Genomic DNA, 56,196 nt, shown 5'->3' with positions numbered 1-56,196 from the left:
TCGCTTTTTTTTCATGCTTGAAGAATCGCCGCGTCTTTACCGGACGGTTATCTGCACTTTGAGCCAGAATTATTTGAACACCATAGAGTTGTTATCGCAAATTATCAACAAATCAGCACCCGTCAGGATCTGTCGTATAATTCTTGAATTCAGGCGGAGACAGGAAAGACGCCTTGTTCTGTTGCCTCATCTCACCTACTATGACATTGGCATTTTTACCGCTCTGCATATAATAACCGTGACCAAAATATTCAAGGCGCTGTTCACAGCGCAGATTTTATCAAAAGTCGGACGACTGATTGTGATTGAGCAAGAAGATATGCTTATTGATATCGCCAAAGGCAAATTTGAGCTGGATTATCTATAATATTAGATAGGTGCATGGTAGGTGCATGGGCACGCAGGATTCAGGCAAGTACGACGGGACGGAGTTGGACGCCTTTTCCGCCGCCTATCAACATCATGATGTGTACTACAGTGATGAGAGCATATTGCCCCTACAAGCCCAACCATAGGAGGTGCACTATGAAAGTCCTAAGCGGTCGAATTCCATCTGCAGTACCACAGAACCAACTCTAAAAAATATTGATGGACGTTCGTTTGTGGGTGGGCGACAAAACAGCAGAGGCAAGAGAAACAACGTACAGAACTGACCAGCCGACATTATCGCTAAAAAGCACTGCGCGATAATGTCGGCGACGAGATGAAAAATAGAGAAACTATCAGAAATTCCAGAAGGAATCGATTGTTTTATCGTCGATATCCCAGACGACGTTGTGCGGGGCAATCGGTTCTTCCTTGAAGAATTCCGGCAGCCGGTCATCATGGCTGGTAAAGCCGGCGGCCATATTAAAGGCCCGCTCCGTTTTGAGAATACTCATGCCGAGATTGGTCACATCATCGGCGGTAAGGGCTATGCCGAACCGGGCGTTGATCATGTCGATCAGAGACGGCAGACAGGTGGCGTCATCAAGCGCGGCAAAGGCGACAAACAGACACATGCCGGTGGAATCGATGGCGGCGGTAGCGATCTGCAGATTGCGCGACAGCTCCACCTGGCCTTCATGACTGAGCGGATCAAGCTTTCCACCGACCCCGAGGATATTGGTGGCGATGGTATAACCCATGGTGTGGTCGGCACCCTGGGTCGAGGTGGCGTAGGTGATGCCGATGCCTTTGATGGCCCGCGGATCATAGGCCGGAATGGCCTGATTTTTCACCACCGGTACCCGGGTGACGCCAAAGGCCCTGCCGACATTGCCTGCGCCGCCGCCGATAATTCGTCCCAGAGGCGTGCCTTTACCGATATCCTCACGCAGGATACGAAGGATCCCCTCACCATCACCGAATTCCAGCAGTCCTGCCTCCATGGCGACACCAAAGGCCACCGAGGTTTCGATGGTATCAAGGCCGAGATCGTCCATGATGCTATCGGCTTCAGCGATAAGATCGAGGTTTTGTACACAGCAATCGGCGCCCATGGCCCAGATCGATTCGTACTCAAAACCGGAGGTTTTGTAGTTTTTATTCGGGTCGTTATAGATCTGCGAGCAGTTGATGACGCATCCCGAATGACAGTTATGTTTCGGTTTGCCTTCCCGGGCGACGATGGTATCGTGCATGGTTTCCCCGGAAATTTCCTCGTGACCGGCGAACTGGCCGCTGGTGAAGTTGCGCGTGGGCAGTGCCCCCGCCTCGTTGATGATATTAACGAGAACGTTGGTGCCGTATTGTCCCAGGGCCTGGCTGATGGGATTATCGACCAGCGCCTTGGCAAAGGCCCGGTTGGCGGCCTTGAATTCCTCCGGCTTGGCGATATCGACTTTCTTGTCTGTCGGCGCAACGGAGATAAATTTGATCTTTTTCGACCCCATCACCGCCCCGAGACCACCGCGTCCGCTGGAGCGGATCCTTGAACCGGGGTCTTTTATGGAGATGTTGGCCGCGGCCATCTTCATCTCGCCCGCCGGTCCGATGGAGATCACGCCGGTTTTATCACCATGACGTGCATTGATTGTTTCAATAACGTCGTAGTTGCCTTTGCCGATCAGTTCAGTTTCTTCATTGATGGTGACGCCATCGGCAGTCACGTGCAGACTGTACCATTTGTCCTCTGCCGGCATGCCTTCAAGGATCAGCGCCTTGACGCCGAGCTTGGCCAGCATCTGAGCCGAAGAACCGCCGGCATTGGCCTCTTTGATGGTGCCGGTCAGCGGACTCTTGGCGCCGCAGGAAAGCCGGCCCGAGTTGGCGGCCTGGGTCCCGGAGAGCAGTCCCGGAGCAATGACCAGTTTGTTGTTTTTGCCGAGTGGATGACAGGTCGGTTCCACCTCGGCGGCAATCACGTTGGAGGTCAGTCCCCGGCCGCCAAGACCCGCCCACTCACCGGGAACATCCTCGATCCTGGTGGTTAAATCAGACATGTTCACTCGAAATATTTTGTCAGCCATTCTTTTCCTCCTCGGTAATAACGAATAAGAGGGGCACGGACGAGTCCGTGCCCCACAACAACTATTTATGATAGAGACTTTCTGTAGAAACAATCAATTATAATGCCGCCCGGTAAATAGCTTTGACATCCTCATCTTTCGGTGTACGGGGATTGGTCATACCACAGGCATCCTTTTGCGCGTTACCGGTCATGGTGTCGATATCTTCGGCTTTAACGTCTTTGCCATACCGTTTGCCGAGCTCTATCAACCCTCCCGGAATGCCGATATCGGTGGAAAGTTTTTTGATCGCCACCAGCGCCCGCTCGGCAGCGTCACGCTTGGACAGACCGTCGACATTTTCTCCAAGCAGCTGGGCGATTTTGACAAAGCGGTCCATCTTGGCAATCAGGTTGAAATTGCACACATGGGGCAGCAGAATGGCATTACATTCCCCGTGGGGCAGATCATAGAAGCCGCCGAGCTGATGCGCCATGGCATGTACATGCCCAAGACTGGCATTGTTGAAGGCCATGCCGGCGAGATACTGCGCGTAACACATACCTTCACGGGCGACGATATCGCTGCCGTTGGCAACCGCCGGACGAAGATGGACGGCGATCAGTTCAATGGCTTTTTCCGCGGCCGAGTCGGTCATCGGGGTGGCAATGGTCGACACATAGGCCTCGACGGCGTGGGTCAGGGCATCCATTCCGGTTGCCGCGGTCAGTGCTGGCGGCATACCCATCATCAAAAGCGGATCGTCAAGCGCGATACCCGGAGTGACCCGCCAGTCGACGATGGCCATTTTGACCTTTCTGCTGGTATCAGTGATAATACAGAACCTGGTCATTTCCGAGGCGGTTCCCGCAGTTGTATTGACCGCGACATAGGGAGGCATCGGTTTGGATGACTTATCGACCCCTTCAAAATCTTGAATTCTGCCGCCGTTGGCAATGACCAGGCCGACGCCCTTGCCGCAGTCATGCGAACTGCCGCCGCCGAGGGTGATCAGACTGTCACAACCATTCTTTTTATAGGCTGCAACGCCGGCTTCCACGTTCTTGTCGGTGGGGTTAGGAATGGTCTCGTCAAAGACGACATATTTCATCTCGGCTTTATCAAGCAGATCGGTAATCTGTTTGGTAATTCCGGCACCGGTTATACCTTTGTCGGTGACAATCAGCGGCTTGCTGCCGCCAAGAGCCTTGATCTTTGATGGAATCTCTTTTGCCGCGCCGATGCCTATCAGGGTAACACTGGGGATAAAATAGCCGTATACTTCTTCTCGAATTGCCATAATAATACCTTCCTTTTAACTGAGGTTATTGTGATTGTTGTACTGCTCCCTTTGGATCCATGTCTCAAGTAGTGCGCAATAGAGTTAAAGCAAAAGGCATGCCATCACATCAATTACAATTAAAACAGACGGTTATACATTCCGCCCGAGGATCAAGTATGCCAACATGACCCTCGAGCGGTGCGGCAGGAGCTCTGTGACTACGGTTTTTTCGGAAAATTCACCGCAAAAGCAACAGAAACCAACACTATAGATCCAAGTGGGTCAGAAGGCAACAGGCGAGGAGGCAAATAGGTCAAAATGACCCACCGCCATAATGACTGCTCAATGCCCGGCATATTTTTCCAGTTTTCGGTACAGCGTTTTTCTGCTTATGCCGAGGGTTTCTGCGGTCTTTTGTCTATTATCATCAAAAAAGTGCAGCATTTTCAGAATATGATTTTTTTCGACGGACTCCAGCGTCAAAGCGCCCTGGTTCTCTTCGGATATCGAGACCAGTTCCCGCGGCAGACATCGTTCGGTGATGATGTTATTTTCCGCCAGGATGATTGAACGTTCCAGAACATTGCGCAGTTCGCGGACATTTCCCGGCCAGTTGTAACGGAGAATACAGTCCATGGCCCTATCGACAATCCGATAGGTTGTGTTATCGGGGCTCAAGCGCATCAAAAAATAATCGACCAGCAGCGGCAGATCCTCTTTTCGCTCACTGAGGGAGGGAATTTCGATATTAAAGGCGTTGATCCTGTGGTAAAAGGCCTCGTTGAAACGCCCCTGTTCCACCTCTTCGGCCAGGTTACGGTTGGTGGCAAAAAGAAAGCGGATATTCACCTTGCGCTCCTCCTTTTCGCCAACCCTGCGGTAGGTCTGGGTCTCAAGGATGCGCAGCAGCGAGGCCTGGACGCCCAGAGGAAGTTCGCCGATTTCATCGAGGAACAGGGTGCTGTCATGGGCATAGGCCATCAACCCCTCGCGCGATTCGTCGGCCCCGGTGAATGAACCTTTCATGTGGCCAAAAAGCTCACTGCGAGCCAGATCTTTCTGCAGAGAGGCGCAGTTCTTGATAATCATCGTATGGCCGGAACAGGCCGAGCGCTGGTGAATCAGCCTGGCGACAACGTCTTTGCCGACCCCCGACTCCCCGGTGAGCAAAACCGGAATCTTTGCCGGCGCCACCTTGTTGATTAAGAACTTGATATCCTGGACACTCTGCGAATTGCCGATGAATTGCACCGGTTGCTGCTCAAGGCTGGTGTTATGCCGCAGGATGGTGTTCTCGCGGGAGAGCAGCACCCGCTGATGGGCCTTTTCCACGACCAGATCCAGTTGCTCAAGGTTGAAAGGTTTGCGAATAAAATCACAGGCACCCAGCTTCATGGCCTTCACCGCACTGTCTATATCGCCATGGCCGGTGATCATCACCACTTCGATATGCGGGACACTGTCTTTAATCTCGATCAGCAGATCGAGATCATGGACATCCGGCAGGCGCAGGTCCATGACAATAACGTCAAACCAGTTGGTACGTAACATCTCCCGCGCCTGGCCGGCATCGGCGGCGGTGAAGACTTCCCGGTGGTTTGTCGACAGTTCCTTCTGCAACAGTCTTCTGATGGACTCTTCGTCATCAATGGCCAGAATGGCGTATTTTTCTCGTTCCATTATAGAGTTATTCCCGGCAGAGATACCTTGAAGGAGGTCCCTTGCCCCTCCCTGCTGGTCACGGTGATCTCTCCGCAATGATTTTTAACGATTGAATAGCAGGTGGAGAGACCGATACCAATCCCCTTGCCTACCGGTTTCGTGGTAAAAAACGGTTCAAAAAGCTTATCAAGCAGCTCGTCGGGAATACCGCAGCCGGAGTCTTCGACAAGCAATTCAACGCCCCCATGCGGGGCGACATTGGTAATAATGCGAATAATGTCGCCATCGGTGGTTGCATCAAAGGCATTGGTGAACAAGTTGATTATCACCTGTTTCAATTGAGATTCATCACCCATGATAACCGGCAGGTCCGGTTGCAGCTCGGTTTGGACGGCAATATTATGCTGCTCTTTAAAATGATGCTTGAGAAGGAACAGGGTGTCTTTGACACACTGATTCATGTCCACCGGGCCAAGGCTTGCCGCAACCGGACGACTGAAGGTGAGTAAGGTGTGGACAATATCGCGGCAGCGCAGACATTCCTTGATGATGGTCTCGGTATACTCGGTGAAATCCTCAAGAATTTCCGGTTCCACTTTGCCCTCTATCCGGCCGATCCGTCGCTGCAGACCCTCGGCAAAACCGCTTATCGCTGCCAGGGGATTGTTGATTTCATGGGCTACCCCCGCAGCCAGGATACCCACCGTGGCCATCTTTTCCGCCTGATAGAACTGGGCCTGAAACTCTTTTTCCAAGGTGACATCCCTTTTAAACAGGAGCACATTTCTTTCACCGGCGGGATCTGTTTTCAGTGGCGAGGCGATGATTTCAAAATGCCGGAATTTGTCGTCGACCTTATAGATACACAGATCCTTGACGATCTCCTCCAGGTCGAGAGAACGCTGGGCCGGGCAGTCCGTACACCTGCTGCTCTGTCCGCGAAATATCTCATAACAGTACCGACCGATGGGATCGATGGTCGGGAACCAATCGGCGAACACATGGTTGACCCGCTGGATTTTCAAATCCTCGGAGAGAACCAGCATCAGATCGGTGATCCCGTCGAGCACCGCCTGGATTTCTTTACGTTTTTTCTCCAGCTCCAGATTGGAGGTTTTCAGCTGTTCCACTTTCTGCTGCAGTTCCTGATAGAAACCGAGCTTGCTGTGCTCGATGCCGATCAGGTCTTCCAGCGTGGTTGTTTTTTTTACCATACTTCCTCACAAATCTTCAGCAGTTCCTGCCAGGAGGCGGGCCTTGGGTTGGTCAGATTACAGGCATCGTTGACGGCCATTTTACAGATCGGTTTAAGCAGATATTTCTCCTCCTCACCTATCTCCTCGCGCAGTCTTTGCGTTACCTTAAACGAGGCGAAAAATTCATCGAGCTTATCAATGCCGGCAAGGGCGGTTTCACGCGGTGTGCCGACCTTCCTGTTGAGAATCACCCGACCGATATCGGCCAGCTTGCTTTCGGCACCGTCCAGATTGAAGCGCATCACCGCGGTCAGCAGTATCGGATGGACCACGCCATGGCGCATATCAAAGTATCCCCCGAGAGAATGGGCCAGGGCATGCTCTGCGCCAAGGCTGGCATTGCTGAAGGCCATCGAGGCGGAGACCGCGGCGATACTCAGTTTTTCCAGACACTCGAGAGAGCGTGACGCCACGGCGCAAGGCAGATATCTGACGATAAGATCAATGGCCTTCAAAGACTGCATCTCGGTGAAGGGCGAAGCGATAGTCGAGACATAGGCCTCGATCGCATGGGCAAGCGCATCGACGGCGGACTGGATAATAAGCGTTTCGCTTTTCGTCCGCAGGATAAGCGGGTCAATAATGGAAATATTCGGCACCAGGGTACGGGTTATTATCGACATCTTCACCGCCCGCTGCACATCGGTGATGATACAGAACTGCGAGATATCCGAGCCGCTGCCGGCGGTGGTGGTAATGAGCATCATCGGCGGCAGCGGACGCTTGACCCGGTTTGCCCCTTCATAATCCCTTATCTTGCCGCCATTACTGGCAATGATGGCAATACCCTTGGCGGTGTCCATCGGACTGCCGCCACCAATGGCAATGATCACATCGGCACCGTTTGCCAGATAAATTTCCGCGCCCTGTTCCACCTCAATATCCCGGGGATTCGAGGTAACACCCGAATAATAGACCCATTCCACCCCCTCTTTTTTCAGAATATCCATCAGCTGCTGCACCCAGCCAGCTGCCTCGATACCGGCATCACTGACCAGAAAAACTTTTTTTGCCCCAAGTCGCAAAGCACACTGACCGGCGTAATTCAAGCTCCCCCGACCAAAAATAATTTCTGGGATGGCAAACTTGGTTATATCCATATTTCTTCTCCACGGGTTGATTCCCTCTCTTGCGCTGTCGACGAAGACGCGGAGTCTCCTCGAAACGATATACTTCAACCATAGTCAGTGGCTGAATTTCCTGCAAATCACTTTGCAATTTTTGCGCCTGATTGCCAACCCAGCAGGGGGGGCGGTTTTCGTCGCGGCATGGCTGAGGGGTACGGGTCAAATTGTCCCGTTGCTCTCGCAAGAGTCAATCGCGAGAGTCTTACCGATGAGGTGATCCTGACGGGCAATTGGGTGCGTGGCCGCACCCTTGATTATGCAGTCGAGGCTATCTATAAGTAGTGCATAGTTTGTCCCAGACAAAAAAGGACTGAGGCATTCTCCACAAGCCGTTTGCATAACTAACAATACTCCACCAGAAGGAAAGCAGATATGAAAAACACCCTGCACAGCCCCTTGCAGCTCGGCCCCATCCAGTTGCCCAACCGAGCCATCATGGCCCCCCTTACCCGGGGGAGGGCCGGCGAGTCAAGAATCCCCAACGACCTGATGAAAACCTACTACACCCAGAGGGCCAGCGCCGGCCTCATTATAACCGAGGCCACCGCCGTTTCCGAGGACGGCTATGGCTGGGTGGGCGCGCCGGCGATATATAACGACGACCAGAAACAAGGGTGGCGGAAAATAACCACAGCCGTGCATGACGCCGGTGGACGGATCTTCCTGCAGCTCTGGCACATGGGACGGGTCTCCCATCCCGACTTCCTCAACGGGCAGACACCGGTCGCTCCCTCGGCGATCGCCGCCAAAGGCATGGCCGTTACTCCGGGAGGCAAAAAACCCTATGTCGTGCCCAAGCCGCTCACCGAAAAAGACATGACGCTCCTGCTCGGCAAATACGCCGAAGCGACCGAAAGATGTCTTGAGGCGGGTTTTGACGGCGTCGAAATACATTCAGCCAACGGCTATCTGCTCGATCAGTTCCTGCGGGACGGGTCCAATCAGCGCGACGACGGGTACGGCGGCAGTATAGAGAACCGCCTGCGCTTTCCCCTGCAGGTTGTCGATGCAGTGATCAAGGTTGCCGGAAAAGAACGGGCAGGTCTGCGAATTTCTCCGGTTAACCCATTCAATGACATGCAGGACAGCAATGCCAGAGAACTCTTTACCCGCTACGCAGCAGAACTGGCGAAACGGGACATTGTCTACCTCCATGTGCTTGAAGCGCTTCCCGGCCATGTTCTTTATGCCGAGGGCGAAGAACCAGTTCTGCCGCATATCCGCGAGGTGTTTCCCGGCATACTCATTGCCAATGGGGGCTACACGCTGGAAAAAGCCAACGATCTGCTGGGCGGCGGCGGCGCGGACGCCATCGCCTTCGGCACAGCCTTTCTAGCCAATCCTGATTTGGTTGACCGATTCCAGAGAGGGGCGAAACTCAACGTTCCCGACATGGCGACATTTTATACAGCAGGACCGGAAGGGTACACCGACTACCCCTTCATGGGCCAATAATCGGCATAGGTGGGAGCTTCGGTCTCAGCCGGGCTGGAGCTCCAGCAGAACCCTGCGCAAAATTCATCCGCCCCCCCGCCAAAAAAATATCACCGCCGGAAATTGTATTTACTTCTTCAGCCATTTGTAAGGCTTTTGTAAGATTTGCCGGGAATAGTTTTGAAGAACTAACCCCGGTAAACGGAAAATAAGCCGGGACTCTTTTCAGTACCCCTTGAGGGGTGTAAGTGCCTTGGGTACAGGTGGTTTTCTTGCAAAAAAACAATCTGTAAGGCACTAAAAGAGTAACCGGTGGCGCACCTTCTTTGGTACATGCGCACCAACAGAGGCAAGGACAAATGCCAGTAAGACGGCGATCGGCGCCGACAGCAAGCCGTGATAGGCCGCACCGAGCAGAAGAAGTTTGCAGGCAGTAGTTACGCCGCTTAGTTCGCGGTAAAGCTGACGATGTCGCAACCATTCGGTGAAAAGCAAGGCCATACCGCTGACGAAAACGAGGACCAGGTAAAAGGAGGGAGGATGAGCGATCCCATCGATCAGATACGTTGCCAGAAACACCGCTGCGCCGACCTGATGAACCGCCCTGATAAGCACGGAAAGGTTCAGAACCCAATAGGGCCGCATGCCGATTCGGCCCATTTTATTTCCCGCACACCCTGTTGGTTCCTGCCTTTCCACCATTACTTTACATGTACGTTACAAGTGATCTCGATATGACAACCGAACCTACGCTTTCCCGGCAAAACATATCATCTAAATACAAGTTATCCATCGTGGTGGCCATCATTTTTCCTTGTCTCAGCCGTCTGCTCCTTCAGGGATCAGGGGCTGAACATGAAATGTTTCGCTACCTTGCCCCCTGCCTTTTGGGCGGCACGACCGGGTATTGGGCAGGCCACCTCCTGGATCAATGGCAAAGAGCACTTCGTCTCAGCCGGATAACCAATAACAGACTGAAAAAAAAGATACAAGAGCAGAAGGTGCTTCGAGGAATTATCCCGATCTGCTCGCACTGCCGACGGATAAGAAACCCTGATGGGGACTGGAGTGTAATAGAAGAATACATCCAGCATCGCTCAGAAGCAAGATTCAGTCACGGCCTCTGTCCGAACTGTGCACAGCAGTACTATCCAACGCTTTACGAATTGGAGAAAAATTAATACTCACAAACGCCATCAACGGCAGGTCATAACGTGGACGACCTGCCGTTGAGGAAAAAATTACATCAACCCTGCTTCTTTGAAATACCTGATAGCTCCGTCATGCAGCGGTGCGGAAAGACCATCCTTGACCATCTCTTCTTTCTTCAGGTTGGCAAAGGCGGGGTGCAGCTTCCTGAAATCTTCAAAATTCTCAAAAACAGCCTTGACCACATGGTAAATAGTATCTGCCGGTACTTTTGCTGAAGAAACAAAGGTTGCTCCGACACCAAAAGTCTTGGTATCCTCATCGGTTCCGCGATACATGCCGCCGGGAATGATTGCAGTTCGGTAGTAAGGGTTATCGGCAATGAGTTCATCGATCTCTTTGCCGGCAACATTGACGACAACCGCATCACAGGCCGTTGTTGCTTCCTGAATGGAGCCGTTTGGATGACCAACTACATAGACGATGGCATCAACCTTATTGTCGCACAGCGCAGCGGACTGTTCGGCAGCCTTCAACTCCGAAGCGAGTTTTAAGTCACTGATGGTCCAGCCATATTTTTCCAGGACAACCTCGATGGTCCCCCGCTGGCCCGATCCAGGATTGCCGATATTGACCCGCTTGCCTTTGAGATCTGTAAAATTTTTAATTCCTGAGTCGGTTCTGGCCACGACGGTAAAGGGTTCAGGATGCACCGCGAAAACTGCCCTGAGGTCTTTGTTTGGTCCGACTTCCTTAAATTGGCTGGTTCCGTTATATGCGTGATATTGCCAGTCAGACTGGGCAACACCCATATCAAGTTCTCCCCCGGCGATGGCATTGAGGTTATAGACCGAGCCGCCGGTACTCTCAACTGAACAACGAATGCCATGGTCTTTTTTACTCTTATTCACCAGGCGGCAAATGGCACCACCCGTCGGATAATATACGCCGGTTACCCCTCCGGTTCCGATGGTCACAAAGGTCTGTTCCGCCGCCTGGGCGAATTGCGGGACAGCGGTCAGGGCAAAGACAAAACAAGACATCATGGTTACTGCCAGTCTGCTCGTAATCTTCATACGGTTTCTCCTTTTCATGTTAAGTTGAAGTGGATGTCCCCAATGGACATACTCCGTAAACGTGTACCGGCAACGAATTCTTCGTAAAGAATTCCGGTTTATTTTCCGTTTGCCTGGGTTATGATTCTCTCATTTCCGCAGACAAAGAGGACGCGTACCACCTGGCATACTATTGCAAAAAGCTGCCTGTACAAAGGAAAAAAAGGAAAAATAGACTTTTTCCTATCACTCCCGTAGAATAAAACTCCTTTCATCGAGCCAAAACACCTTTTATGACAAATATACCAGATTTGACGAAGCGCTCAATTTTTTCCTACCAAATTCTGTTTTATTGGATTTGTTGGTTATATTTTATACTGAGCAGCAATTTTTGTAACCGTTTGCCGAAAAACAGAAAAAACATTCTTCTGCAGGTTACAGGTATTTCCCTGTGCCGCTCCTTTTTCTTGATACAATCGCGATGCGCGTGACCCGATGACCTGGAATTTTATCCTCTATCTGCTCTACGGCCTGGCCTTTTTCACCCTGGGGGTAGCAATCCTCGCCAGAGATATCCGACTCAGTGAGCTTGGCATTGCCAGAATTATCTGGTTGCTCGCCGTTTTTGGCATTGTCCATGGGTTTCACGAGTGGCTGGAACTCCTCGAACAGCTCAATCCTCATATCAAAACACTCTTTTTCTCCGCCCTTCGTCGATTGGTCGTCAGCATCTCTTTTCTTTTTCTGCTCTACTTCGGCCTTTTTCTCAATATCATTACCCTCTACGGCGATCATGCTCTGAAAACTACACCCCCGATGGTAAAATCACTTATCGGCCTGTCTGCCCTCCTTCTGGTTGTTGTCGCCACATATCTCGATCTCGACAGCGGTACGGACATCAACATCCGTCGACTTCTCGCTTTTCCCGGCGGCTTGCTCTCCGGTATCGGCCTGATCATGTATTCAAGGACCGTGCGGCCACTTTCTAAAAACGTGGCCACCAATTTCATCCTGGCCGGCAGTTTCATGATCATTTATGCCGGTGTGACCGGGTTGGTGCCTTCCGATGCGGTCATTTTTTTCGGTGACGTTAAGATTATACTGTTCCGCGGCCTCAGTGCTTTTTTGATCATGTTATTTACCATCAGGGCTCTTTCGGTTTTCAGTCTCGAGCAGCGAGAATTGATCGATGAAAAACTGCAGCGTTTTTCACAGTCGGAAAAACTCGCCTCCATGGGAATTCTCGCCGCAGGCATCGCCCATGAAATCAACAATCCCCTGACCAATGTCTCGCTTAATCTGGACATGCTCAAGGATCTGGTCGGAGACGATGAGAAGATCACTCGGAAAATTAAGGCTATTGAGCGCAGTACCGACCGAGCTTCGCGGATCGCCAAGGAGCTGCTGCATTTTTCCCGGGAAAAGGAGACAGCGCTGCAACCCACCGACCTCAATCAGGTACTGACCAGTACGACCACTCTCCTGAAAAACCAGGAACTCAGCTCAATTATCCAGCTACAGCTGCATAATGTTCCGAAAATCATGGGCATTTCATGGAAACTTGAAGAAGCCTTTCTTAACCTCCTGTTGAACAGCATCGATGCCTGCACGAAGGAAGACAGAATCACCATTGAAACCTTGCGCCGCAATGGCTACGTTATTGTGACAATAACAGATACCGGCCACGGCATTGCCGGAGAAAATGTTGCCAAAGTATTCGATCCGTTTTTCACTACGAAAGAGATCGGTAAGGGCACGGGCCTCGGTTTGGCGCTGTGCCATAATATAATCAAACAGCATGGAGGAGAGATATCTCTAACCAGCAACATACAACAGGGTACACGAGTGACTGTATCGTTTCCGGCGGTGCCGAATGACAACTGACACTATCATGGTCATCGACGATGACGAGGATCTGCGCGAGAGCATTATCGAGATTCTGCTGGATAACGGTTTTCCGGTAATCGGCTGCGAGTCGGCGGAGGTTGCTCTGCAGAAATTTGAATCGGAAATTCCGCGCCTTATCATCGTCGACAACATGATGCCCGGCATGGGAGGCATGGCTTTCATCCCGCTGATAAAAAGTAAATACCCGGGCATGAAGATCATCATGATCACCGCCTTCTCAACCGTCGACAACGCCGTAGCGGCGATGAAAAGCGGTGCCGACGATTACCTGGCCAAACCGTTCAGGCGCGATGAGCTGCTCGTTGCGGTGAAACGCAAACTCGAAAAATTACGATTTGAACAGCTGCCGCCCGAATCGGTCATGGATGACACCCTGACCTGCCTTTCCAATCCAATCAGGCGAAATATCCTCACTGCCCTGGCGGGAAAGAAAACGATGCGTTTCATGGATATCACCCGTCATCTGGACATCAGTGATCATACCAAGGTCAATTTTCATCTGAAAAACCTCAAAACAAACAAGCTTATTTGCCAGAATCGGCGAAAAGCCTACAGTCTGACCCCGCAAGGTGAGAAAATGATTGATTGTCTGCAATTGTTCTCCACAAGGTTTCCCTCGTAAATACAAACAGTAAGCCAGAAACCTGTGAAGGATGCTTCACAGATAACACCCTTCTGCGAAAAACCTTTATCTGGAATCAATTCCATCTTTTTCATACACTCCCAATCGTACAAGTCGTCATTGAGTTGCCACTACCAAAACACCCAAACCAAAGGAGATGTCTATGAAAACAATTGGAATCCTTACCATGGCCAGTATTTTCGCTCTCGGAACCACCGCATATGCTGCCGATAAGACGCTGATCAGCACCAAGACCGGTTCGCCGATCGTTCTGGATGGTCTGGCCGATAAGGCCTGGGACACCGCCAAAGCAATCACCGTGACGGTGGACGAACTGCCCTATGAACCGAGCAACGGTTATCCCGGGATGCAGAAGACCGATGTCAGCATTAAATCCCTCTATGATGACAAAAATGTCTATTACCTGATTACCTACAAGGATCCGACGAAAAGTCTCGCCCGGTTCCCATGGGTCAAACAGGCCGACGGCAGCTGGAAGAAACTGGCCAAGAAGGATGATACCGGCCATGACAATACCTATTACGAAGATAAGCTGGCCATGTTCTGGAACATCAATACCAAGGGTTTTGAGGCCGAAGGCTGTATGATCGCCTGTCACCTCAATGAGCCGGGAGACACCTCACCCGGCCGAAAATATACCGAGACTGCCGGGGAAACCATCGACATGTGGCATGCCAAGTACGTCCGTACCCTGCCGATGGGTATGTTTGATGACCAGTATGTCGACAACAACACCGATCCCAAGGTAAATGCCGGCTGGGGCCGTAAAGGCGATACCGGTAAAGGCGGATACAAGAATAATGACAATGGTGATAAATCCGCCCCGGCATTCATGAACCTGAATGCCAATGAAGAGGACATGTACTACGTCATTCCGAGCAAAAAAGTGCCTTTTGTCGACACCTTCAAGGAAGGCGATGTCCTGCCTGGTATCGACATTGCACCGATGATGGGTGGTCGTGCCGACATACTCTCGCGCAACAATTATGCGGATGGCACCTGGACTCTGGAGGTGATGCGGGCATTGAAAACCGAAGGTGAAAATGTCGACACCCAGGACGTTCAGTTCACCGATATGGCCAAGAGCTATCCGTTCGGAATAGCTGTTTTCGATAATTCACAGATCAACCACCTCTTTCACACCGAGACGCTCGAGATGAAGTTTCAATAAGGAGACGGTGTCGTAGATCAGAGAATGTTTGACCCAGCAGCACAACAGCCAGGAGCCTTTGTTATCAAAAGCTCCCGGCTGTTTGTCGTTTCGGGGCTGGTATTTTGCATCGAGGTTACGCCAGTCGCCGCCCATCTTGTGCACTTTACCCCTGCCGCCATTTGTCGTCTCTCCTCTTTATCTTCTCTTCACCAGCTGCAACGGTGGCACTTTTCTTTTACCTTCACTCGATGTCCCTGCTGAAAAGAGCCGGTCTCCTCGGCGCGGCATGATATTTATTTGTTATTTCGCCACAACCGTTTTACTATGTCGAGGTATAATTTGATCCGCCCTGAATCTGCTTTGCAAAAAAACTGAGACATGAAAGACTATTACAAAATACTGGGAGTAAGCAAAACAGCCGGCGAGGAAGATCTTCGCAAAAGCTACCGCAAACTGGCTATGCAATATCATCCCGACCGAAATCCGGATGACCCGGCGGCGGAAGAACGATTCAAGGAAATTGCCGAAGCATATGGTGTCCTCAGTGATCCGGTAAAAAAGCGTGAATATGACGCCTGCAGGGCGAGCGGGAAGACATTTGCCGGCGGCCAGGCCGGTGGCGGCGAGGGCTTCACCTATAGTCAGGAAGATATTCTCCGCGATCTTTTTAAAGATCCGCGTTTTCAACAGATGTTCAACGGCATTTTGCGGGAATTTCAACGCTCCGGCTTCCGGTACAGCTCGCAGTTTGTCAAAAAAAGTTTTTTCGGCGGCAAGGGCGGTATTCTGGTCGGTGGTATTTTCTTTCTCGGTTCCCTGGCCGGGCCTTTGCTGACCGGGGCCGCCCGAAAAGGTCTTGCCGGAAAATCCTCGGTGCTGAAGTCAGTCGGCAGCGCGGTAGGCTCACTGCTCGGCATGGGCAAAGGGAAAGAGGGACGGCAGGCCCAGGAAGGTATGCCGGATCAACCTCACTTCGTCGATCTCGATGTAACCTATCATACCCCTCTTACCGCCGATGAACTCCGACGCGGTAAAACCATCCAGGTCCTTGTCTATGGAGAAAACGGGGAACAAACCTTGAAGATCAGCATTCCGCCCGGCAGCAAAGATGGCCAGAAACTGCGCATCCGCGGCAAAGGCCGGCCCGGCCCGCAGGGCAGAGGCGACCTCTATCTGCATCTGGTCCAGAAGGAAGCCTGATCAACTTTGCTCCCTGGTGTTCTGCAGGACGACCATGGCCACAAGGACAACGAGAACTCCGGGAATGACTCGGGCCGGAGGCAGCCCGTGTCCCAAAACCAGATCAATGACCAGCACCAGCCCGGGATACAGATAGGAATAGGCCATGACCCGGGTGGAACCAAGGTAAGGTACCGCATACTGGGTGAGGAAAAAAGTTACAATTGTCGTAAATACGGCAAGATACGCGATACCACCCCAGACAAAGAGCGGTACAGTCGACCAGGCCACGGTGGGCAGTTCACTCCCGGCAAAAAGGAGCAGCCAGAGGCTTCCGGTCACCAGCACCCAGAAGGTCATGATCGCCATCGATTCCCCCCGGTACAGAAGTTTGACCAGGGGGGTATAGAGTCCCATAGCGAAGCAGCCGCCGAGAAAGATCATATCCCCCTTGTTCCATTGCATGGCAAAAAACTGCGACAGATCTCCGCGAAAAATCACCCAGACCACCCCGATCACCCCGCAGGCAAGGGCCAGCAGCTGCTCTTTTCGCAGACGCTCTCTTAAAAAAAGAAGGGCGTAGCCGCCTGAAATAGATGGTACCAGGGCGAAGATAACACTGGTATTGAGGGCACTGGTATACCGAAGAGACAAAAACATGCAGCAGAAAAAGATCACCAGACAGCCGCTGATCAGGGCGCAGCGAAAAAAAAGTGAAAAAGAAAACCCCAAACCATAGCGAAAGTGCACCCAGGGCCCGAAAATACAGGCAGCAAGGGTAAAGCGCACCAGGGTCAGTACAGCGGGATTGAGTTCTGCGGCAATCGCCGCACCAACGGTAAAGGAGGTGGAGACCAGGGTTGCCGAAATGACCATCAGCAGATGAATAAACCCGAGGGGATATTTTTTCTTCTGCCAATCGAACGGGGCAAGTATCCTGCTGCGACTAGGCGGTGTCATCAACTGCGCAAACGGACCTCCGGTTTATCACCGGCGGCACCCCTCTCTTTTTGCACGTGCTGGAAGGTAGCCATTGCCGAGGCGATCATGCCGCTCATATCGGTGAGATTTCCGGGGACGATCATCGTGTTGTTTTCTTTGGCGAGTTTACCGAATTCGGTGAGATACTGTTTGGCCACTTCAAGATTGGCCGCCTCTTTGCCTCCCGGAGAAGAAAGGGCCTCGGCAACCTTTCGAATGCCTTCCGCCGTCGCCTCGGCGACCTTGAGAATCTCCAGAGCCCGGCCTTCCGCCTCGTTGACCCGCTTGATTTTCTCACCTTCGGACAGGTAAATCGCCTCGCCCCGATCCCCTTCGGCCCGATTGAGAATCGCCTGTTTTTCTCCTTCGGATCGGGCAATTTCCGCCCGTTTCTCCCGCTCGGCCTTCATCTGTTTTTCCATCGCCTCCAGGACTGTTCTGGGTGGCTGAATATCCTTAATTTCATAGCGAAGCACCTTGACGCCCCAATTTGCGGTGGCCTCATCAAGGGCCATCACCACCTGACCGTTGAGACTTTCCCGGGCCTCGAAGGTGTTATCAAGAGAAATTTTACCGATTGCCGAGCGCAGGCTGGTCTGGGCAAGCTGGGTGGCGGCAAAACGATAATCGTCAATGCCGTAGGCGGACATTTTCGAATTGACCACCTGAAGATAGAGGATACCATCGACCTCCAGGGTCACATTATCCGCGGTAATGCAGGTTTGTGCACCTATATCTATCGGTTCTTCCTTCAACACTCTGCGGTAGGCGATGACATCCAAAAACGGAAACAGGATATGAAACCCGGCCTCCAGGGTCGTACGATACTTGCCCAGTCGTTCTATGACGAACTCAGAGCGCTGGGGGACCACCACCGCCGTTTTCCAGAGAACGACGACAATGAGTAATAATACAATGCCGAGAGCTATCAGATTTTGTTCCATATTTTCCTCTTTTTCCTTAGGCGGGTTTCTTATCGGATAAACGAACGAGAAGGTAAACCATGCGTGCAGATCAGACTTTTTCCACATGAATCACCAGACCTTTCTGGGCAACAATGGCAACAATTTCTCCCTCGTCGATTTTTTCATCGGCTGCTGCCCGCCAGGTCGTCCCGGAATATTTAATCCGTCCTTCGGCGGGGGGAACAATGGTCGTACTGACAACGCCCTTCTCCCCGGCAACGGCGAGCATGACATCCTTGTCCTCTTCTTCCCCTGCCGAGGTCGGCGGATGCAGCCTCTTCTGGATTATATTTCGTAAACCAAACAGAGCAATGAGGGACGCGGTGATAAATAAGGCCAGCTGCCAGGCGAGACTGAGCGGGAGTAACCAGGCGGCCAGGGCAGTCAACAGTGCCCCGACGGCAAAAAAGAACAGGATAAACCCAGGCACAGCCAGTTCAAGAAAGAACAGCATCACCCCGATGACCAGCCAATACAGTGCGGGATTGATCATTCCCATAGTTTTCCCCCTTTTGAGTACAACGCAAAAAGGAGGGCATGTCGATCGTCCGCCCTCCTTTCTTTATACTTCTTTATTGTCTCTACCCGATTTTTTCTCGTATCTACCTAAAAATTTATTTTCCGAACCACCTTGCCAGAGCATCCCTGGCCTTCGCCCATGCCCGATAAATTGAATTTCCCATGGGTTTTTCATCGTCGTATCCGCCTGCTGCATCATTTGACAACCCTTTGCCATTATCATCCGGTCTCTCTGAATTGAGCGTCTCATGCGGAACCGGCTCCTGTTCGGGATCGGTATTTACCTTTCGGTTTTCCACCGAAAGACAATCGGGACAGTAAAGTCGACCATCCTTTGCCACAAAGGTTTGTCCAACGTCTTCTTCTTTACCGCATTGCCAGCATTTTTCCTTGTCTATGCCATAGGGTTCCCGCTCTACCCCCTCGTCGAGCATATCCTCTTCGCTGCTTTCGGCAACGACAGTCTCTCCCTGTTCGTTGTCTTTCTGCCCGGCAGGACTTTCTACATCATCGGCATCAAGCGGTGAAAATTCTTCCAGGAGACCAAATTCGTCAACGGGTTTTTCAAAATCTTCCTCGAAAGAACTGAGCGCTGCCGACCCATCCGGCAGGGATCCTTCCTGCTCTTCTCCCATGGTCGCCTCGGCCAGCTGCAGATCAATCTCCGAGCCAATATCCTCCCAATCCAGGGTTTCTTCCTGCTCCGCTGCAGGGGGTATAACCGGTTCCGGCTCAGTGACCTCCTCGCTGCGTTCGTCAAGCGATTCAGCCTCCTCTCCGCCTAACGCTGCATCCGCCACCGTCATGGTCTCGGTCTCAGATTCGATCTCAGCGACATCGTCCCCCACGGCAACGGCTATGTCAACCTCAGGTACAGAAGATGGTATTTCGCCAGGCGGAGGAGAGAGCGTTGCGGGAAAAGAAGCATCGGCCGACGCTTCCGAAGTCATATTGGACAGCACCTCAAAGACACCCTGACATTTTGGACATTTAACTTTCCGTCCAATGTACGAGTCTTCTGCCGAACCTTTGACACCGCAGTGGGGACAATGTAATTTCATCAAACTCCTCCAACTCATTTAATCTTTTCTTGCTGCGAGCCTTGACCTGATACTGCCTTTCATTCCAATGCGCACAGGTAACTAACAGACACCTGTTATCCTATCGGCTCAGCTCAAGAAACGGCCGATTTCCTTTTCGTTCAGCAGAATGCCACCTTGCACAATCTCAACACTCTCTAGGAGGTATATCATAAAAAAATTTGAATTATACGTATAATCTTCTTATTGTTGCATGGGAGTCAGTACAAACTATCTTTTTCAGTTATTCTGCCATTAAACAGAAGCTGATTACAATATTTTTTTCAGTTATTCTGCCGAAATCACTTATATGGAAATTATTATCATAGCTGCAATGGCCAGGAACCGCATTATCGGCAAGGACGGTATCATGCCGTGGCACATCCCTGAAGAACTTCGCCTGTTTAAAAAGACGACCATGGGGTACCCGATGATCATGGGACGAAAGACCTTTGAATCGTTTCCTGCCCCTCTCCCCGGAAGACGGCATATTGTTCTCAGTCGCAACAAAAACTACAACCCACGGGGCGGCGAATATGCAGCGTCCATGGAGGAGGCGCTGCGACTTTGCGGGCAGGCGGAAAAAGTCTTTCTAATCGGCGGAGCGGATATCTTCCAACAGGGTTTCGAGATAGCGACGTCGATCCGCCTCACTCTTCTTGAACGGGAGGTCGAAGGAGATGTCACCTTCCCGGATTTTTCCGATGAGGAGTTTGTTGAGGTGAGCCGGCAACATTACCCCGACGGATCAGAGCCGTTCACCGTTGCCGAATACCGACGGACCGTCAGCACTGCCTGACATGGGCCGTCCTTCTCGACCCGACTCCCGCCTCGCATCAATGAAAGAGCCTCCGTCACACAAGAGATACGCAAAGAGACTGCAATGCATGACCAGATAACCATCACGACATTTGAGCCGAAAAAAAAACAGGGCCTCATTGTCATCATCACCGGCAACGGCAAGGGGAAGACCACCTCCGCCATGGGTATGGCCCTGCGCGGCTGCGGGCATGGATTGAAAACCACCATCGTTCAGTTCATGAAGGGTGATCTTTACTCAGGGGAGTGGGACGGGGTGAAAAGACTGGCGCCGCTGGTAAAACTATACCATACCGGTAAAGGTTTTTGCGGTATCGAAGGCAATCCTTACCCCCATGCCGAGCATCGGAAAAATGCCCAGGACGCCCTGCAGCTGATAGCCGGTATCCTCGAAGCCGACGACTGCGACACCCTGATCCTCGATGAGATCAACAATGCACTCCAGCTGAAACTGGTGGACCTCGACCAGGTGAAGGAAATTATTTCTCTCAGGCCGAAACATATGCATGTCATCCTCACTGGAAGGGACGCCCACCCCGAACTCATTGACCTTGCCGACACCGTCAGCGAGGTGCGGGAAATAAAACACGCCTACAGAAAAGAAATCGAACCGCAGCCGGGAATCGATTTTTAATCCGGACAGCAGACAGACGACAAAGGCCGACCCGCATCGCGGACCGGCCTTTGTCGAAAGTACATTTAAGCAGATAGTTTCCTGGTTCGTCAGGAAATCTTCAAGGGTTTACAGAGTTCGGAATCTTCCGCAGCGACCCTGCCGCAGGACTGGCAGGAAAAGTTCATTGCGGCAAGTTTCTCTTTGCACACATGGGTAGCGCTGACATCGCTCTTGCCACAGTACGAGCAGGAAATCGTTTCAACGGTCGGATTGCAGAGATGGCCGGGGTCATCAGCCACAGCCCCGCAACTTTTACAGGTATGAGCCATAATAAGCCTCCTTTCAAGGCGTTTGTTTAAAAAATATTGAACTTATATTTTTCTACCCATCGTCTTCTCGAGAATAATACCGAAAAATGCTTATATAAAAACAACCATCACGTGAAGAGAAGAACCCGTGGCCTCTAATACCACATCGTGGGTATTTGTTACAGAATCTAAGCAAACAATGGTGGTTGTCAATGTCTCCTCGAACTCTACTTTTATTGCTCCCTCTCCTGTCGAGTCTGCTGTCCTGTTCCAGTGCGCCGCCTGCCGACAACCTGATAGAAGGCCACCTCCGACCATGCCCGGATCGTCCGAATTGTGTCTCCAGTGAAAATGGTGCCGGCGACCCGGTTACACCAATCAGCTTCAAGAGCAGTCCGGACCACGCCTGGCAGATAATGCAGACGGTCATAGAAGGGCTTGGCGGCAAGATCAGTGACCGCCGACCAACGTACCTCTGGGCTACGTTTAGCTCGAGATTTTTCCGCTTTGTCGATGATGTCGAACTGCGCCTGGAACCGGAGGAAAAAATCATGCACATTCGTTCCGGCGCCAGGGTCGGTTACGCGGATTTCGGGGTCAACAGGAAACGGGTTGAGACAATACGAAACCTCTTCACGGAACAGGAAAACCAGCATCACCCCCCAGCCCCATCCGGCACCGAGCCTCAGTAGACGTTGATTGATCGGTCCTCTCCGCCTTGAACCGAGGTGCAAAGCGCGATTGGCTAAACGGGTATAATGCCGGACGGCTTCAGCCCACCGTCAGTGCGATCCTGCACCAATTATTTATCAGCCAGTGCTTCAAGGCTGACAAGAATTTCGACATCTTTGCCGACAATGCCCATCTCATAAAATTTGCCGGTACCGATTTTATAGACCAGGCGATCAATGGTCACTTCACCATTAAAGCCGATGACATCCTTGTTTGTAACTGCCGGATGCCCCGTTACTCCGGCCAGGGTGAGCGGCAGGGTCAGGTCATAAACTTCACCCTTGACCGTGAATTTGCCAAGTACGTCGTAAACATTATTGCCCACATCAGTGATTTTCACCGATTCAAAGGTCATCAACGGATATTTACCTGCATCAAAAAAATCGCCGGACAGGAGATGCTTGTCACGCTTGGCGATATTGGTGTTGACGGAGTCTGTCTTGATCTCAAAGAAAAATCTGCTATCCGCCAGGTTGTCAGGATCAAATTTCAATTCGCCGGAAAATTCGTTAAACTGCCCGCCAATCTGAGAAAAAATATGGCCAACGCGAAAATAAAAATTGGAGTGGGCCTTGTCCAGTTCCCAGGTCCGTACTGCCGCCGACACCGTTTGCCCAGCCAGAAGCAAAATCATGAGTGCTGGAGTGATAAAACTGAATCTTTTCATATAATCCTCCCTGAAATAACGATTGTACGATGGGAAGATAGTAATGAGGTCCAGAGAAAAAGCAAGGTTCAACGTTAACCTATTGCTTTTGTTCTCGTTTCGTCTGTCGTATCGCTTTTTTACTGATGCCTACCGCCCCGGCCACTCCGAAAAGCAGGAATATCAGGCCAAATCTTGGTACAGCATGCTCAAAAGATTCACAGACAAACAAGACATGAACCGCGAGAAGGGGCATGGTCATATAGCCAAGCAGTTTATGGATCGCTCGCCATCGCTTATAATCCAAGGCCAATTTTTCTCTGAAATGGGCAGAAATCGCCATGGATAAAACAATGGTGAGCAGCACCATTCCAACCATTTCCGGCCAGTGTTTTTTCCCGATCGGCAGGTTTGTCAACCCTTCCGGGGCTAAAACCAGGATCGCATGGCCAAGAGCCAGGAGGGATACGAGGATGCCGTTGGTGCGGTGCCGACGCATCAGGGCCGCCACTCCGAACAGTCTTTTTAAAAACTGTCCCCTTGCCGCCACCAGTATCTGGACAAACAGCAGGACCGCGGCAAGAAGACCGGCCAGCTGCGCCGCCCGCAACATGGTTTTATCGCGCCCTATTTTGTACCACAGGGTCTGGGTTTCATAGACAAACGGTATGGACAGAGCCGCCGCGAGGACAAAAAGCAGGAATCCGAAGACCAGGATGCGGTATACCTGGAGCTTTACTGCATCAGCTGGGTCTTTTTGGGCTGGGGCACCCGTCAATTTCACCATTTCTGACTCCCTCCTTAATATGGTATTTTCGGGTTCATTTTTCTCTCCCTCCTGGACATCGATTTTTTTCCGATTGAAAATTGACTGACACTGTATACTATGAGAGAGCAGGGACATTGACAAAACACCCGGAAAAACCCGAGCAGAACGTCGAAGCGAGCAACGCCCCTTTGAATAAACAGGAGCTGTTCCGACCTTCCTTCATCTTCCGTTGGACATCACCCTCCCCTAAGGACCCGTAGCTAATGCAAGGAAACAACCAGCCCAAAGGCAGCCTTATCCTGCGAACTCTTGCCATGCCGGCTGACACCAACCCCGACGGCGACATTTTCGGCGGCTGGATCATGTCCCAGATGGATATCGCCGGCGGCATACTGGCCCGAGAAAGAACCTGTGCAAGGGTCGTCACCGTCGCCGTTGAATCTATAACCTTTATCAAACCGGTGCAAGTCGGCGATGTGGTCTGCTGCTATGGCGAGGTGGTAAAAATCGGTACAACCTCAATTACCGTAAACCTTGAAGTCTGGGTCAAACCGATCCTGTACAGCCCGACGGACGAGAATGCGAAATTCCAGGTGACCAGAGCAGCCTTCACCTACGTGGCCCTCGACAGTACCGGCAAAAAACAGCTGATCAAGCACAACTGCAATTGCGGCGATCCCAGCCCCTAAAGCAGAATTCTCGAAAAAGCTCCTAGTGATTGATAAAGACTAGCAGGGCCGCCCAATATTCCTGAAACATATCAATCGTGCTGTGGTTGGCGCGCTTGATAAAGACGACTTCTTTTTCCCCGACGATATGGTCGATAAAATTTTTCGTTCGTCCGGGAGGCACCACCCGATCCCGACCACCGTAAATGATCAGCAGCGGACAAGCTACCCGGGGCAGATAACGTAATGAATTAAAACGGTGTTTGAGAAGCATTGACACCGGCAGCCAGGGGTAGGTCGACCGGGCAATGTTTTCGATACTGTCATAGGGGCTGACCAGGATTGCACCATGAACTTTTTTATTGGCGGCAGCATAGCAGGCCACCCCCGAGCCAAGACTTCTGCCGATCAAAAAGATCTCCTTCGGCGAATATCTGTCGACCATGTCATCGATCACCGCCAGGGAATCGGCAAAAAGCTCGGCCTCACCGGGGCTGCCGTCGCTCGGCCCATAGCCGCGATAGGCGACAAACAGCGAGGCGGCGTTGATATCCCTGAACTCATCAATATTGAGAAAAATGTCTTCCGCATTACCGCCATAGTAGATGAGCAGCTTTTCCCTGACCAATTCCGGATTGACCAGCCACCCCCGCAAGGTAACTTTCTCCTGGGTGAGGTGGTAGTCGCTGACATCGTTATAGTCATGCCCTTCATGACGCGCCGCCGGTGGAAAAAAAAGAAACGACTCCTGACGCAGGTACATAACAACGACACACAGAAGGTACCCAATCAGTAAAAAAATCACTATCTGCAAGACAGTCGACATCTTCATTGTCCCCACTCAGGTTAAAGAAATTTCTGCTCATTGACTATATTCCTGCTACAAATTATTGTCGACACAATTGATTAAATTCCCTGGCCCGAACCCACCGCCAGTCCTTTGGCGGCTATACACAGCATTTTCATAATAATACCATTAGCCACATGCGCATACATACTTTTCGGCACCAAAATCTGCAGATTGATGAGTTACTAACCAGGCCCGGAGAAACCTGGTGTTTTTTTGGCGACAACAGCTCAGGTATCGATAGTTTCATTGACCTCCTGTCCGGAAAACTCAAGGACTTTTCCGCGGAAATTCTGCACCTTCCAGAGCATCCGGCTGTTCTGTCATTCCAGGCGCAGCAGGAAATATATGAAGAAGAACTGCGCAATGACGACAGCGACTTTCTCGACAAAATCGATCCAGGCACGCTGGTCTACCAGTTTTTGCCCGATTACCACAACCATCTGCCTCTGCTTCAAGCCTTCGGCATGGACCACTGCCTGCAGCTGGGATTCCGCCAGCTCAGTTCCGGACAGTGCAGGAAACTGCTCTTTCTGCAAAAACTTATCGGCGGAGCGACCACCCTGGTCATACAGAACCCCTATGACGGACTTGACCAGGAGAGCTGCCATGAGCTTAATCTGGCCTTGCAGCAATTGACGGGCCGGGACATCGAACTGCTCCTGCTGGTCAACAGTGAAAGTGACATTCCTCTCTGGTGCAGCCATCTGGCATTGCTTGGATCAGGACGCCTGGAGACGTCAGGCCTGAGGGAAAACGTACAGCCTCTGCTTCATCGCCTACAGAAACCCCGGCGGCCTGGCCCTGCGCCGATCAGCGTACATCATCTCCAGCCAACACCAACCGCCGACGATCACAGCGACGAACTCATTTATCTCAGGGGCGGTTTTGCCGGCTACGGCGACAAGAAACTCTTTACCGGCCTTGACCTGACCATAAACACCGGAGACCACACCCTGATCACCGGGCCAAACGGCTGCGGCAAATCAACGCTTCTCGACATTATCACCGGCGATAACCCAAAATGCTATGCCAACACGCTGCGGATTTTCGGCAAACAGCGGGGTTCCGGCGAATCGATATGGGACATCAAGAAACACATGGGCATTATCTCGCCGGCACTGCACCGGGAGCATCGGATTCCCGGCAGCGCTCTCCAGGTCGTTCTTTCCGGACTCTACGATTCAATCGGACTGTACACCAAGGTCTCAAGAACCCAGATCAACACCGCCAAGTACTGGCTGAACTGGCTGTCGCTGGCGGAAAAAAGTGATACCCCTTTCAGGAAAATGACCTATGCCGAACAGCGCCTGGTGCTCATTGGCCGGGCACTAATCAAACGGCCGAGGCTGCTCATCCTTGACGAACCAACCCAGGGACTCGACGATGTCCACCGCAACAGCCTGCTTGATCTTCTTGAACAGATCGCCGAAAAAAAACTCTCGACCATTCTCTTTGTCAGCCACCGAAAAGATGAGCACCGACCCCTGTTCCGCCGACAAATCCAGCTCGACTCCTATGCAGTGTGATGGTAGATTGACCTGATTATATTTTTCGCAAGCTTAACCCGCATTTTTCAATAAAGGATTCTTACCCATGGATATCGACGACCTCAAGCTCAAGAGTTACCTGGAAGAACTGAATCGACAAACAGCCGGCAATACCGAGACGCAGGTTTCCATGTATGACCTGGGTGCGGCAATCGGTCTTGACAAGGCTGAAGCCGGCAGTGTTGCCGAACAATTGATGGTCCAGGGCCAGGTAGAGCTGAGAACGCTGGCCGGTGGTATCAGCATCACCCCGGAAGGGCTGTTATTCCTGGGTATTGCTGTTCCCACTGCTGCCTCGACGGAGAACGGGTTTTCGCTCGGCAAGGGTCCGGTTGCCGACGAGAATGATCGCCGGACGATACATCTGCTCACCCAGGAAATAAAAAACGGACTCTCCGGCCTCAGTGTCGATTACGAGCTGCTGGAGGAGATTATCCTCGACCTGAAAACCATTGACGTCCAGATGCTCTCCCCCAAACCGAAAATCGCCGTGCTGCGGGAAATCATGCGCTCGCTGCACAATGCCTTTGCCGCAGCCGATACCGATGCCGATTCCGGGAAGGTTGCAAACCTGCTGAAAACCGTCATTGATTGATATTTGTCGAAATAAAAACACTGCACCATCTCAGCAAACAGCTGCAGGTGAAGAAAAAAAGCGGAGAAGCAGCATGAAGACAATCGGACTGTTAGGCGGAATGAGCTGGGAAAGCACCACGCATTACTATCAGTTACTCAACCAGCGCATCAATGAAAAGCTCGGGGGACTCCATTCGGCTAAAATAGCCATGGTCAGTGTCGATTTCCAGCCGCTGGCAACAGCCATGCTGCGGGGTGAATGGATTGAATGCGGCGAGCGACTGGCCGATGCAGCGCAAAAGATTGAGGCAGCCGGAGCCGATTTTCTGCTCATCTGCACCAACACCATGCACAAAGTAGCCGGGATCATAACCGATGCTGTCAGCATCCCGCTACTGCACATAGCCGATGCCACGGCAGAGCGAATCAAGGCGGAAAACATGCAGACGGTCGGACTGCTCGGTACCAGCTTCACCATGGAAGAAGCGTTTTACAAGGGCAGGCTCAGCGAAAGACACGGCCTGACCGTAATCATCCCGCCGCCGGAAGACCGTCGGATGGTCCATGAGGTTATTTTTGAAGAACTCTGCCGGGGAAAAATCTCCGCCGAATCGCGCACGCATTTTCTGCGCATTATCGAGACAATGCGCCGGGAAGGAGCAGAGGCAGTCATTGAAGGGTGTACGGAGATCGCCATGCTGGTACAGCAGAACCACACATTGGTTCCGCTGTTCGACACAACTGCCCTGCACGTCGAGCAAGCGGTGCGATTCGCACTGGAGGATGAGTACCTTACAGATTAATTTCTTGTTTTTTTTCAAGAAATTAACTGTCAATTTTCACGGCAAAAATGGCTTCATCCCTGATCACCCCCGTCACCCGTACATTTTTACCAACGAGGGTGTCAATTTCGACCCCTTTGAGGAGAAATGTTCCCCGGTTGGTGGTGATAGCAATCCCTCGTTTCGTTTCAAGAACAAGACCTGATAAGATACATTGTTCACGAAGAATGAGCCGGCTCATCGTTTCGCCATATTCATGAGAGTCGGAGGGAGTGACCTTTTCAGCCACAGCCATCATGCCGAATGCACAGAAACTTGCGGCAAGCAAAGCAATAACGGTGTGTTTCATAACTTTTTTTTCAAGAGGATGTGGGTTTTCTCCTGCTGCCTCAGTACTGACAAGAGGTATAACAGGAACCAAGCAAGCGATGTACCAATTACAATTTAGTCCACAATTCAAGTTGTTAACCAAATCCAGAGAGAAACAGTGCGACTTTGGCCGGCAAATTAAGGCCATTACCCAGAAAGAATGCGCATATTTTACGCACCGTTTCATAGCATTTTTTGTTCTCACCCGCAAGATATTCAAACACCCGCCAATGGAGAATCATGAAAAACAACATGCCGCTCTTGTATCAATTCTCTCGGACATATCAGGCAGGAGGGTCAGTCAATAGGTGACAGTTGCGGGCACGTTTGCTAAAATCAAGCAATCGGCACTATGTAAGGTGGATATGTACAGGGAGAACCATGGGAGTCAAACTCGGTGTAAAACAGAAACTTTCTCTGATTTTTTTTCTTTTTTTTCTTATTTTTTCCGGAACAGTCTTCGTTCTGTTATTTAATGTACAGAGGATGGTTGAAGCAACAGAAAAAATAACCATTAAAAATAATAAAATAGACGCGCTCGCTGAGACCTTGAAAACAAGTCTACTCAATATGGACGCGAGTCATAAGAAACTGATAATACTCAAAAATGACCGCTATTCGGAATACTTCAAGCAAGCCCAGATACACTTTGAAGAGGCCTTGACCGAGGCGGTTGAACTTTCCGATGCGACCGGTGAAAGCGGCAAGATTTGGCGGGAGCTCGAATACAGCTATCGGCGTCACCGCCTCGGTTTATGGGATAATCCCACCTTTCCCCTGCTCGGTTCGAAATGGGTCACCGAACAAGTTGTCTCTATCTGGATAAAAGGTATCAACCAAGGCAAACGGGAAAACAAACACGAAATTGAGTACGCTCTGCGGGAGCTCAATGGGAGAAGCCATATCAGTTCACGAAATGGCCTTTATGGTTTCTTCATAAGCGTTCTGGTTGGCTTTAGCGGTCTCTGGTATATTACTCGATCTTTCTTTACACCGCTCAAAACTCTCGCCAGAGGCCTGCAGCGAATCTCAATGGATAAAATTCACCAACCGATCACCCTGAGGGGTGGGGAAGAATTCAGCGAGCTGGCTGCATCCTATAATGACATGAGCAGACAGCTGCACGAAGAGGAGAATATCCGTAATGAATTTATCGCCACCCTGAGCCATGAAATCAGAACGCCGCTCTCCTCGATTCGTGAATCGGTCAATATGATTGTCGAAGAGGTTTTTGGTCCGATAAACGGCAAGCAGCGTAAATTTCTGCAAATCGCCAGTGTGGAAATCCAGCGGATTAATAAGCTCCTCAATTATCTCCTCAATGTGTCAGTTCTTGAGTCCGATGTGCGCAAAAAAAAGTCGTCCCGGCTGAATACCAGACAGCTGGTAATGAGCAGTACCGAAGTTTTTGCTTCCTTTGCCGAGAAGAAAAAAGTAACCTTAGTGGTGAGGGACAGCAATGCGTCTCCCGATCTTTTTGGCGTCCGGGAAGAGCTGCAACAGGTATTTGTCAATATCATTGGAAACGCCATCAAATATTCTCCGGAGAGAGGTTCCGTGATGATCTCCTGGATGAAAGATACCACAAAGAAATATCTGCTCTTCCATGTGTCGGACACCGGTCCCGGTATTGCCGACGATGAACTTTCCCTGGTCTTTACCAAATACTACCGGACGAAAACAGTGCGAGGGCACCTCGATGGTGTTGGCCTGGGACTGGCCATATCCAGGAAAATTGTCGCCAGTTATGGCGGAAAAATACAGGTGAAAAACAACAGAGGAAGCGGTTGCACCTTTTCCTTTACACTACCCACTCGACCATAAGGATATGTATGGTTCATTTTAGCACAAAAGGATATTTTAACAGACCGACGGAAGAGATCTTCGGAGGTCTGTAACAGGTATGCATACATTTCACACACGCTTACTTCGGCGAGTCTCCCTTTTGTTTTTGTCCCTGCTGCTCTCATGGTGTAGTTCCTGCGCCATGATACAAAAATCGGCCTCCCCATTACCAGGGGAACCTGCTCAGCCATTAGCAGAACAACTCTTTCTAAACGGTGATTTTGCAGGAGCGCGCCTCGAATACCAGCGGATATACGCGACCGCACTCTCGGCAGAAGACAGAAACCATGCTCTCTATGGTCTGGCCTGTACCCAGATGATGGCAGCCGACACCGAGGAACAATTCATTGAGGGCATCGGCAATCTGCAGAAATGGCATGCCGGCAAGGGTACCGCGCCTTTTAGCGAAAACAGACTTCTCCTCGTACTGGCATTGAACCAGCAAAGCAAACGTATAACAGAACAGGACAAGGAACGGATAGCTCGTGAAACAGCACAAACCGCTCTCATTGATGACCAGAAAAAAAAGATTTCCGAGATGACCTCCACCGTTCAAAAGCTGCAAAGCAAGATTGAAGAACTCCACAATCAGATTGCCGCACTTGAAGCAATTGATATGAATGTCCAGGAAAAGCAAAATTCTCTATGAATATAAAACCTTACGTCTTGATCGTTGATGACGATCCCTCTATCTTAGAGGTCTTGGAAGCCCGGCTAATGGCTGCGGATTTCAAGATCTATAAGGCAGCAAACGGGGCCGACGCCTTGGAAATTCTCAAACAGAACCCGGTAGACATTCTTGTCTCCGACATTAAAATGCCGGAGATGAGCGGTCTCGAACTTCTTGAGAAAACGAGAACAATCTTTCCCGAGCTCCCGGTCATCTTTCTCACCGCTTACGGCACAATTCCTGATGCCGTTGATGCGGTGAAGGCCGGTGCTGTGGACTATCTGACGAAACCCTTCGACGGCAAGGAACTCGTCTGGAAAATTGAGCAGGTTATCGCCACGATTCCCCGGACTCCGGTCGCCCCTCAACCTGCAGATGACGCAGGTATCTTCTGGGGCAACAGCGTCGCCATGACCGAGCTGAAGGAATTGCTCATCAAAGTGGCCGCAAGCAATGCCAACGTGTTGATTCTTGGCGAAAGCGGGGTCGGCAAGGAAAGCGTTGCCAGGATGCTGCATAACTGCAGTCCGCGAAAAGACAAACCATACATCGTTGTTGATTGCGGCTCGACGCCTCCAGGCATTTTGGAAAGTGAATTGTTTGGCCACGTAAAAGGCTCGTTCACCCATGCCATCCAGAACAAAAAAGGGTTGATAGAGGCTGCCCACGGCGGCACTCTGTTCCTGGATGAGGTGGGCAATATCTCCCAGGAGATGCAGAGCAGGCTTCTCCGTTTTTTAGAAGAGAGAACCATTCGGCAAGTTGGCGCCATCAAAGAAAAAGAGATCGACTGTCGGGTGATTTCAGCAACCAATGCCGATCTGAGAGCAGACGCGGAGGAAGGAAAGTTCCGGCTTGACCTGTATTACCGGTTGAAGGTGGTGACGCTGGTGGTTCCTCCGCTCCGTGAAAGACGTGATGATATCCCTGACTTGGCTCGATTTTTAGTCAACACCTATACAAGAAACAACAACCTGCCCAGTCTGGACCTGCCGCAAAGAACCCTGGACTGGCTCCAGACACTGAGCTGGCCGGGGAACGTTCGAGAGTTAAAAAATGCCCTGGAAACCGGGATCATTCTCTGCAAAAACCGGCGGATTCTCCCGGAAGATCTGCAGTTGGATGAGGAACCTACCCCGATGGCTGAGAGTAGCGATGAGAATTTTTCAATTGAACAGAGTGAAAAAGAGGCGATTATCCGGGCCCTGAAACAGACCAAAGGGGTCAAAAAGGATGCTGCGGAGCTGTTAGGTATCAGCCGCAGGGCCATTCAGTATAAAAGCAAAAAATATAAGCTTGATGCCTCACAGTTTAAGGATTGAGCTATAACAAGTTCGGCTCTAGTAAAATGGTTGCGGGCCGCGATACGGCTCATGCCTTGTGCATAAAAAAATCCCGGAAACAATCTTCGTTTGTGAACAAAGAAAGTTTCCGGGATTTCCTGTTTGCAGACTATCCAACTGACCGATGTACACGTACGCAATCAGCCAGCCATCTTTAATCCATCAATACCGCTCTTTTTGGAAATTACCTGGCGGCCTTCATAGTGTCTGAAGATATCCCGTGGGCATTTCGTCACACACGCTGTTTCGCAAGCCGGACCATATGCGATACATGCCTTGTGATCGATTTTTACCACATTGTTCTCATAGCTAACCGCGCCTGCCGGACATGCTTTCACACACATCTTACAGCCGATGCACCCTACTTCACAGACGGCCTTGACATTTTTGCCGAGGTCCTGTGTCGAACATGGCACGTAGACACGCGCCTTCAGTGTTTGAATCTCGATGATTTTTTTCGGGCAGGTCCGCACACAAACGCCGCAGCTGACACATTTATCCGGATTGACGACCGGAAAATTCTCGACCATGTCAATGGCGCCGAAGGGACAGGCTTCCGCACATTCACCAAGACCAATGCAGGCATACTGACAGGCTGAAGGTCCGCCAAAACTGAGGTTGGCCGCGGTACAGGAGGCAAAACCGTAATATTCGTGCTTATGGCTCACCTTGCCCTCAACCCTCGAACAGCGCACCAGAGCAATCTGATCCTCAAGGGCAGTGACCTTTTTGCCGGTAAGTTCAGCAACCCTTTTGGCCACCGGCTCTTTTCCTGGAAAACAGAGGTTCGGCGGCACATCAGGATCATTGACCACGGCAATGGCATAGCCTTCACATCCGGCATAGCCGCAACCGCCGCATTGGGCGAGGGGCAGGGATTCAAGAACCTCTTCAATGAGCGGGTTGACCTCGACGGCAAATTTATGGGCAGCGATGGCCAGCCCGATACCGAAAAATAACCCGATGCAGCCGAGCAGAACCAGACCGCCTAATGCTAATTTAACTAATGCCGGATCCATATTGTTTAACTCTCAAATTAAGTCTTCGTTTTTATTTCAAACCCCGGTAAGCAGCAAGAAACCGGCCAGGGCTAAAAAATCTGCAGTCCAGAGAATCCTAGAAACGCCATGGCAAATTGCCCGGCAACAATAAAGGCAATGGGCAGCCCTTTAAATGTTGGTGGAATTCTTGCGAGCTGCATCCGCTCGCTCACGGAACTCATCAAATACAGGGCCAGGAGAAAACCACCGCCGGCGCCAAGAGCCAGCATAAAGGTCTCAAAGACATTGTAATTGTTGTTGGCCAGAATCAGTGGCACCGCGATAATGACACAGTTGGCGATAACCAGAACAAGGAATACCCCAAAGGAATTGAAGAGAATGGGATTGACCTTTCTGAGCACCGTATCGACCGCCTGAACCGTCAGAGAAACGAGGCCGATAAAGACGACAATCTGCAGAAAGTTCAGATCATAAGGAATCAGGATGAAATTGTAAAAGAACCAACTCATCAAGGCCGACACCACCATGACCAGGGTGAAAACGACGCCCATACCCTTGGCCGTTTCTTTTTTCTTTGACGTACCGAAAAAGACACAGAGCCCGAGATACTTGGTAAAGACAAAGTTATTGATCAAAAGAGCGGATATGAGGATGCCGAACAGGTATCCTAAATACGACTTACTGACCGTAAAAGTGGTTTCATCGATTCCGGCCAGCCCTTTGATTGATACCACATGGACCATTGCCGTATTCAACGGTTCCTTGAAGCGAAGAGAAACGCTGGTGCCGTCTTCGGAGAGGGTGGCGGATTGCAGCTCGAGGATGATATCCGGGTCCGGTTCCTCAAAGACGGTATAGTTCGCTATATCCTCAGCCACCGCCCGGTCGACCGCCCCGGCGAAGGTAACGACAATTTCGTTGTCCGCCTTGAATTTCTGATCGGCGATAAGTCCTTCAGCCTGCGCAAACATCGGGGCCAGGCAAAAAAACAGTGCGGCAAGGACGATATATTTTGTGTGTGCAAGAGTCATCATTTTAACCCTTTTGAACGTTTATAATAAACTTCAATCCAATTAAAAAAGGCCATCATCAATCCGACCACGAAGAAACCGGCACTGGGCAGGATGAAAAAAAGAAGGGGCTTGAAACCAAGAACATCATAGCCCATAATCATACCGGATCCGAGGAGCTCCCGAACGAAACCGATAACCACCATGCCGACCATAAAGCCAAGGCCCATACCTAAACCGTCCCAGAAGGAATCATTGACCGATTCCTTGCAGGCAAACATTTCCAGCCGCATGGTGATGATGGCAAAGGCGACGATAAGCTTGACAAAAATTCCCATTTTCGCATAGGCCTCAGGCATATAGGCCGCCAGTACCAGATCAATGACCGTCACCCAGGTAGCTATGGTCAGCGTATAGGTTGGTATACGAATCCTCGGGTGAATGAGATTTTTAAAGAGAGATATGGTCACACTGGAAAAAACCTGCACGAAAAGTACAGCAATTCCCAGCATAATACCGTTCATTACCGTGGTAGAGATACCAACGGCAGGACACATGGACAGCGCCAGCTTGAAAATCGGGTTCTCACTTAGTATCCCCCGGGTGATCAGCTGCATGCTCGATTTGTCATTTGCCACGTCGACTTCCTCTTACAAGAATTAAAACGATACAGCAAGCTGCTGTTCTTTTAGAACCTTATCCAGGACAGTTACCCGGTAGGCAAATTTCCTGACAATACCTTTTACCCCATTGGCGACGGCCTTTGTTGAAATAGTCGCTCCGGTAATTGCATAGATATCCTTGTCCTTATACTGCTCGCGAAAACTCATAATATCCTCTTCGCCGACCTTGCCGGTAAGAGCCTTGAGATAATCCTCGGGAATCGGCGCCTTGAGGACATCGACTGTTTTCAAGGCTTCAAAGGGTTTGCCCTTAAACTGGTTTTTGAAGTAATCCTGTTCAATTTCCGCGCCAAGCCCGGGATCTTCCTCATGCTCAAGAATCTCTATGCCAACGAGCGAAAAAGCCGGATCAACAGCCAGCATGACATTGATAAATGTCTTAAAGCCCTGGAACTTGCCGCCGAGCAGATAGGCTATGCGATTGCCGTTTTCAGTGACGACAATGGTCTGATCGGCAAAATTGACCACATTGCCTGGACTGACCGCGGTAACGACGGCCTTGTTACGTGTTTCCGCCTCAAGTGCGTCGCCTGCATTCAGGGCCACCGGTTTCGATTCTATCAAAGTGCCGTCGAGGTCAATGTTGACAAAGAGAAAGTCATTCTCTCCTGCATCTCCGGAAGGCACCAGGTAGCCGATGGATTGTTTTTCATTGTTACTGATGACGTATCGGTATACCGCATGCATGGCCATTGAATCAGGCACAGTCGCGCCACCTTTATAGCCGAGCAGTTCATACATAACCTGCTGCTCTTTGACATGTTCGTTATGTTTCTTGGCATTGCTGGTAAAGATGAAGCACAGGCCCATAACTGTCGCGGCCAGCAGACAGGATACCGTCAGGCGAACAATAATTGTTATGATATCTTTCATTTTGCACCTCCTGCAGGCAGGGCAAAACGTTTTGTTTTAAACCAGCCGTCGAGAACAGTGCTGAGTGGATTCATAAGCAGTATGGCATAACAGATACCTTCGGGATACCCGCCTTTCATTCTGATGAGCACGGTCAGAGCACCGATGCCGATGCCGTAGACGATCTGCGCTGTTTTCGTCGTCGGACTGGTGACATAATCGGTGGCCATATAAAAAGCCCCGAGTATGGCGCCACCGGACAAAAGAGCAAGCAGCGGGTCCCCGTTGAAGTAACTTTCTCCGCCGAATATCCAGGTCAGTGCGGCAATGGATCCAAGAAGGGAAACAGGGATATGCCAGGTAATATAGCCACGGTAGATGAGGTACAGGCCGCCGAGGACAAGCAGGAAACCACTTGTTTCTCCGATACAGCCCGGACGCCAGCCAAGAAAAAAGCTGGTATAGAGGCTTGCCCCACTGCCAAATGTCTCGGTGAATACCGCCATGCCCTGCTCTTTCATCACAGCGAGAGGCGTGGCGGTCGAAACGGCGTCAACGGAACCGGCCAGGTACGAGAAAATACCGAAACCCTCGATCGGTGCCAGCCAGGCCGAGGTCATGGCGACCGGAAATGATGCCAGTAAAAATGCCCGGCCGAGAAGAGCAGGATTAAAGAAATTGTAACCAATGCCGCCAAGGAGATGCTTGCCGATATAGATGGCAAACACTGCAGCCAGAATAGGAAGCAGCGGCGACACACCCGGCGGAATGACAAAGGCGAGCAATAATCCGGTCAGAACGGCACTGCCATCCTTGATTGTCACCGGCCTGCCTAGGGTTTTTTGACTTACGGCCTCGACAACAACACAACTTATAACGGAAACAGCAGTTATAAGCAGCGTTTGTATGCCGAAGACAAAAACCGACAAAATCAACGGCGGCACAAGGCAGGCCACAACCGTCCACATAATTTTCTCGACCGACTCACTGCTTTTCAAATGCGGCGATACGGAAACCTTCCACAGGCGCGCCGGCGCAGTCGTCTGATCATCTGAAGCTTGCTGTATGCTCACGACTCTCCTCAAAACATCGTAGTTAATGCCCAGACCCTGGATCAGGGCCAATTGTTTTTTCTCCAGTTGCCAATTATACAACGTGCTCTATGCAACCTGCTGCTACTGCCTCTTTGCCTTCATCTTGGCCAGCCGGACAAATTGCACAAGCGGACGTTTGGCCGGGCAGACATAAGCGCAGGAACCACATTCAAAACAGTCAAAGACACCAAACTGCGCGGTATCCTGAGCTCTGTTTGCCTCGACGTAGATGCCGATCTCCTTTGGCTCCAGTCCCATCGGGCAGGCATCGAGACACCAGCCGCAGCGAATACACTGGGAATGCGGTTTCGTGTCGATCTCCTCTTCCGTGAGAAAGAGGACGGCCGAGGTGGTTTTGGTAACCGGAACCTCAAGGCTGGAGACGGCAAAACCCATCATCGCCCCCCCCATGACGACTTTTGCCAGACCAGGCTGCAAGCCGCCAAGATACTTGACAATATCACTTACCTTCGTGCCTATCTTGACCTGGAGGTTGGCTGGCCTGGCAATACCTTTGCCGGCTATGGTGACAACCTTTTCGTACAAGGGCTTGCCGTACACGACCGCATCGTAGATGGCCTTCGCCGTGGTAACATTCTGCACGACAACTCCCACCGCTGAAGGCAGGGCCATGGCCGGGACTTTCCGCCCGGTGATAGCATGGATGAGCTGTTTTTCAGAGCCTTGCGGATATTTCACCTGCAGCGGCTGGATTATGATGGAGTATTCTCCGCCGGACGCCTGTTCCGCGGCTTTGGTCATTGCACCTATAGCGTCCGGTTTATTGTTCTCAATGCCGATAAAACACCTGGTGATACCAAGGATTTTGAGAATAATTTTTGCTCCTTCGACTATCTGCCCCGGGTTTTCCAGCATCTGCCGATGATCGGCGGTAATGTAGGGCTCACATTCGGCGCCATTGAGCACCAGGGTATCAACCGGCGAATCCGCGGGCGGATTGAGTTTTACGTGGGTAGGGAAACCGGCGCCACCGATGCCAATGATACCGGCATCATGAATTTTAGCCAACAGATCCGCACCGGCAAGCTGCTGCCAGTCGACCTTGTGGTATTGCACAGGCGCAGCCTCCCGGTCCACCTCAATGGTGATCGACGGAGCGCTCACCCGCACCGGATGCACGGAAGTAGCCAGATTTTTAATTTTCCCGGCAACCGGAGAATGGAGCGGAACTCCCAGGCCCTTCTTCACCTCGCCGATCAGTGCCCCCTCGGTGACCTGATCACGCTTGGCGACCGTCGCTGTACATGGAGCCCCAATGTGCTGGCTGAGAATAAGCTCGAGTTCGTCGGGGACAGGCATTATTTCTATACCTGAGCCCTGTGTCTGCGCTTTGCATTCAGGCGGATGAACACCGCCTTTTGGAAATGTCAGCAACGATTTCATATTTACTTGATAATTTTAGTTAATTGGATGCGGTTTCCCCTGCCTTGCAGGTCTGTACGACTATTTTATCCCTGGGTCAGGAGCAGCCGATCAGGACAATCCGCCATAATACTTCATAAATTGTGTTCGTTCAAAGACTGCGGGCTCGGTCGCCTTCTCATAGCTCAGTTTCCCTCTAAAGGCTGCCAGATCGGCAAAAGATTTCTGTTCCATCCATTCATCAAGCCCTTTGAGGATCGTAGCGATCTGCCCTGCACCGTTTTTATACAAGGTGGAAACGATCTGCACAGCGGTCGCTCCAGCCAAAATCTGTTTAATGACCCCTGCACTGTCATGCACACCCGTCGAGGCCACCAGATCTTTGTCGATCAGACCGGACATCAGGGCGATCCAGCGCAGAGGCCCACAGCCCTCGGATGGACTGCTCAGAACATCTGCAGATTTTACCACCATCTTGTCAATATCTATGTCAGGACTGTAGTAACGATTAAACAGCACAAAGCCGGACACCTTGTCAGTCCAGCTCAACTTCTGGATGAGGTTGGCCAGTGAGGCCGAATAGTGGCTCATTTTGAGAGTGAGTGGAATGGAAATCATTCCACTCACCGCATTGATGATCTCGGTATACTGCTGCTCATTTTGCCCGCTGGTCATTTTCGGATTCGAGGGAAGCAGGGAAATATTCAGCTCAATAGCATCCGCCCCCTGCTGCTCAATAGATTTGGCAAAGGCAACCCATTCGTGGGCCGAGACACAGTTGATACTGGCTATCACCGGAATATCAACGCTCTTTTTGGCGCCGGAAATCAGTTTCAGGTAACTGTCGACCTCGTTGCCGCGGGTATATGCACGAATATAATCCGTTGCCCCTGGATAATCAGCGGTATAGCTGTCGAGGTTGGCGGATAATTCCGCCTGAATCTGTTCCTCAAAAAGAGACTTCAGCACAACAGCACCGGCACCGTTATCCGCTAACTCCTTTATCTTATCAACCGAATTGGTATATCCACAACTGCCGACAATCAACGGATTTTTAAGATCCAGTCCGAGGTATTTCGTTGATAAATCTTTCATATCGTCTGAGGCGTTCTCCATTGAAAAAGATGTTCTACCTGGCGGCAATCAACATAAAACCTCTCCCGCACTTGAGCGAATAATTGTGCGTAATATGCACAACAAAAAGGAGAAGCGATTAATTGGCATGATAAATTACGGTAGACAAATACTAAATATTTCCAAAATTTCAACAATATTTCGCTACAACTGCGTAAACAAACTACTATCTGACTGTTATTGCGTGGTATAAATTTTCATCTCTGTTTTGTTTAGTAATTCTATTTAACAGAGGTTGACTGTCTTTATCTCAACATATTGTGCGACACTCCAATTTCCGGAAGGAATCTCTGAGAATTTTGGGTCAAAAGAGACCTGGGATGTTGTGCAAGGACAACACCCCAGGCATTTTCAGGAAGAAGATGCCACTACCGACCGTAATTTCTCTATGGCCAGATTGTCCGTGCTGTACCTTTATTTGACAACGGTCATCGCCCATTCAGGCACAACACCAAGCTGAACACCGAACATCGGCAGGACAAAGAGGTAGGTAATAGCCACGGTAATGAACATCCCGAGAATATTGAGACCAAAACCACTTTTCACCATCTGTGGAATGGTCACATACCCGGAGCCAAAAACAATTGCGTTTGGCGGAGTTGCAACCGGCAGCATAAAGGCACAGGAGGCCGCTATCGCTGCAGGTACTACCAACAACAGAGGATTCTGCCCGAGTCCGATGGCAACAGCCGACAGAATCGGCATGACCATCGCAGCAGTTGCAGTATTTGACGTGAGTTCGGTCATAAAAATAATCAGGGTGCTAACGGCAATAACCAACACCAGAATCGGAGCAGTGTCCAAAAGGCTCACCTGACTTCCTATCCAGGTCGCCAGCTCGGTTTCTTTAAAACCACCGGCCATGGAAAGACCGCCGCCAAAAAGTATCAATACCCCCCATGGCATTTTTGAAGCCCAGCGCCAATCCATGACAAAAATATTTTTCTGTAAATTTATTGGAATCAAAAACAAGATCAAAGCACCGGTCATGGCGATAGTCGCGTCGGTGATTAATTTGGGATCGGTAAAAAGAAAGGTCAGTTTGGTTCTGAAAATCCAGCCGAGAGCAGTGAGACCAAAGACCAGTGCCGTCCAGCGCTCTCCAGCGCCCATCCGCCCCATAGCCTTTAGTTCGGCAACAATCAGAGCACGACCACCGGGAACTTTTTTCAATTTCATCGGGTTGGCAAATTTTGTCAGCCACAACCAGCAGAGGGGCAGAAAAATAGCAACAAGAGGAACACCTACCTTCATCCAGTTGGCAAAGGTGATTTCATAGCCATAGGTTTTCTGTAGATATCCGGCAAGCACAGTATTAGGAGGAGTACCAATAATAGTGGCAATACCGCCAATTGATGCCGCATAAGCGATTCCAAGCATCAAATTCAGACCAAAAGCAAAATTTTCCGGCGAGAAATCAATCGTTTTGTCAAGACCTTCCTTTTTCCCTTCCGTGATAACATGAGTGATAATTGCCAGACCAATAGGCAACATCATAACGGTGGTTGCGGTATTCGACACAAAGGCCGATAGGACAGCAGTGGCAGCCATGAAGCCAAAGATCAACCGTCCGGGTGAAAAGCCAACTACCCTGACGATATTCATGGCAATACGCCTGTGCAGCTCCCACCGCTGCATGGCAAGCGCAATAATAAAGCCGCCCATGAACAGGAAAATAAGATGAGAGGCATAAGGGGCTGCGGCCTTTGCAGTGTCCATAATGCCCATAAGCGGAAACAGAGCAATAGGAATAAGGCTCGTTGCGGGAATCGGAATCGCTTCAGTCATCCACCATGTTGCCATGAGACAAGCAACCGCAGCCATTTTCTGGGCCATCGGTTCCATACCCGATGGGGTTGGCATAAAAAGCATCGTGAGAAAGAGCACCGGCCCAACAACCAGACCAATTTTCTGCCGCATGGTGTACTCCCGCGGATCTCCCTCATCGACGCCGCCTGGCCCTGCCTGGATACGTTCAATGTGCTCAGCAGGTGCATCTTCGATTTCTTCAGTCAGGTCGACATCTTTATCCTGGTGCTGTACAGCAAGTGTCACATGATCTTTACTGAAATGCCTGATTAATTTTTTTGGATTAAAACTCATCAGACTCTTAGTTTCATCGTGCATTTGCCAAAGGTGGTCCCAGAAAGCATATCCAGTCATAAACATCCTCCTCATTTTATCTATTGATCCAGCGACATTATAAATTTCAGTGCGGAATTCTGCAAAGCCCATTATCTTGCTTGTTTTTAATTGATTCCAATTGTATACCGCTCTGGCTAAAATTGGGCGACATCCCTATTTATTGCAAGAACCTTACCCTCCCTACGTTCACATTATGCAGAATTTTCGCCTTCGCCATATGCCGACTTTCCAGGTGCTCTGCGGTGCCTTTTTAATCAGTTTTTCCGGTATCTTTGTCAAGCTGGCAGATGTTCCTCCAACGGCGTCGGCTTTTTATCGGGTATTTTTTGGCGCGATTTTTCTACTGTGCGCCACTCTCTGGTTCAAGGATTTCAAAAAACTCATTCCCGTCGAGCTGCTCCTGATTACCTTTTGCGGCTTTGCCTTCGCCCTCGACCTTTTTTTCTGGCATGAAAGTATTATGTACATCGGCCCGGGGCTGGCGACGCTTCTTGGCAATTTCCAGGTCTTTCTTCTGGCCGCGACGGGGATACTCTTTTTCGGTGAAAAGAGCCGTCCCAGGTTTTTTGCTGCCATACCTCTGGCAATTGTCGGCCTCTTGCTTATCATCGGCCTGAACTGGAACAACCTGGACAACAACTATAAAACCGGCATCTATTTTGGTTTGCTGACAGCGGTATGTTACACCGCTTTTCTGCTCAGCCTGCGAAAAATTCAGTCGGACAAAAGTCATTCGATCTTTTCCGCTCTTATGATCATCTCGATCTGGTGCGCTCTCTTTCTTGGCATGAAGATGCTTCATGCCGGCGATTCTTTTATCATCCCGAATACAAAGAGTCTTCTTTCTCTGCTTGGCCTCGGCCTGTTCAGTCAAACAATCGGCTGGGTTTTGATCGCCAATGCCATGCCGAAGATCCGTGCATCGTTTACCGGGCTGATCCTGCTTCTCCAGCCGGCCCTGGCCTTTATCTGGGATGTACTGCTGTTCAACCGGCCAACAGACATCCTCAACTGGACAGGAGTCGTCCTGACCCTGGCGGCCATTTACATGGGCCTGACCGGCAAGGCCGCACGGACGAAACCTTAAACAGTTGCATTCCCGGTATTTCGCTATACTATTACCGCAGGCAATTTATTATCTGTGTTTCAAAACCATATGAGCAGTGAGACTATTATGAAAATTGCAGACTACCAGGATTCTCCTTCCCATAAATTTGACAGCGAGACAGTCAAAGGCGTCACCGGCAGGGTCGTCATCGGCAAGGAAGATGCAGCCGACAACTTTTGCATGCGGGTATTCACCGTCGCTCCGGGTGGTTTCACCCCACGGCACGCACACGAGTGGGAGCACGAAATATTCATTCATTCCGGTAAAGGTCAGGTCTGGCAAAACGGCGAATGGCGGACTGTCACCAGCGGTACAGTGGTTTTCATCCCCGGCAACGAAGAGCATCAGTTCATGAATGCCGGCGGGGAAGACTTCGTTTTTATCTGCCTTATTCCCTCGGGTGTTGCTGAAATATGATGGCGTCGTAAAAACTCTTCATCTTGTTCGTTGTTACAATTTTTCTATCATTACGACGTACTTTAGTACGCCGAAATAATAGAAAAATTGCACGCCTCCAATACGAAGCTTTTTACTTATCCATCGGAAATCGAAGTTCTTACGAGTTTGTCAGAAATAACACCCCGCCACCCTACCGCCCTCCCACCTCTTTCCTGAAAACAGTACTTTAAAACAGTACTTTTTTTTGGTGAGAGGTGGCTTTATAGCAATAAAAGCCAAAAGAGCAAAGCACCCGACAGGCCGAAACAGATTGAAGGTGCGATCAGTCTGCGCCAGGCTCGACCCAGATCCGTTTCAAAATAATTACAGGTAAGAACAAAACAGATGTGAATCGGCGAAATCATCACCCCGGTAAAACCGGAAAACGATCCTAATATCAAGTACGGGACTATCCGGTCCTCCATGCCCAGTGAGTTGAGCAGACCAATCAACAGGGGGAATGTCGCTCCGACAAAGGCCACATTGATGCCCGCGACCATCCCCACCAGAAAGGGCAGAAAGACTGCCGCGGCGAAAAGGGCCACCCCGCCGCCGGCGCTTTGCGCCATCGCCTCGACAATTCCCGCTGCCTGCATCACGTCCTTGAAAACAAAGATCGCCGCGATAACCATGAGCATGGTCCAGAGACTCTTTTTCTTCAATACTGCCCCGAGAAAACTGACGCCGAGCCGATTCTGAATCATGATACAGATAATGGCGGCGAGCAGGGCAGCGATGACGCCCCACTCAAAGGAAATCTTCGCAGCAAAGCCGGCCAGCAGCGTCTCCAGGCCGATGGCTCCGACTATGGCGATGATCAGAGGCAGCCCCTCGGTCACCACCTTGCGTCGCCCTCTTTTCTCCCGGGGCAGGTCAGCTGCCGACGGCAGCGCCGCGGTATGCAGCACCCCCGGCCGGAGGAAAAAGAACCAGCCGATGGCAAACATGGCGACAACCCCCGGCCAGGACCTGGCGATGTATGCCGTAACGGGCACATCAGCCAGGGCAACGGTCAGAATGATTCCGGGATAGAGCGGCCAGGCCATCTCCCAGACGTGGCGGAACCAGTAATTGATAACGACCTTATCCTCTTTTTTTAGGCGCATATCGGCACTTACCGCCTTGACCATAGGCGCCGAAAAAATTGCCCCGCCGGGCATCGGCAAAAGACCGATCAAGGCCGGGAAAAATATCAACCGCAATCGCGGGTGGACAAGATAGCCGGATAACGCATCCATCAACCTTACAGACTGGCCCGACCTTTCCAGAGCATCGGAAAGAACGAGTATCGCGCCGACGATGGTCACCAGAAAGAGAAATTTTTCCTGCACCAACGCCAGACTGCTCGTCTTGAGCAGTTCGGTGGTCGAAAGGCCGAAAATAAGCCCCATAAACAGCCCACCCGCCAAAATTGACAGGGCAAGGCCGAGTTTATTTCTGATACCGACCAGCATCAGACAAAAGGCCGCTATCACTTTCACGAACGGCAGGGCAATTATCATGAATTCCATAAATAACTCTCCAAAAGAGCAGGTAGAAGATCAGTAACGCAGCACGTCAGGAGTCAAATGGCATACTGTATTTCGAGAAAATTCTGCAAACCGTAACCACATCCGTAGAAAAAGTGCATCTGAAAAGGGCATTGCCCAAACAGATTATCTCGAAAAAGCAACCGAAGAGAACCCGACGGTATGTTTTTTGCTTTTACCCTGATTTACAGGTATTATATCTCGACTTTTACAAGATCGGCCAACGACCAACCATAGGCACTATGACGGAAAATCCACACCGACAAAGCGGCGGCGGCTGCATTATCTGCCTGGCCTGCATCATTGCCTGCCTTTTCCTGATGCTGCCGCCGCTGTCCCTGGCCGATAAGGAAAAGAAGACGGTTCTCTATCTCAACTCGTACCACAACGGCTACCACTGGTCCGATGGGCTGCTCGAGGGAATTCGTACCGTGTTGAACCAGGGCCGGTATAAAGTGGATTTGCAGATTGAGTATATGGATGCGAAGAAATACAACTACGACAGCATTTCCAATAATCTGTATGCACTGTACCTGGACAAATTCAAGGAGGAGCACTTTGACATCGTCATCCTGTCCGATAACGATGCCTTGAACTTCGTCAATAAGCACCGGCACGACCTTTTCAAAGATATTCCCGTGGTGTTTTGCGGCGTCAACGACCTCGGGGATGGTGATATTGCCGCCGGCAATATTACCGGCATTGTCGAGGTCTACGATTTTATCGGTACCCTGCAGGTGGCCCAAAAACTCCATCCGGAAAAAAACCGCCTCGTCTATCTCATTGATACGTCGACTACCGGTATCGCCATTCGCCATCAGGCGGAAACGCTTCTCGAACAACACAATCTCGGGCTGCAGGTCGAATTCTGGTCTCGGCTCAGCCTCGAAGAGACGCAAGAAAGGGTTGGCGCGCTCCCGGACAACACCTTTTTGTTTATCGCTCCTTATTATCAGACCATCAACGGACGATTCTACACCTCGGAGGAGGTCACCGCCGCCATCTATTCGCACAGTTCCGTGCCCATCTATACCGCCTGGGAGTTTATGGTCGGCTATGGTACCGTCGGCGGCAGAGTCCTTTCCGGCGTCGAGCACGGCAAAACCGCCGGAGAAATGGCATTGCAGATCCTCGGCGGCACCAGGGCCGATGATATCCCCATAATACGGGAACCCGGAGACGGTATGTATCTCTTTGATTACCAGGTGATGGACAAGCTCGGCATCAACCAGCAGCTCCTGCCGGAAAACAGCCGGATAATCAACGCGCCCAAGGCCTTCTACTCGCTGTCAAAAGAGCTGTTCTGGACGATGATAATCAGTTTTGTCATCCTGTTTCTCGCTCTGGTGTCCATGGTTGCAGCGATGCTGGAACGCCGCAAGGTCGAGCGCAAGATAACCGACCAGCTGGCGTTTCAGGAGACTCTCATGGATACCATCCCCCAGCTGGTCTCGTGGAAGGACGTGGAGGGAAGGTACCTCGGCGCCAACCAGGCGTTTATTGAATTTTTCGGCATCCGCAACATTCTCCAGGTCGTCGGTAAAAAAACCGGCGAACTGCTCAGCGACAGTGCCTATAGTGAATGGTCGATAAAAGCCGACGGCCTCGTCGTTGACAAGAAGGAGGCCTATCGCAAGATACGCCGCAAGGTCAGTGACATGAACGGCGCCGAGGCCTGGATAGAGGTCAACAAGGTACCGCTCAGAGGTCAGGGAGAACGGATAGTTGGCGTCCTCACCACCGCGGAGAATATCACCAAGGAACAAAACCTTGAAAAACAGCTCCTGCAGTCGCAGAAAATGGAGGCAATCGGCACCCTTGCCGGAGGCATTGCCCACGACTTCAACAACATTCTCACCTCGATCATCAATTCCACGGAGCTGGCCATCGGCGATGTTCCCCCCGGCAGCCGGACCGAGGCCGACTTAAACAGAGCTCTCAAGGCGGCCAGGAGAGGGGCGAGGGTTGTCCAGCAGATCCTTTCATTCAGTCGCCCGTCGCGCGAGGGCTTTCGCCCAACCGACCTTGGCCAGGTAGTGCAGGAAGTTGTCCAGCTGATGGAGGCGTCCATGCCGGCTGACATAAGGGTATGCAGCCATATTGCCCCCGGCCGGAATTACTTTGTCCATGCCGATCCGACCCAGATGCATCAGGCCCTCCTCAACCTCTGTACCAATGCCTTCCATGCACTGCGGACAACCGGCGGCCAGATCGACATCGAGCTTGCCCCCGTGCCCGCCGAAGAAAATCCGCTTACGCCGGTCGATACAGTCGCCGCCAACGACTGTATAAAACTGTCGGTTTCAGACGACGGCCCCGGCATCAACCCGGAAATACTGCATAAAATTTTCGATCCATTTTTCTCGACAAAAAGTAAATCAGAAGGCACCGGTCTCGGCCTGGCCGTCGTCCATGGTATTGTCAAAAGTCATCTGGGAACGATTCAAGTGAGCTGCGGCGATACCGGGGGGACAACCTTTGCCATCTTCCTCCCGGAAGCCGCCGCCTGCGCAGACATCGTCTCGAGCAGTCCGGGTGGCCTGCACGACCTTGGCGGACACATCCTCTTTGTTGAGGATGATGAAGACCAGCTGCAGACAACACCCCGCCTGCTGGAAGATATGGGCTTTTCGGTCACCGCGCTGCGCGAAGCGAAAGCGGCGTTACGCCTGGTGGCCGCCGGGACCCATCATTTCGACCTGCTCATTACCGATTTCGACATGCCGGTCATGAACGGCACCAAACTGGCCGGCCTGCTCCCCGAACTCCCGGTCATTCTTCTCTCCGGTCGAGACGACGCACGGGTCGCCGCAAAGGAACACTCGAATATCCACAGTGTCATTATCAAACCCTATGACAAAAAAGACCTCATGGACGGAATCCGTGAGGTTATGCACAATGGAAAAAAGTATGCCAAGGATCCTCATAATAGACGATGATGTCGACGCCTGCGAAACAATGGTCAGCCTGGTTACCCGGCTCACCTACCATGCCGACATGGCCCACACCCGCCAGGAGGGGTTGCGTCTTGCCCGCAATAACAAGTATGACGTGGTGTTTCTTGACGTCTACCTTCCCGACGGCAATGGTCTGGAAATTCTCCCGCCGCTGCTGGCCCAGGAGGATCCGCCTGAAGTGATCATCCTGACCGGCAAGGGCAATCCGGACGGTGCCGAGCTGGCCATCGAGGGGGGCGTCTGGGACTATCTCCTCAAACCGACCTCCATTCGCGACATCACCCTTACCCTCAACCGGGCACTGAAATATCGCACGGAAAAAAAAGGCCACATCGCACCGGCAGCACCGACCATGCTGGAGGGAGTCGTCGGCAGCTGCCCGGAAATACGAGCAAGTATCAACCTGACCGCCAAGGCGGCACGTTCAGACACCAACGTGCTGATAAGCGGAGAAACAGGCACCGGAAAAGAATTATTTGCCGGCATCATTCATAAAAACAGCGGCCGTTCTTCGGGAAACTTCGTGGTGGTCGACTGCACCGCCCTGACGGAATCCCTGGTCGAATCGACGCTTTTCGGCCATAAAAAAGGCTCGTTCACCGGGGCGCAGTTTGATCGCCAGGGACTTATTAACGCTGCCGATGGCGGGACACTCTTTCTCGACGAGGTGGGTGAAATGCCCCTGTCCATCCAGAAAGTCTTTCTCCGGGTTCTGCAGGAAAAACAGTTCCGGCCGGTCGGCGCCGTCAAGGAGCAGGTCTCCAATTTTCGACTCATTGCCGCAACCAACCGGAACCTGGATGACATGGTCGACAAGGGGCTGTTTCGCAACGATCTGCTTTTTCGCATCAATACCATGCGCATCCACCTGCCTCCTTTACGCCAGCGCACCGGTGACATTGCCGAACTGGCAACGGTCAGGGTCAACCGGCTCTGTGAAAAATTCGGTTTGGAACATAAAAAATTTGGCGATGATTTCATCCCGACGCTGAATGAATATACATGGCCCGGCAATGTCCGGGAGCTGTTTAACATTCTCGAGCGGGCGGTAATCGATGCCGGCGGGGAGAGTACCCTGTATGCCATGCACCTGCCGAGAAGCCTGCGTATCCAGGTGGCCAAGACGCAGATATCACAGCTTACCGGCAGAGAGGTCATTGAGGAAACTCCTGGAGGAATGCACCCGCTGGTCCAGACTGTCGGCCAGAAAATATTTGAAGATATCTTTGACAGCTCGCTCCTGCCCCTGAAGGAATTCAAGAATACGGCGGAAAAAATCTACCTCGGCGAACTGATCCGCCAGTGCGACGGTAATATGCAAAAAATCATGCATGTTTCCGGGCTGTCGCGTTCCCATTTCTATGCACTTCTGAAAAAGTATCATCTGACCCTGTAAGCGATAGTTCCCGGTAGGTGCCGTACTACCACCCGGTATTCAGGCCATACCAGCTTCTTGTCCTTTTTTTAAGACAAAGATTTATTGATATAATAACAACGCTTTGACACTTTAAAAACTGTTTCATCAGACGCACAGCAAATATGTCCTGCACATTCGTCCTGTTTTTCAGACAGCCGCAAAATTTAAAATATATTTAATTATTTCTCACACCTCAATCGATTTTCGCCAGAGGTGACACTGCCGAATATCATCGTAAGATCCTGAAACTGGAGTACACAATGTCCTTTTTTTCAGACACCATGTATACTGCTTGTTGAAAGGAACTTGCCAAAAAGAAGCTAATAGGATGATTTTTCTTCAAAAATCTACAGAAACCTGCTTCTGGCACAACAGTTGCTCTGTTTTTGAGAAGCGAGACCAATACCCGCACCAAACAAACAGTGCATCTTTTCCAGAGTACCTACATACCAACAAAGCGCAGGAGAGAGTGTATGACAAAAAACAATACCGCCCGTTTCATCGAGTCTGCCGGACGTGTCGGGGCAGAGGTTCTCCAGGTAGACAGCCTTCAGGAAGCCGTCAGCTATATCAGAGACAAGGCACAAGGAACAACCCTGGTGCCCGAGACGTCGCTGGTCAGGCGCCATCACCTGCGGGCCCTTCTTTCCGAGGCCGGCGTTGACGTTTTTACCGAAAAATTCAGAAATGCCGGCCAGATGCCTGGTGCGGGTGTCACCTTCTGCAATTTCTGTCTGGCCGACAGCGGAACGGTGGTTCTGGAAAGCACCGATGAGGAAATTCGTCTGGCGACAACCCTGCCCGAGCTGCACTTTATTCTGGTCGACCCGGCAACAATCCTGGAAGACAATCTGGCCGCGGTCGAACCGATGACCGCCTTCCATCAGGGACATGAGCCGAAATTTATTGCCTACATCAGCGGTCCCAGCCGTACCGCCGATATTGAACGGGTTTTGACCATTGGCTGTCATGGTCCAAGAGAAGTGCATATTCTTCTGGTCAACGACATCTCCAGTGATTTATTTGAAAACTGATTAAGGACAACTGCCATGGCCACCGACGAAACGTATAAAAAGAGTGTTGAAGATGCTATCGCCAACCCTAAACTCAGCAAGGCACTGCACCTTTTTGGCGACGCCTACCTGATAGCCCGGGAAAACGCCTTCAGAGGCCTTGATTTTGAAGCGATGCGCACCGAGCTCGCCGCCATGAAAGATGATGTTCGCATACGCCGAAAAGAGCTGCTCGCCGAATTCATCAAAAATGCCCAAGCAGCGGGTTCCAAGGTCTTTATCGCCAGGGATACCAAGGAAGCCAACGACTATGTGATCAAGCTCGCTAAAGAGAAAGGGGCCAAACTCATTGCCAAATCCAAATCAATGGTCTCCGAGGAGGCTCACCTGAACAAGTCCCTGGCGGCGCAGGGTATCCGTGCCTCGGAGACCGATCTCGGCGAGTGGATCATCCAGCTGGCCGGGCAGCGCCCAAGCCATATGGTCATGCCGGCCATCCATATGTTCAAGGAGGAGGTGGCCGAACTCTTCACCAAGGAATCCGGCACCCGTCTTTCTCCGGAGATCAAAACCCTGGTCGATCACGCCCGCCAGCGCCTGCGTAAGGAATACTTTAATGCCGATATCGGCCTGACCGGAGCCAATTTTCTCGTGGCCAACACCGGCGGCATCGGTCTGGTCACCAACGAGGGGAACGCCAGACTCTGTGCCACCCTGCCGAAGGTACACGTGGTCTTTGCCGGTATCCACAAACTGGTGCGTAACATGGAGGATGCCATTAAAATCACCCGGCTCCTGCCGCGAAACGCCACCGGCCAGCTGCTTACTTCCTACATTACCTGGATTCGCGGGGCGGTGCCGGTAAGCGGGGAACAAAAAGAGCAGCATATCATCCTCATCGACGGCGGCCGCGAAGCCCTGTACGAATCGAAGGTCTGCCAAAATGCCCTGCGCTGTATCCAGTGCGGCGCCTGCGCCAATGTCTGCCCGGTCTACCAGACCGTCGGCGGCCATGTCTTCGGTTCGATCTACATCTCGGCCATCGGCATTATCCTCACCGCCTTTTACGAGGGACTGGACAAGGCGAAAGAGATCACCAGAGCCTGTATCGGCTGCCGGTCCTGTGTGGCGGTCTGTCCTGCCAAAATTGATCTGGAAGAGATCATCCTCCATCTGCGCAACGAGGTAACCAAGGAATACGGCATGGGCGTTGTGAAAAATATCGCCTTCAAAGCGGTCATGAAAAATCGCACGCTCTTTCACAGCATGGTCCGGGCCGCCTCCAAACTGCAGCGGCCGGTCACCGAGAAAAAAAGCGGCGACTCCGAACGGCGCATTATCCGGCATCTGCCCCTGCATTTCATGGAAAAAGACTTTACCGAATGGCGCGATCTGCCGTCTATTGCCGCGAAATCCTTCCGCGATCAATTCGACACAATTCCGCAGCATGTCACCAAGCCGCAATACCGCGTCGGCTTCTTTGTCGGCTGCGGCGCCGATTTTGTCTATCCGGAAGTGGGGGTCAGTTTGATCAAGGTGCTCAACGCCCTGGATGTCGAGGTGGTTTTTCCGAAGGGCCAGAACTGCTGCGGCATCCCCGCCCTGTACGCCGGTGATACCGAGACCGGGGTCGAGCTGGCCAAACAGAGTGTTGAGGCCTTTACCGAGGCGGATGTCGATTATATCCTCGCCATCTGTCCCACCTGCACCATGGCCGTGAAGCGGGATTTCGTCGACAGGCTCGCCGATCATCCCCAGTGGTCGGCCAAGGCCATGGCCCTGTCGAGCAAAACCATGGATGCCTCAGCCTTTCTGGAAAATATCCTCGGTGCTTCCGAAAAACTTCGGGCCATGGGTCTGGCAACAGCTTCGCATCCGGCACAAACCGTGACCTACCACGACTCCTGCCATCTCAAACGTGGTTCCAATGTCTGGAAGGAGCCGCGGGCTCTGCTTACGGCTTCCGGGCATCAGATCAAGGAAATGAAGAACTCCGACCGCTGCTGCGGTTTCGGCGGAACCTATTCTTTTCTCAGCCACCCGCAGATCTCCAGGCAGATCACCAAGGATAAGGTCGCGACTATCCAGGACACCGGCGTGAAAATCGTCGCCACCGATTGTCCCGGCTGTATGATCATGTTGAAGGGCGCTGTCGGCAAGGCGGATGAGTCGGTTCGCTGTGCACATACCATGGAGCTCCTGGCGGAATCGCTCAACGAAAAAAACTGAGCCGTCGTTTCTTCACAAAAAACTAGACGTTTTTCGGTAGACCATTATGAATATACGACCCATCACCCCCAAACGTATCTCCGGCCAGATTTTTCAACAGATACGCGAGTTGATCTATAAAGGAGTGTATAAACCAGAGCAGCAGATTCCCCCGGAACGGGATCTCGCCGCCTCAATGGAAGTAAGCAGAACATCGGTCAGAAACGCCATCGACAAACTGGTGCAGATTGGACTTCTGCACCAGCTTCAGGGCCAGGGCACCTACGTCAGCTCCCCGGAAACCCGCAGGGGGAATCCGTTCTCCGGGGCACATGAAGCATAATGCGGCCGCCTACGAGGATATCCTCGACCAGCATCGGAGGATCTTCGAGCATATCAATAACCGGGATGTGCAAAAAGCCGAGACGACCATGCGCGACCACATTCTCTATGTACTGCATTTTTTCGAGAAACGCAGAGCCGTTGCGGAGAGTATGCCGCTCAACCATCAGGCGGCATAGAGAGCAATGAGAAACGCCGGAGAGTCAACTGGAGCGACTCCCGGCGTCTCTTTCTTATAATTCAACATCGTAAAGAGCCGGATTTCAAGATGGCGTCGATACAACCTATTTGTTATAGCTGAGCAGCTGTTCTTTCAAGCCCTTGTTGACCGGCTTTTCGCCCAGCCAGATGCGCAACAGGGCGTCATTGAAGTCCTTTCCGGGGATCACGCCCTTTTCCTCTTTGGCGATAGTGACCACGGTTCCCTGGGCCGGAATATAATCAAGGACAATACTCTCGCCCTTCCTGGCATCGACAAACATCGCGTTGAATTGATTGATCCTTTCCTGCAATTTGACCACTTCTTCCGCCGGGGAGTTGCCGGCAAAGCCTTCGTCCCAGCCGGCGGTCAGTTTTTCCTTTTCCACTTTATCATAGAGAAAATGCATGACGACCCGTTTGCGTCCGTCCTTGTCGATCACCTCGCTGGCCACACTCGAGGGATGCTCTAGGTGCAGCTCAGCAATGTAGATATCGAAAAAAAACTTCGATCTGATGCCGGCACCGTTCAGATGCAGCTGAATACCATCTTCCGTCTGCAGTGTTTCCTGCACCATCACCCCGGCAATCTCTTTGGCATTTGCCGGCACACTGCAGCATAACAAAAAGCAGAGAACAAAAAATCGCATTGTGATACTCCCTTGTCTGAGGTTGAGGTATGGGGTAGACGTTCACCGGCACCGGTCAACGTTTACCATATGGCGGTGAAAATTAACGATGTACTGTACTGCTTTCTAACGAGTACGTAAACGTAAAATTACTCTTGCCAAAGATTCAATGTTGTTCCTCGCATATTTAGCACTATACTATGCAGCGAAATATCATGATGCGACAACTGATTAATCTCCAATTACAGGAAACCATGGCTGATAGTTTAGAAAGGGTTATCTCACTGTCCGGCAATTTTTTCGGCGTCGCCTGCAACACCACCGAACTGGTCACCGAGGCGTGCCGACGCCATGATGTCGGCCCACTGGCCGCCGCGGCTCTCGGCAGGGCGTTGACCGGCGCCGCTCTTCTGGCGGCACTGTTAAAAGATAGCCAGAGTGTCCTGCTAAAGTTCGAAGGAAATGGTCCACTGAAGAAGATCATCGCCGAGGCGGGCTATGATGGCTGGGTGCGGGGCTACGTTGCCGAACCCCATGCCGAGATGCCACTCAAGGATGGACGCATCGATGTCGCCGGCGGCCTTGGTAAAGCAGGCTTTCTCACCGTGGTGAAGGATATCGGCAACAACCGCAAATATCCCGGCACAATCGAACTGTACACCAGCGAAATCGGCGAAGATCTCGCCTATTATCTTTCCCAGTCCGAACAGACCCCATCGGCTATCGCCCTGGCCATTCACCTGGCGCCGGATGGTTCGATTGGCGCTGCAGGCGGTTTTCTTATCCAATCCCTGCCCCCGGCAGAGGAAACAGTACTCTCACAGCTGGAAAAAGAAATCGCCACCATGCCGCCTCTATCCCGGCTCCTCCTTGAAGGGGAGAGTCCGGCTGAAATTCTGTCACTTTTATTTCGGCAGGTTCCCCATAAAACCATAGGCTCGCGGCAACTTGTCTATGCCTGCAGCTGCAGTCGGGCCAAGATGGAAGGGGCGCTTTTTTCACTTGGTGAAGAGGATATTCGCTCCCTGCTGGAAAAAGAAGATGGAGTGGACGTACAATGCGAGTTCTGCCGGCAAAGCTACAGGTTCGGCAAAGATGACCTGCTCCATCTGCTGCAGACGAATCAGAAACCGTCATAACCCTGCCGTTAGCAGGCTTCAGAACACATATTTTTGTGCTGATAATTTGACAGGCAATCGCGCAATAGCGTACTCTGTCGACAGTGAAGAAAATTCTTACAACGGCAGGTCGACATGGCTCAGAAAGTAAAAAAGTCTAAACGAGCGGCACTCCGCTATAAGTTTGCCAACAAAACGATAACCTATATGGCCAAAGGTCAATTGGGACAGGCAACGTTACAGAACATTTCCACGAGTGGCTGTGCTGTAACAAAAAGCAGCACGCAGCTCACTAAAAATGATCAAGTTCTCATCGTCATTGAATTGACGGAGTGCGACCGACCGCTCGAACTCAAAGGGCGGGTGATGCGTGCCGGTGAGGCGGCATTTTCCGTTCAATTCACCGACCTTGATGAGAGTTTTGTCAGCCATTTTTCCATCATCCTGGCCACAGAACTCCGTCACTGCCGGTCAAAGTAATTTTTTTTCCTTTCCTTTAGAAAATTCACCGGGTACTCACTCTGTGATACCCCTGCCCGGTTATACTCTCCTGAAAGATCAACAAAGGAGGGTATCAAATGAAAGAACACACGCAAACCTTCAACAAAACTATTTTCAGCCATTGCCCGGCGAGCCGGACCAATCCATTCATCACCATTCTGAAAGAACGACTCACGTCATGCAAGGATCAATTACAAAGCGGCGCGGCAAGCCTGGCGATCGGCACTGTTTTTCTGCTGGCCGTTTATCTTTTTTTTACGCAACTCGCCGCTTACGGCTGGCAGTAGTCCTTTTTATTTCTCCTGACGCCACAGTTGCCGAACGATCCGTTTTATTGTAAATCGACAGAAACTGCTTTCTACACCCAGGCTGTTATGCCGGTGATATTCTATGCAATGATAATTTATGGAGACCGAAATGAAAGAGACGCGTGACAAGGCCAGAAAAATGATGGAGCCCTTCTGTAAAGTCTGCCCGATTTGCAACGGCAAGGCCTGCGCCGGCCAGGTGCCGGGTATGGGCGGGCTTGGCAGCGGCTCCTCTTTTATCAATAATGTGCAGGCGCTGGCCAGGATTCAGTTCAATATGCGCCTGATCCATGACGTCACCGACCCGGATACCTCGGTGACCATACTGGGCAGACAACTCGCCCTGCCCGTCCTGGCCGCACCTATCGGCGGCGTGTCCTTTAATATGGGCGGGGGTGTTTCCGAAGAAGAGTATATCGCGGCCATCATTCATGGTTGCAAGGCCAAAGCCATCATCGGCTGCTGCGGCGATGGGGTACCCGATTTCATCCATCAGGCCGGATTTGGTGCTATAAAATCCGCCGCCGGTCATGGCATTCCCTTTATTAAACCCTGGGAAGACGATGAACTGCAGAGAAAAATTGACGCGGCCCAGGCAACCGGCACCGACACCATCGGCATGGATATCGACGCCGCCGGCCTCATCACCCTGCGCAAGATGGGACGGCCGGTTTCTCCGAAACCGCTGGAAAAACTCACGGAAATCATCCGTAAAAGTGGCATGAAATTTATCCTCAAAGGAATCATGACCCCGGATGAAGCGGAGC

General features: G+C 51.4%; 56 protein-coding genes (2 of these 56 cut by a window edge). 30 read left to right on the top strand and 26 right to left on the bottom strand.

Annotated elements, in window-relative coordinates:
- Positions 1–367, top strand: the 3' portion of a protein-coding gene (locus ACYQ8U_RS03005) for a Crp/Fnr family transcriptional regulator (protein WP_459944030.1). The gene continues 314 nt to the left of window position 1, outside the view; only the last 367 of its 681 coding nucleotides appear in the window; its start codon lies off the left edge, out of view; its stop codon occupies positions 365–367.
- 355 nt (positions 368–722) lie between these two features.
- Here the strand turns inward: ACYQ8U_RS03005 and ACYQ8U_RS03000 are convergent, their stop codons facing one another.
- The 5 genes from ACYQ8U_RS03000 to ACYQ8U_RS02980 all read right to left on the bottom strand — a co-directional run bounded on the left by ACYQ8U_RS03000 (position 723) and on the right by ACYQ8U_RS02980 (position 7,729).
- Positions 723–2,450 (bottom strand): aldehyde ferredoxin oxidoreductase family protein, encoded by a 1,728-nt coding sequence (locus ACYQ8U_RS03000; protein ID WP_459944029.1) that lies wholly within the window; start codon positions 2,448–2,450, stop codon positions 723–725.
- A gap of 97 nt (positions 2,451–2,547) precedes the next feature.
- The gene (locus tag ACYQ8U_RS02995; RefSeq protein ID WP_459944028.1) at positions 2,548–3,729 is read right to left on the bottom strand and encodes an iron-containing alcohol dehydrogenase; all 1,182 of its coding nucleotides are present in this window, start codon (positions 3,727–3,729) and stop codon (positions 2,548–2,550) included.
- A 324-nt stretch (positions 3,730–4,053) separates the two neighbouring features.
- Positions 4,054–5,391, bottom strand: a complete 1,338-nt coding sequence (locus ACYQ8U_RS02990; RefSeq protein WP_459944027.1) for a sigma-54-dependent transcriptional regulator — start codon at positions 5,389–5,391, stop codon at positions 4,054–4,056.
- Complete coding sequence (locus tag ACYQ8U_RS02985) at positions 5,391–6,587, bottom strand: two-component system sensor histidine kinase NtrB (RefSeq protein ID WP_459944026.1); 1,197 nt, start codon at positions 6,585–6,587, stop codon at positions 5,391–5,393. Before ACYQ8U_RS02985 ends, ACYQ8U_RS02990 begins: the two co-directional genes overlap by 1 nt.
- Positions 6,581–7,729, bottom strand: a complete 1,149-nt coding sequence (locus ACYQ8U_RS02980; protein ID WP_459944025.1) for an iron-containing alcohol dehydrogenase — start codon at positions 7,727–7,729, stop codon at positions 6,581–6,583. The genes ACYQ8U_RS02985 and ACYQ8U_RS02980 overlap by 7 nt, the downstream gene beginning before the upstream one ends.
- A 168-nt stretch (positions 7,730–7,897) precedes the next feature.
- Here ACYQ8U_RS02980 and ACYQ8U_RS02975 point away from each other — a divergent pair, with 168 nt between their 5' ends.
- Both ACYQ8U_RS02975 and ACYQ8U_RS02970 read left to right on the top strand, forming a co-directional pair.
- Entirely contained in the window at positions 7,898–8,038 is a 141-nt protein-coding gene (locus ACYQ8U_RS02975; protein WP_459944024.1) for a hypothetical protein, read from the top strand.
- 90 nt (positions 8,039–8,128) lie between these two features.
- Positions 8,129–9,211: an alkene reductase gene (locus tag ACYQ8U_RS02970; protein WP_459944023.1), complete on the top strand. Its 1,083-nt coding sequence runs from the start codon at positions 8,129–8,131 to the stop codon at positions 9,209–9,211.
- Positions 9,212–9,487: 276 nt separating this feature from the next.
- Here the strand turns inward: ACYQ8U_RS02970 and ACYQ8U_RS02965 are convergent, their stop codons facing one another.
- Complete coding sequence (locus ACYQ8U_RS02965; RefSeq protein ID WP_459944022.1) at positions 9,488–9,850, bottom strand: hypothetical protein; 363 nt, start codon at positions 9,848–9,850, stop codon at positions 9,488–9,490.
- A 74-nt stretch (positions 9,851–9,924) separates the two neighbouring features.
- On the opposite strand from ACYQ8U_RS02965, the gene ACYQ8U_RS02960 reads away from it, so the two are divergent.
- Positions 9,925–10,371 carry a hypothetical protein gene (locus tag ACYQ8U_RS02960; RefSeq protein WP_459944021.1) on the top strand — a complete coding sequence of 149 codons (447 nt, stop codon included), beginning with the start codon at positions 9,925–9,927 and terminating at the stop codon, positions 10,369–10,371.
- Between the two features lie 60 nt (positions 10,372–10,431).
- Here ACYQ8U_RS02960 and ACYQ8U_RS02955 read toward each other — a convergent pair whose 3' ends face one another.
- A complete protein-coding gene (locus ACYQ8U_RS02955) occupies positions 10,432–11,385 on the bottom strand; it encodes a TAXI family TRAP transporter solute-binding subunit (RefSeq protein WP_459944096.1) in 954 nt (317 codons plus the stop codon).
- A gap of 504 nt (positions 11,386–11,889) precedes the next feature.
- Between ACYQ8U_RS02955 and ACYQ8U_RS02950 the strand changes: the two genes are divergently transcribed.
- From ACYQ8U_RS02950 to ACYQ8U_RS02935, 4 genes are all read left to right on the top strand, one after another.
- Entirely contained in the window at positions 11,890–13,278 is a 1,389-nt protein-coding gene (locus ACYQ8U_RS02950) for a sensor histidine kinase (protein ID WP_459944020.1), read from the top strand.
- A complete protein-coding gene (locus tag ACYQ8U_RS02945) occupies positions 13,268–13,924 on the top strand; it encodes a winged helix-turn-helix domain-containing protein (protein WP_459944019.1) in 657 nt (218 codons plus the stop codon). Before ACYQ8U_RS02950 ends, ACYQ8U_RS02945 begins: the two co-directional genes overlap by 11 nt.
- Positions 13,925–14,087: 163 nt before the next feature.
- Positions 14,088–15,116 (top strand): ethylbenzene dehydrogenase-related protein, encoded by a 1,029-nt coding sequence (locus ACYQ8U_RS02940; protein ID WP_459944018.1) that lies wholly within the window; start codon positions 14,088–14,090, stop codon positions 15,114–15,116.
- Positions 15,117–15,476: 360 nt separating this feature from the next.
- Complete coding sequence (locus tag ACYQ8U_RS02935; protein ID WP_459944017.1) at positions 15,477–16,298, top strand: J domain-containing protein; 822 nt, start codon at positions 15,477–15,479, stop codon at positions 16,296–16,298.
- On the opposite strand, the gene ACYQ8U_RS02930 is transcribed toward ACYQ8U_RS02935, so the two are convergent.
- From ACYQ8U_RS02930 to ACYQ8U_RS02915, 4 genes are all read right to left on the bottom strand, one after another.
- On the bottom strand, positions 16,299–17,237 hold the full coding sequence (locus tag ACYQ8U_RS02930) for a DMT family transporter (RefSeq protein WP_459944016.1): 939 nt from the start codon (positions 17,235–17,237) through the stop codon (positions 16,299–16,301).
- On the bottom strand, positions 17,237–18,202 hold the full coding sequence (locus ACYQ8U_RS02925; RefSeq protein ID WP_459944015.1) for an SPFH domain-containing protein: 966 nt from the start codon (positions 18,200–18,202) through the stop codon (positions 17,237–17,239). The genes ACYQ8U_RS02930 and ACYQ8U_RS02925 overlap by 1 nt, the downstream gene beginning before the upstream one ends.
- 70 nt (positions 18,203–18,272) lie before the next feature.
- A complete protein-coding gene (locus tag ACYQ8U_RS02920; protein ID WP_459944014.1) occupies positions 18,273–18,722 on the bottom strand; it encodes an NfeD family protein in 450 nt (149 codons plus the stop codon).
- Positions 18,723–18,837: 115 nt separating this feature from the next.
- Positions 18,838–19,803: a zinc ribbon domain-containing protein gene (locus ACYQ8U_RS02915; RefSeq protein WP_459944013.1), complete on the bottom strand. Its 966-nt coding sequence runs from the start codon at positions 19,801–19,803 to the stop codon at positions 18,838–18,840.
- A gap of 328 nt (positions 19,804–20,131) precedes the next feature.
- Between ACYQ8U_RS02915 and ACYQ8U_RS02910 the strand changes: the two genes are divergently transcribed.
- Together ACYQ8U_RS02910 and ACYQ8U_RS02905 are read left to right on the top strand one after the other, a co-directional pair.
- Positions 20,132–20,620 (top strand): dihydrofolate reductase, encoded by a 489-nt coding sequence (locus ACYQ8U_RS02910; RefSeq protein ID WP_459944012.1) that lies wholly within the window; start codon positions 20,132–20,134, stop codon positions 20,618–20,620.
- Between the two features lie 84 nt (positions 20,621–20,704).
- Positions 20,705–21,274: a cob(I)yrinic acid a,c-diamide adenosyltransferase gene (locus ACYQ8U_RS02905; protein WP_459944011.1), complete on the top strand. Its 570-nt coding sequence runs from the start codon at positions 20,705–20,707 to the stop codon at positions 21,272–21,274.
- An 89-nt stretch (positions 21,275–21,363) separates the two neighbouring features.
- On the opposite strand, the gene ACYQ8U_RS02900 is transcribed toward ACYQ8U_RS02905, so the two are convergent.
- Entirely contained in the window at positions 21,364–21,585 is a 222-nt protein-coding gene (locus ACYQ8U_RS02900) for a hypothetical protein (RefSeq protein ID WP_459944010.1), read from the bottom strand.
- 191 nt (positions 21,586–21,776) lie between these two features.
- Between ACYQ8U_RS02900 and ACYQ8U_RS02895 the strand changes: the two genes are divergently transcribed.
- Complete coding sequence (locus ACYQ8U_RS02895) at positions 21,777–22,256, top strand: DUF1499 domain-containing protein (RefSeq protein WP_459944009.1); 480 nt, start codon at positions 21,777–21,779, stop codon at positions 22,254–22,256.
- A 110-nt stretch (positions 22,257–22,366) separates the two neighbouring features.
- On the opposite strand, the gene ACYQ8U_RS02890 is transcribed toward ACYQ8U_RS02895, so the two are convergent.
- Positions 22,367–22,963 carry a YceI family protein gene (locus tag ACYQ8U_RS02890; RefSeq protein ID WP_459944008.1) on the bottom strand — a complete coding sequence of 199 codons (597 nt, stop codon included), beginning with the start codon at positions 22,961–22,963 and terminating at the stop codon, positions 22,367–22,369.
- A gap of 79 nt (positions 22,964–23,042) precedes the next feature.
- Positions 23,043–23,729, bottom strand: coding sequence for a ferric reductase-like transmembrane domain-containing protein (locus ACYQ8U_RS02885; RefSeq protein ID WP_459944007.1), 687 nt, complete (start codon positions 23,727–23,729; stop codon positions 23,043–23,045).
- Positions 23,730–23,974: 245 nt separating this feature from the next.
- Between ACYQ8U_RS02885 and yciA the strand changes: the two genes are divergently transcribed.
- Complete coding sequence (gene yciA / locus ACYQ8U_RS02880; protein ID WP_459944006.1) at positions 23,975–24,400, top strand: acyl-CoA thioester hydrolase YciA; 426 nt, start codon at positions 23,975–23,977, stop codon at positions 24,398–24,400.
- Positions 24,401–24,422: 22 nt separating this feature from the next.
- Here the strand turns inward: yciA and ACYQ8U_RS02875 are convergent, their stop codons facing one another.
- On the bottom strand, positions 24,423–25,205 hold the full coding sequence (locus ACYQ8U_RS02875; protein ID WP_459944005.1) for an alpha/beta hydrolase: 783 nt from the start codon (positions 25,203–25,205) through the stop codon (positions 24,423–24,425).
- 158 nt (positions 25,206–25,363) lie between these two features.
- Between ACYQ8U_RS02875 and ACYQ8U_RS02870 the strand changes: the two genes are divergently transcribed.
- The 3 genes from ACYQ8U_RS02870 (at position 25,364) to ACYQ8U_RS02860 (ending at position 28,155) form a co-directional block, all read left to right on the top strand.
- A complete protein-coding gene (locus ACYQ8U_RS02870; RefSeq protein WP_459944004.1) occupies positions 25,364–26,755 on the top strand; it encodes an ATP-binding cassette domain-containing protein in 1,392 nt (463 codons plus the stop codon).
- A gap of 67 nt (positions 26,756–26,822) precedes the next feature.
- Positions 26,823–27,371 (top strand): hypothetical protein, encoded by a 549-nt coding sequence (locus ACYQ8U_RS02865; protein WP_459944003.1) that lies wholly within the window; start codon positions 26,823–26,825, stop codon positions 27,369–27,371.
- A gap of 73 nt (positions 27,372–27,444) precedes the next feature.
- On the top strand, positions 27,445–28,155 hold the full coding sequence (locus ACYQ8U_RS02860; protein ID WP_459944002.1) for an aspartate/glutamate racemase family protein: 711 nt from the start codon (positions 27,445–27,447) through the stop codon (positions 28,153–28,155).
- 22 nt (positions 28,156–28,177) lie between these two features.
- Here ACYQ8U_RS02860 and ACYQ8U_RS02855 read toward each other — a convergent pair whose 3' ends face one another.
- Positions 28,178–28,483, bottom strand: a complete 306-nt coding sequence (locus ACYQ8U_RS02855; RefSeq protein ID WP_459944001.1) for a hypothetical protein — start codon at positions 28,481–28,483, stop codon at positions 28,178–28,180.
- A gap of 506 nt (positions 28,484–28,989) precedes the next feature.
- Here ACYQ8U_RS02855 and ACYQ8U_RS02850 point away from each other — a divergent pair.
- From ACYQ8U_RS02850 to ACYQ8U_RS02840, 3 genes are all read left to right on the top strand, one after another.
- The gene (locus ACYQ8U_RS02850; protein ID WP_459944000.1) at positions 28,990–30,327 is read left to right on the top strand and encodes a sensor histidine kinase; all 1,338 of its coding nucleotides are present in this window, start codon (positions 28,990–28,992) and stop codon (positions 30,325–30,327) included.
- 163 nt (positions 30,328–30,490) lie between these two features.
- A complete protein-coding gene (locus tag ACYQ8U_RS02845) occupies positions 30,491–30,997 on the top strand; it encodes a hypothetical protein (RefSeq protein ID WP_459943999.1) in 507 nt (168 codons plus the stop codon).
- Positions 30,994–32,340, top strand: a complete 1,347-nt coding sequence (locus ACYQ8U_RS02840; protein WP_459943998.1) for a sigma-54-dependent transcriptional regulator — start codon at positions 30,994–30,996, stop codon at positions 32,338–32,340. Before ACYQ8U_RS02845 ends, ACYQ8U_RS02840 begins: the two co-directional genes overlap by 4 nt.
- A 161-nt stretch (positions 32,341–32,501) precedes the next feature.
- Here the strand turns inward: ACYQ8U_RS02840 and rnfB are convergent, their stop codons facing one another.
- The 8 genes from rnfB to ACYQ8U_RS02800 form a co-directional block, all read right to left on the bottom strand.
- Positions 32,502–33,380 (bottom strand): RnfABCDGE type electron transport complex subunit B, encoded by an 879-nt coding sequence (rnfB, locus tag ACYQ8U_RS02835; protein ID WP_459943997.1) that lies wholly within the window; start codon positions 33,378–33,380, stop codon positions 32,502–32,504.
- Positions 33,381–33,451: 71 nt separating this feature from the next.
- Entirely contained in the window at positions 33,452–34,396 is a 945-nt protein-coding gene (locus tag ACYQ8U_RS02830) for an electron transport complex protein RnfA (protein ID WP_459943996.1), read from the bottom strand.
- A complete protein-coding gene (rsxE, locus tag ACYQ8U_RS02825) occupies positions 34,393–35,010 on the bottom strand; it encodes an electron transport complex subunit RsxE (protein WP_459943995.1) in 618 nt (205 codons plus the stop codon). The genes ACYQ8U_RS02830 and rsxE overlap by 4 nt, the downstream gene beginning before the upstream one ends.
- A gap of 21 nt (positions 35,011–35,031) precedes the next feature.
- Positions 35,032–35,928 carry an FMN-binding protein gene (locus ACYQ8U_RS02820; protein WP_459943994.1) on the bottom strand — a complete coding sequence of 299 codons (897 nt, stop codon included), beginning with the start codon at positions 35,926–35,928 and terminating at the stop codon, positions 35,032–35,034.
- The gene (locus tag ACYQ8U_RS02815) at positions 35,925–36,980 is read right to left on the bottom strand and encodes an RnfABCDGE type electron transport complex subunit D (RefSeq protein WP_459943993.1); all 1,056 of its coding nucleotides are present in this window, start codon (positions 36,978–36,980) and stop codon (positions 35,925–35,927) included. Before ACYQ8U_RS02815 ends, ACYQ8U_RS02820 begins: the two co-directional genes overlap by 4 nt.
- A gap of 102 nt (positions 36,981–37,082) precedes the next feature.
- Positions 37,083–38,405, bottom strand: coding sequence for an electron transport complex subunit RsxC (rsxC, locus tag ACYQ8U_RS02810; RefSeq protein ID WP_459943992.1), 1,323 nt, complete (start codon positions 38,403–38,405; stop codon positions 37,083–37,085).
- Between the two features lie 90 nt (positions 38,406–38,495).
- The gene (locus tag ACYQ8U_RS02805; protein WP_459943991.1) at positions 38,496–39,479 is read right to left on the bottom strand and encodes a dihydroorotate dehydrogenase-like protein; all 984 of its coding nucleotides are present in this window, start codon (positions 39,477–39,479) and stop codon (positions 38,496–38,498) included.
- A 453-nt stretch (positions 39,480–39,932) separates the two neighbouring features.
- The gene (locus ACYQ8U_RS02800; RefSeq protein WP_459943990.1) at positions 39,933–41,687 is read right to left on the bottom strand and encodes an SLC13 family permease; all 1,755 of its coding nucleotides are present in this window, start codon (positions 41,685–41,687) and stop codon (positions 39,933–39,935) included.
- A 169-nt stretch (positions 41,688–41,856) separates the two neighbouring features.
- On the opposite strand from ACYQ8U_RS02800, the gene ACYQ8U_RS02795 reads away from it, so the two are divergent.
- A complete protein-coding gene (locus tag ACYQ8U_RS02795; RefSeq protein ID WP_459943989.1) occupies positions 41,857–42,750 on the top strand; it encodes a DMT family transporter in 894 nt (297 codons plus the stop codon).
- Between the two features lie 87 nt (positions 42,751–42,837).
- Positions 42,838–43,188: a cupin domain-containing protein gene (locus ACYQ8U_RS02790; protein ID WP_459943988.1), complete on the top strand. Its 351-nt coding sequence runs from the start codon at positions 42,838–42,840 to the stop codon at positions 43,186–43,188.
- 242 nt (positions 43,189–43,430) lie between these two features.
- Here the strand turns inward: ACYQ8U_RS02790 and ACYQ8U_RS02785 are convergent, their stop codons facing one another.
- Positions 43,431–44,720: a DUF401 family protein gene (locus ACYQ8U_RS02785; protein ID WP_459943987.1), complete on the bottom strand. Its 1,290-nt coding sequence runs from the start codon at positions 44,718–44,720 to the stop codon at positions 43,431–43,433.
- 260 nt (positions 44,721–44,980) lie between these two features.
- Between ACYQ8U_RS02785 and ACYQ8U_RS02780 the strand changes: the two genes are divergently transcribed.
- From ACYQ8U_RS02780 to ACYQ8U_RS02755, 6 genes are all read left to right on the top strand, one after another.
- Entirely contained in the window at positions 44,981–47,677 is a 2,697-nt protein-coding gene (locus tag ACYQ8U_RS02780) for a hybrid sensor histidine kinase/response regulator (RefSeq protein ID WP_459943986.1), read from the top strand.
- Positions 47,649–49,091: a sigma-54-dependent transcriptional regulator gene (locus ACYQ8U_RS02775; protein ID WP_459943985.1), complete on the top strand. Its 1,443-nt coding sequence runs from the start codon at positions 47,649–47,651 to the stop codon at positions 49,089–49,091. The genes ACYQ8U_RS02780 and ACYQ8U_RS02775 overlap by 29 nt, the downstream gene beginning before the upstream one ends.
- Positions 49,092–49,585: 494 nt before the next feature.
- Positions 49,586–50,146, top strand: a complete 561-nt coding sequence (locus ACYQ8U_RS02770) for a LutC/YkgG family protein (RefSeq protein WP_459943984.1) — start codon at positions 49,586–49,588, stop codon at positions 50,144–50,146.
- A gap of 15 nt (positions 50,147–50,161) precedes the next feature.
- Positions 50,162–52,354, top strand: a complete 2,193-nt coding sequence (gene ldhH / locus ACYQ8U_RS02765; RefSeq protein WP_459943983.1) for an L-lactate dehydrogenase (quinone) large subunit LdhH — start codon at positions 50,162–50,164, stop codon at positions 52,352–52,354.
- A 46-nt stretch (positions 52,355–52,400) separates the two neighbouring features.
- Complete coding sequence (locus ACYQ8U_RS02760; RefSeq protein WP_459943982.1) at positions 52,401–52,676, top strand: FadR/GntR family transcriptional regulator; 276 nt, start codon at positions 52,401–52,403, stop codon at positions 52,674–52,676.
- Positions 52,666–52,854 (top strand): FCD domain-containing protein, encoded by a 189-nt coding sequence (locus ACYQ8U_RS02755; RefSeq protein WP_459943981.1) that lies wholly within the window; start codon positions 52,666–52,668, stop codon positions 52,852–52,854. The genes ACYQ8U_RS02760 and ACYQ8U_RS02755 overlap by 11 nt, the downstream gene beginning before the upstream one ends.
- Positions 52,855–52,959: 105 nt before the next feature.
- On the opposite strand, the gene ACYQ8U_RS02750 is transcribed toward ACYQ8U_RS02755, so the two are convergent.
- Positions 52,960–53,523 (bottom strand): chalcone isomerase family protein, encoded by a 564-nt coding sequence (locus ACYQ8U_RS02750; RefSeq protein WP_459943980.1) that lies wholly within the window; start codon positions 53,521–53,523, stop codon positions 52,960–52,962.
- A 233-nt stretch (positions 53,524–53,756) separates the two neighbouring features.
- Between ACYQ8U_RS02750 and hslO the strand changes: the two genes are divergently transcribed.
- From hslO to ACYQ8U_RS02730, 4 genes are all read left to right on the top strand, one after another.
- Positions 53,757–54,641 (top strand): Hsp33 family molecular chaperone HslO, encoded by an 885-nt coding sequence (gene hslO, locus ACYQ8U_RS02745; RefSeq protein ID WP_459943979.1) that lies wholly within the window; start codon positions 53,757–53,759, stop codon positions 54,639–54,641.
- A gap of 114 nt (positions 54,642–54,755) precedes the next feature.
- On the top strand, positions 54,756–55,100 hold the full coding sequence (locus tag ACYQ8U_RS02740; RefSeq protein WP_459943978.1) for a PilZ domain-containing protein: 345 nt from the start codon (positions 54,756–54,758) through the stop codon (positions 55,098–55,100).
- Between the two features lie 98 nt (positions 55,101–55,198).
- Entirely contained in the window at positions 55,199–55,408 is a 210-nt protein-coding gene (locus ACYQ8U_RS02735) for a hypothetical protein (protein WP_459943977.1), read from the top strand.
- A 130-nt stretch (positions 55,409–55,538) separates the two neighbouring features.
- A protein-coding gene (locus tag ACYQ8U_RS02730) for an alpha-hydroxy-acid oxidizing protein (protein ID WP_459943976.1) crosses the window boundary here: on the top strand, positions 55,539–56,196 show its 5' portion. The gene runs 362 nt beyond the window's last position; the window shows 658 of its 1,020 coding nt (coding positions 1–658); the start codon lies at positions 55,539–55,541; its stop codon lies off the right edge, out of view.

Source organism: Desulfocastanea catecholica (assembly GCF_054657295.1).
The sequence above is the reverse complement of the archived record's forward strand: the minus strand, read 5'-3'. Positions and strand labels throughout refer to the sequence as shown.

Excerpts from the sequence above, each read along its gene's own strand:
- ACYQ8U_RS03000 (WP_459944029.1), bottom strand. The coding sequence starts at position 2,450 with ATGGCTGACAAAATATTTCGAGTGAACATGTCTGATTTAACCACCAGG.
- ACYQ8U_RS02995 (WP_459944028.1), bottom strand. The coding sequence starts at position 3,729 with ATGGCAATTCGAGAAGAAGTATACGGCTATTTTATCCCCAGTGTTACC.
- ACYQ8U_RS02990 (WP_459944027.1), bottom strand. The coding sequence starts at position 5,391 with ATGGAACGAGAAAAATACGCCATTCTGGCCATTGATGACGAAGAGTCC.
- ACYQ8U_RS02985 (WP_459944026.1), bottom strand. The coding sequence starts at position 6,587 with ATGGTAAAAAAAACAACCACGCTGGAAGACCTGATCGGCATCGAGCAC.
- ACYQ8U_RS02980 (WP_459944025.1), bottom strand. The coding sequence starts at position 7,729 with ATGGATATAACCAAGTTTGCCATCCCAGAAATTATTTTTGGTCGGGGG.
- ACYQ8U_RS02975 (WP_459944024.1), top strand. The coding sequence starts at position 7,898 with ATGGCTGAGGGGTACGGGTCAAATTGTCCCGTTGCTCTCGCAAGAGTC.
- ACYQ8U_RS02970 (WP_459944023.1), top strand. The coding sequence starts at position 8,129 with ATGAAAAACACCCTGCACAGCCCCTTGCAGCTCGGCCCCATCCAGTTG.
- ACYQ8U_RS02965 (WP_459944022.1), bottom strand. The coding sequence starts at position 9,850 with ATGGGCCGAATCGGCATGCGGCCCTATTGGGTTCTGAACCTTTCCGTG.
- ACYQ8U_RS02960 (WP_459944021.1), top strand. The coding sequence starts at position 9,925 with ATGACAACCGAACCTACGCTTTCCCGGCAAAACATATCATCTAAATAC.
- ACYQ8U_RS02955 (WP_459944096.1), bottom strand. The coding sequence starts at position 11,385 with ATGATGTCTTGTTTTGTCTTTGCCCTGACCGCTGTCCCGCAATTCGCC.
- ACYQ8U_RS02950 (WP_459944020.1), top strand. The coding sequence starts at position 11,890 with ATGACCTGGAATTTTATCCTCTATCTGCTCTACGGCCTGGCCTTTTTC.
- ACYQ8U_RS02945 (WP_459944019.1), top strand. The coding sequence starts at position 13,268 with ATGACAACTGACACTATCATGGTCATCGACGATGACGAGGATCTGCGC.
- ACYQ8U_RS02940 (WP_459944018.1), top strand. The coding sequence starts at position 14,088 with ATGAAAACAATTGGAATCCTTACCATGGCCAGTATTTTCGCTCTCGGA.
- ACYQ8U_RS02935 (WP_459944017.1), top strand. The coding sequence starts at position 15,477 with ATGAAAGACTATTACAAAATACTGGGAGTAAGCAAAACAGCCGGCGAG.
- ACYQ8U_RS02930 (WP_459944016.1), bottom strand. The coding sequence starts at position 17,237 with ATGACACCGCCTAGTCGCAGCAGGATACTTGCCCCGTTCGATTGGCAG.
- ACYQ8U_RS02925 (WP_459944015.1), bottom strand. The coding sequence starts at position 18,202 with ATGGAACAAAATCTGATAGCTCTCGGCATTGTATTATTACTCATTGTC.
- ACYQ8U_RS02920 (WP_459944014.1), bottom strand. The coding sequence starts at position 18,722 with ATGGGAATGATCAATCCCGCACTGTATTGGCTGGTCATCGGGGTGATG.
- ACYQ8U_RS02915 (WP_459944013.1), bottom strand. The coding sequence starts at position 19,803 with ATGAAATTACATTGTCCCCACTGCGGTGTCAAAGGTTCGGCAGAAGAC.
- ACYQ8U_RS02910 (WP_459944012.1), top strand. The coding sequence starts at position 20,132 with ATGGAAATTATTATCATAGCTGCAATGGCCAGGAACCGCATTATCGGC.
- ACYQ8U_RS02905 (WP_459944011.1), top strand. The coding sequence starts at position 20,705 with ATGCATGACCAGATAACCATCACGACATTTGAGCCGAAAAAAAAACAG.
- ACYQ8U_RS02900 (WP_459944010.1), bottom strand. The coding sequence starts at position 21,585 with ATGGCTCATACCTGTAAAAGTTGCGGGGCTGTGGCTGATGACCCCGGC.
- ACYQ8U_RS02895 (WP_459944009.1), top strand. The coding sequence starts at position 21,777 with ATGTCTCCTCGAACTCTACTTTTATTGCTCCCTCTCCTGTCGAGTCTG.
- ACYQ8U_RS02890 (WP_459944008.1), bottom strand. The coding sequence starts at position 22,963 with ATGAAAAGATTCAGTTTTATCACTCCAGCACTCATGATTTTGCTTCTG.
- ACYQ8U_RS02885 (WP_459944007.1), bottom strand. The coding sequence starts at position 23,729 with ATGGTGAAATTGACGGGTGCCCCAGCCCAAAAAGACCCAGCTGATGCA.
- yciA (WP_459944006.1), top strand. The coding sequence starts at position 23,975 with ATGCAAGGAAACAACCAGCCCAAAGGCAGCCTTATCCTGCGAACTCTT.
- ACYQ8U_RS02875 (WP_459944005.1), bottom strand. The coding sequence starts at position 25,205 with ATGTCGACTGTCTTGCAGATAGTGATTTTTTTACTGATTGGGTACCTT.
- ACYQ8U_RS02870 (WP_459944004.1), top strand. The coding sequence starts at position 25,364 with ATGCGCATACATACTTTTCGGCACCAAAATCTGCAGATTGATGAGTTA.
- ACYQ8U_RS02865 (WP_459944003.1), top strand. The coding sequence starts at position 26,823 with ATGGATATCGACGACCTCAAGCTCAAGAGTTACCTGGAAGAACTGAAT.
- ACYQ8U_RS02860 (WP_459944002.1), top strand. The coding sequence starts at position 27,445 with ATGAAGACAATCGGACTGTTAGGCGGAATGAGCTGGGAAAGCACCACG.
- ACYQ8U_RS02855 (WP_459944001.1), bottom strand. The coding sequence starts at position 28,483 with ATGAAACACACCGTTATTGCTTTGCTTGCCGCAAGTTTCTGTGCATTC.
- ACYQ8U_RS02850 (WP_459944000.1), top strand. The coding sequence starts at position 28,990 with ATGGTTGAAGCAACAGAAAAAATAACCATTAAAAATAATAAAATAGAC.
- ACYQ8U_RS02845 (WP_459943999.1), top strand. The coding sequence starts at position 30,491 with ATGATACAAAAATCGGCCTCCCCATTACCAGGGGAACCTGCTCAGCCA.
- ACYQ8U_RS02840 (WP_459943998.1), top strand. The coding sequence starts at position 30,994 with ATGAATATAAAACCTTACGTCTTGATCGTTGATGACGATCCCTCTATC.
- rnfB (WP_459943997.1), bottom strand. The coding sequence starts at position 33,380 with ATGGATCCGGCATTAGTTAAATTAGCATTAGGCGGTCTGGTTCTGCTC.
- ACYQ8U_RS02830 (WP_459943996.1), bottom strand. The coding sequence starts at position 34,396 with ATGATGACTCTTGCACACACAAAATATATCGTCCTTGCCGCACTGTTT.
- ACYQ8U_RS02820 (WP_459943994.1), bottom strand. The coding sequence starts at position 35,928 with ATGAAAGATATCATAACAATTATTGTTCGCCTGACGGTATCCTGTCTG.
- rsxC (WP_459943992.1), bottom strand. The coding sequence starts at position 38,405 with ATGAAATCGTTGCTGACATTTCCAAAAGGCGGTGTTCATCCGCCTGAA.
- ACYQ8U_RS02805 (WP_459943991.1), bottom strand. The coding sequence starts at position 39,479 with ATGAAAGATTTATCAACGAAATACCTCGGACTGGATCTTAAAAATCCG.
- ACYQ8U_RS02800 (WP_459943990.1), bottom strand. The coding sequence starts at position 41,687 with ATGTTTATGACTGGATATGCTTTCTGGGACCACCTTTGGCAAATGCAC.
- ACYQ8U_RS02795 (WP_459943989.1), top strand. The coding sequence starts at position 41,857 with ATGCAGAATTTTCGCCTTCGCCATATGCCGACTTTCCAGGTGCTCTGC.
- ACYQ8U_RS02790 (WP_459943988.1), top strand. The coding sequence starts at position 42,838 with ATGAAAATTGCAGACTACCAGGATTCTCCTTCCCATAAATTTGACAGC.
- ACYQ8U_RS02785 (WP_459943987.1), bottom strand. The coding sequence starts at position 44,720 with ATGGAATTCATGATAATTGCCCTGCCGTTCGTGAAAGTGATAGCGGCC.
- ACYQ8U_RS02780 (WP_459943986.1), top strand. The coding sequence starts at position 44,981 with ATGACGGAAAATCCACACCGACAAAGCGGCGGCGGCTGCATTATCTGC.
- ACYQ8U_RS02775 (WP_459943985.1), top strand. The coding sequence starts at position 47,649 with ATGCCAAGGATCCTCATAATAGACGATGATGTCGACGCCTGCGAAACA.
- ACYQ8U_RS02770 (WP_459943984.1), top strand. The coding sequence starts at position 49,586 with ATGACAAAAAACAATACCGCCCGTTTCATCGAGTCTGCCGGACGTGTC.
- ldhH (WP_459943983.1), top strand. The coding sequence starts at position 50,162 with ATGGCCACCGACGAAACGTATAAAAAGAGTGTTGAAGATGCTATCGCC.
- ACYQ8U_RS02760 (WP_459943982.1), top strand. The coding sequence starts at position 52,401 with ATGAATATACGACCCATCACCCCCAAACGTATCTCCGGCCAGATTTTT.
- ACYQ8U_RS02755 (WP_459943981.1), top strand. The coding sequence starts at position 52,666 with ATGAAGCATAATGCGGCCGCCTACGAGGATATCCTCGACCAGCATCGG.
- ACYQ8U_RS02750 (WP_459943980.1), bottom strand. The coding sequence starts at position 53,523 with ATGCGATTTTTTGTTCTCTGCTTTTTGTTATGCTGCAGTGTGCCGGCA.
- hslO (WP_459943979.1), top strand. The coding sequence starts at position 53,757 with ATGGCTGATAGTTTAGAAAGGGTTATCTCACTGTCCGGCAATTTTTTC.
- ACYQ8U_RS02740 (WP_459943978.1), top strand. The coding sequence starts at position 54,756 with ATGGCTCAGAAAGTAAAAAAGTCTAAACGAGCGGCACTCCGCTATAAG.
- ACYQ8U_RS02735 (WP_459943977.1), top strand. The coding sequence starts at position 55,199 with ATGAAAGAACACACGCAAACCTTCAACAAAACTATTTTCAGCCATTGC.